This is a genomic window from Psychrobacter sp. TB67 (genome assembly GCF_000511065.1).
In the GTDB taxonomy this organism is placed as follows: domain Bacteria; phylum Pseudomonadota; class Gammaproteobacteria; order Pseudomonadales; family Moraxellaceae; genus Psychrobacter; species Psychrobacter okhotskensis.
Genome location: NZ_AYYA01000026.1, coordinates 1 through 57671, shown reverse-complemented (window position 1 = coordinate 57671; position 57671 = coordinate 1). Strand labels below are relative to the sequence as shown.

50 protein-coding genes (1 of these 50 running past the window's edge) are annotated in these 57671 nt (G+C 43.7%); 31 read left to right on the top strand and 19 right to left on the bottom strand.

From position 1 onward, the window contains the following. From pcnB to yjgA, 6 genes are all read left to right on the top strand, one after another. A protein-coding gene (gene pcnB, locus W293_RS0103555) for a polynucleotide adenylyltransferase PcnB (RefSeq protein WP_025651127.1) crosses the window boundary here: on the top strand, window positions 1–1856 show its 3' portion. The gene continues 490 nt to the left of window position 1, outside the view; the window shows 1856 of its 2346 coding nt (coding positions 491–2346); its start codon lies off the left edge, out of view; its stop codon occupies window positions 1854–1856. 67 nt (window positions 1857–1923) lie between these two features. Next, window positions 1924–2490, top strand: a complete 567-nt coding sequence (folK, locus tag W293_RS0103550) for a 2-amino-4-hydroxy-6-hydroxymethyldihydropteridine diphosphokinase (RefSeq protein WP_025651126.1) — start codon at window positions 1924–1926, stop codon at window positions 2488–2490. A gap of 93 nt (window positions 2491–2583) precedes the next feature. Further along, complete coding sequence (panB, locus tag W293_RS0103545) at window positions 2584–3384, top strand: 3-methyl-2-oxobutanoate hydroxymethyltransferase (protein ID WP_025651125.1); 801 nt, start codon at window positions 2584–2586, stop codon at window positions 3382–3384. 64 nt (window positions 3385–3448) lie between these two features. Next, on the top strand, window positions 3449–4348 hold the full coding sequence (gene panC / locus W293_RS0103540; protein ID WP_025651124.1) for a pantoate--beta-alanine ligase: 900 nt from the start codon (window positions 3449–3451) through the stop codon (window positions 4346–4348). Window positions 4349–4466: 118 nt separating this feature from the next. After that, window positions 4467–5390 carry an RNase adapter RapZ gene (gene rapZ / locus W293_RS0103535; protein ID WP_037024744.1) on the top strand — a complete coding sequence of 308 codons (924 nt, stop codon included), beginning with the start codon at window positions 4467–4469 and terminating at the stop codon, window positions 5388–5390. Between the two features lie 52 nt (window positions 5391–5442). Next, a complete protein-coding gene (yjgA, locus tag W293_RS0103530; RefSeq protein WP_025651122.1) occupies window positions 5443–5955 on the top strand; it encodes a ribosome biogenesis factor YjgA in 513 nt (170 codons plus the stop codon). 229 nt (window positions 5956–6184) lie between these two features. On the opposite strand, the gene W293_RS0103525 is transcribed toward yjgA, so the two are convergent. Continuing rightward, a complete protein-coding gene (locus W293_RS0103525) occupies window positions 6185–6805 on the bottom strand; it encodes a thiol:disulfide interchange protein DsbA/DsbL (RefSeq protein WP_025651121.1) in 621 nt (206 codons plus the stop codon). A gap of 429 nt (window positions 6806–7234) precedes the next feature. On the opposite strand from W293_RS0103525, the gene ubiG reads away from it, so the two are divergent. The 5 genes from ubiG (at window position 7235) to W293_RS0103500 (ending at window position 11368) form a co-directional block, all read left to right on the top strand. Next, window positions 7235–8107, top strand: coding sequence for a bifunctional 2-polyprenyl-6-hydroxyphenol methylase/3-demethylubiquinol 3-O-methyltransferase UbiG (ubiG, locus tag W293_RS0103520; protein ID WP_025651120.1), 873 nt, complete (start codon window positions 7235–7237; stop codon window positions 8105–8107). 71 nt (window positions 8108–8178) lie between these two features. After that, window positions 8179–8889, top strand: a complete 711-nt coding sequence (locus W293_RS0103515) for an HAD family hydrolase (RefSeq protein WP_025651119.1) — start codon at window positions 8179–8181, stop codon at window positions 8887–8889. Between the two features lie 161 nt (window positions 8890–9050). Then, the gene (locus tag W293_RS0103510; RefSeq protein WP_025651118.1) at window positions 9051–9887 is read left to right on the top strand and encodes a YciK family oxidoreductase; all 837 of its coding nucleotides are present in this window, start codon (window positions 9051–9053) and stop codon (window positions 9885–9887) included. A 242-nt stretch (window positions 9888–10129) separates the two neighbouring features. After that, window positions 10130–10924, top strand: coding sequence for a substrate-binding domain-containing protein (locus W293_RS0103505; RefSeq protein ID WP_025651116.1), 795 nt, complete (start codon window positions 10130–10132; stop codon window positions 10922–10924). Between the two features lie 177 nt (window positions 10925–11101). Then, window positions 11102–11368, top strand: coding sequence for a DksA/TraR family C4-type zinc finger protein (locus tag W293_RS0103500; protein WP_025651115.1), 267 nt, complete (start codon window positions 11102–11104; stop codon window positions 11366–11368). A 109-nt stretch (window positions 11369–11477) separates the two neighbouring features. On the opposite strand, the gene W293_RS16045 is transcribed toward W293_RS0103500, so the two are convergent. Both W293_RS16045 and ompR read right to left on the bottom strand, forming a co-directional pair. Further along, window positions 11478–12683, bottom strand: a complete 1206-nt coding sequence (locus W293_RS16045; RefSeq protein WP_051395056.1) for a CobW family GTP-binding protein — start codon at window positions 12681–12683, stop codon at window positions 11478–11480. 55 nt (window positions 12684–12738) lie between these two features. Next, entirely contained in the window at window positions 12739–13497 is a 759-nt protein-coding gene (ompR, locus tag W293_RS0103490; RefSeq protein ID WP_025651114.1) for a two-component system response regulator OmpR, read from the bottom strand. Window positions 13498–13858: 361 nt separating this feature from the next. On the opposite strand from ompR, the gene W293_RS0103485 reads away from it, so the two are divergent. After that, entirely contained in the window at window positions 13859–16408 is a 2550-nt protein-coding gene (locus W293_RS0103485) for a Tex family protein (RefSeq protein WP_025651113.1), read from the top strand. Window positions 16409–16750: 342 nt separating this feature from the next. On the opposite strand, the gene W293_RS0103480 is transcribed toward W293_RS0103485, so the two are convergent. The 3 genes from W293_RS0103480 to W293_RS0103470 form a co-directional block, all read right to left on the bottom strand. Next, the gene (locus tag W293_RS0103480; RefSeq protein ID WP_025651112.1) at window positions 16751–17179 is read right to left on the bottom strand and encodes a hypothetical protein; all 429 of its coding nucleotides are present in this window, start codon (window positions 17177–17179) and stop codon (window positions 16751–16753) included. Window positions 17180–17718: 539 nt separating this feature from the next. After that, on the bottom strand, window positions 17719–18555 hold the full coding sequence (locus W293_RS0103475) for a hypothetical protein (RefSeq protein ID WP_025651111.1): 837 nt from the start codon (window positions 18553–18555) through the stop codon (window positions 17719–17721). 608 nt (window positions 18556–19163) lie between these two features. After that, entirely contained in the window at window positions 19164–20468 is a 1305-nt protein-coding gene (locus W293_RS0103470; protein WP_025651110.1) for a saccharopine dehydrogenase family protein, read from the bottom strand. 596 nt (window positions 20469–21064) lie between these two features. Between W293_RS0103470 and W293_RS16925 the strand changes: the two genes are divergently transcribed. Then, window positions 21065–21220, top strand: coding sequence for a DUF1328 domain-containing protein (locus W293_RS16925; RefSeq protein ID WP_010200882.1), 156 nt, complete (start codon window positions 21065–21067; stop codon window positions 21218–21220). A 164-nt stretch (window positions 21221–21384) separates the two neighbouring features. On the opposite strand, the gene W293_RS0103460 is transcribed toward W293_RS16925, so the two are convergent. From W293_RS0103460 to W293_RS0103445, 4 genes are all read right to left on the bottom strand, one after another. Further along, window positions 21385–21678 (bottom strand): 4a-hydroxytetrahydrobiopterin dehydratase, encoded by a 294-nt coding sequence (locus W293_RS0103460; protein WP_025651109.1) that lies wholly within the window; start codon window positions 21676–21678, stop codon window positions 21385–21387. Between the two features lie 398 nt (window positions 21679–22076). Then, window positions 22077–22370: a GNAT family N-acetyltransferase gene (locus W293_RS0103455; protein ID WP_025651108.1), complete on the bottom strand. Its 294-nt coding sequence runs from the start codon at window positions 22368–22370 to the stop codon at window positions 22077–22079. Window positions 22371–22551: 181 nt separating this feature from the next. Continuing rightward, window positions 22552–23886: a fatty acid desaturase family protein gene (locus W293_RS0103450; protein WP_025651107.1), complete on the bottom strand. Its 1335-nt coding sequence runs from the start codon at window positions 23884–23886 to the stop codon at window positions 22552–22554. A gap of 437 nt (window positions 23887–24323) precedes the next feature. After that, the gene (locus W293_RS0103445) at window positions 24324–25595 is read right to left on the bottom strand and encodes a flavin reductase family protein (protein ID WP_025651106.1); all 1272 of its coding nucleotides are present in this window, start codon (window positions 25593–25595) and stop codon (window positions 24324–24326) included. Between the two features lie 456 nt (window positions 25596–26051). Here W293_RS0103445 and ettA point away from each other — a divergent pair, with 456 nt between their 5' ends. Both ettA and W293_RS0103435 read left to right on the top strand, forming a co-directional pair. Continuing rightward, the gene (gene ettA, locus W293_RS0103440) at window positions 26052–27713 is read left to right on the top strand and encodes an energy-dependent translational throttle protein EttA (protein WP_025651105.1); all 1662 of its coding nucleotides are present in this window, start codon (window positions 26052–26054) and stop codon (window positions 27711–27713) included. 141 nt (window positions 27714–27854) lie between these two features. After that, the gene (locus tag W293_RS0103435) at window positions 27855–29579 is read left to right on the top strand and encodes a hypothetical protein (RefSeq protein ID WP_025651104.1); all 1725 of its coding nucleotides are present in this window, start codon (window positions 27855–27857) and stop codon (window positions 29577–29579) included. 63 nt (window positions 29580–29642) lie between these two features. Here the strand turns inward: W293_RS0103435 and plsB are convergent, their stop codons facing one another. Then, window positions 29643–32429, bottom strand: coding sequence for a glycerol-3-phosphate 1-O-acyltransferase PlsB (gene plsB, locus W293_RS0103430; RefSeq protein WP_025651103.1), 2787 nt, complete (start codon window positions 32427–32429; stop codon window positions 29643–29645). A 277-nt stretch (window positions 32430–32706) separates the two neighbouring features. On the opposite strand from plsB, the gene ybaK reads away from it, so the two are divergent. Both ybaK and W293_RS0103420 read left to right on the top strand, forming a co-directional pair. Continuing rightward, the gene (gene ybaK / locus W293_RS0103425) at window positions 32707–33195 is read left to right on the top strand and encodes a Cys-tRNA(Pro) deacylase (RefSeq protein WP_025651102.1); all 489 of its coding nucleotides are present in this window, start codon (window positions 32707–32709) and stop codon (window positions 33193–33195) included. Between the two features lie 136 nt (window positions 33196–33331). After that, on the top strand, window positions 33332–33706 hold the full coding sequence (locus tag W293_RS0103420) for a 5-carboxymethyl-2-hydroxymuconate Delta-isomerase (RefSeq protein ID WP_025651101.1): 375 nt from the start codon (window positions 33332–33334) through the stop codon (window positions 33704–33706). A 14-nt stretch (window positions 33707–33720) separates the two neighbouring features. Here the strand turns inward: W293_RS0103420 and W293_RS0103415 are convergent, their stop codons facing one another. After that, window positions 33721–34197, bottom strand: a complete 477-nt coding sequence (locus tag W293_RS0103415; protein ID WP_025651100.1) for a hypothetical protein — start codon at window positions 34195–34197, stop codon at window positions 33721–33723. Between the two features lie 199 nt (window positions 34198–34396). Continuing rightward, complete coding sequence (locus W293_RS0103410) at window positions 34397–36217, bottom strand: acyl-CoA dehydrogenase C-terminal domain-containing protein (protein ID WP_025651099.1); 1821 nt, start codon at window positions 36215–36217, stop codon at window positions 34397–34399. Between the two features lie 418 nt (window positions 36218–36635). Here W293_RS0103410 and W293_RS0103400 point away from each other — a divergent pair, with 418 nt between their 5' ends. Then, window positions 36636–37775 (top strand): FUSC family protein, encoded by a 1140-nt coding sequence (locus W293_RS0103400; RefSeq protein ID WP_025651098.1) that lies wholly within the window; start codon window positions 36636–36638, stop codon window positions 37773–37775. Between the two features lie 82 nt (window positions 37776–37857). Here W293_RS0103400 and aroE read toward each other — a convergent pair whose 3' ends face one another. After that, window positions 37858–38718 carry a shikimate dehydrogenase gene (gene aroE / locus W293_RS0103395; RefSeq protein WP_025651097.1) on the bottom strand — a complete coding sequence of 287 codons (861 nt, stop codon included), beginning with the start codon at window positions 38716–38718 and terminating at the stop codon, window positions 37858–37860. A 373-nt stretch (window positions 38719–39091) separates the two neighbouring features. Here aroE and W293_RS0103385 point away from each other — a divergent pair, with 373 nt between their 5' ends. Both W293_RS0103385 and W293_RS0103380 read left to right on the top strand, forming a co-directional pair. Continuing rightward, window positions 39092–39766: a hypothetical protein gene (locus tag W293_RS0103385; protein ID WP_025651096.1), complete on the top strand. Its 675-nt coding sequence runs from the start codon at window positions 39092–39094 to the stop codon at window positions 39764–39766. 15 nt (window positions 39767–39781) lie between these two features. Then, window positions 39782–40801 carry an aminotransferase class IV gene (locus W293_RS0103380; RefSeq protein WP_025651095.1) on the top strand — a complete coding sequence of 340 codons (1020 nt, stop codon included), beginning with the start codon at window positions 39782–39784 and terminating at the stop codon, window positions 40799–40801. Window positions 40802–40819: 18 nt separating this feature from the next. Here W293_RS0103380 and W293_RS0103375 read toward each other — a convergent pair whose 3' ends face one another. Beyond that, window positions 40820–41491 (bottom strand): DNA-methyltransferase, encoded by a 672-nt coding sequence (locus W293_RS0103375; RefSeq protein ID WP_025651094.1) that lies wholly within the window; start codon window positions 41489–41491, stop codon window positions 40820–40822. Between the two features lie 118 nt (window positions 41492–41609). Beyond that, window positions 41610–41783, bottom strand: a complete 174-nt coding sequence (locus W293_RS16920) for a DpnD/PcfM family protein (RefSeq protein WP_227502332.1) — start codon at window positions 41781–41783, stop codon at window positions 41610–41612. A 195-nt stretch (window positions 41784–41978) separates the two neighbouring features. Here W293_RS16920 and W293_RS0103365 point away from each other — a divergent pair, with 195 nt between their 5' ends. Continuing rightward, a complete protein-coding gene (locus tag W293_RS0103365) occupies window positions 41979–42503 on the top strand; it encodes a hypothetical protein (protein WP_025651091.1) in 525 nt (174 codons plus the stop codon). Here W293_RS0103365 and W293_RS0103360 read toward each other — a convergent pair. Then, window positions 42495–43259, bottom strand: coding sequence for a DpnI domain-containing protein (locus W293_RS0103360; protein ID WP_025651090.1), 765 nt, complete (start codon window positions 43257–43259; stop codon window positions 42495–42497). The two genes, W293_RS0103365 and W293_RS0103360, sit on opposite strands and share 9 nt — an antisense overlap. A 169-nt stretch (window positions 43260–43428) precedes the next feature. Here W293_RS0103360 and mltG point away from each other — a divergent pair, with 169 nt between their 5' ends. Both mltG and tmk read left to right on the top strand, forming a co-directional pair. Further along, window positions 43429–44724, top strand: coding sequence for an endolytic transglycosylase MltG (mltG, locus tag W293_RS0103355; protein ID WP_025651089.1), 1296 nt, complete (start codon window positions 43429–43431; stop codon window positions 44722–44724). A 133-nt stretch (window positions 44725–44857) separates the two neighbouring features. Further along, complete coding sequence (gene tmk / locus W293_RS0103350; RefSeq protein WP_025651088.1) at window positions 44858–45490, top strand: dTMP kinase; 633 nt, start codon at window positions 44858–44860, stop codon at window positions 45488–45490. Between the two features lie 148 nt (window positions 45491–45638). Here tmk and W293_RS0103345 read toward each other — a convergent pair whose 3' ends face one another. After that, window positions 45639–47936, bottom strand: a complete 2298-nt coding sequence (locus tag W293_RS0103345; RefSeq protein WP_025651087.1) for a cation:proton antiporter — start codon at window positions 47934–47936, stop codon at window positions 45639–45641. 816 nt (window positions 47937–48752) lie between these two features. Here W293_RS0103345 and W293_RS0103340 point away from each other — a divergent pair. The 5 genes from W293_RS0103340 to purC all read left to right on the top strand — a co-directional run bounded on the left by W293_RS0103340 (window position 48753) and on the right by purC (window position 54292). Then, window positions 48753–50117, top strand: coding sequence for a Do family serine endopeptidase (locus W293_RS0103340; protein ID WP_374189992.1), 1365 nt, complete (start codon window positions 48753–48755; stop codon window positions 50115–50117). A 267-nt stretch (window positions 50118–50384) separates the two neighbouring features. Beyond that, window positions 50385–51593, top strand: coding sequence for a hypothetical protein (locus W293_RS0103335; protein ID WP_025651085.1), 1209 nt, complete (start codon window positions 50385–50387; stop codon window positions 51591–51593). Window positions 51594–52080: 487 nt separating this feature from the next. Then, window positions 52081–52986, top strand: a complete 906-nt coding sequence (dapA, locus tag W293_RS0103330; protein WP_025651084.1) for a 4-hydroxy-tetrahydrodipicolinate synthase — start codon at window positions 52081–52083, stop codon at window positions 52984–52986. 131 nt (window positions 52987–53117) lie between these two features. Next, window positions 53118–53438 carry a hypothetical protein gene (locus W293_RS0103325; protein ID WP_227502331.1) on the top strand — a complete coding sequence of 107 codons (321 nt, stop codon included), beginning with the start codon at window positions 53118–53120 and terminating at the stop codon, window positions 53436–53438. 140 nt (window positions 53439–53578) lie between these two features. Continuing rightward, window positions 53579–54292 (top strand): phosphoribosylaminoimidazolesuccinocarboxamide synthase, encoded by a 714-nt coding sequence (purC, locus tag W293_RS0103320; protein ID WP_025651082.1) that lies wholly within the window; start codon window positions 53579–53581, stop codon window positions 54290–54292. Between the two features lie 234 nt (window positions 54293–54526). Here purC and W293_RS0103315 read toward each other — a convergent pair whose 3' ends face one another. Continuing rightward, on the bottom strand, window positions 54527–54928 hold the full coding sequence (locus tag W293_RS0103315) for a hypothetical protein (RefSeq protein ID WP_025651081.1): 402 nt from the start codon (window positions 54926–54928) through the stop codon (window positions 54527–54529). Window positions 54929–55366: 438 nt separating this feature from the next. Between W293_RS0103315 and W293_RS0103310 the strand changes: the two genes are divergently transcribed. From W293_RS0103310 to W293_RS0103300, 3 genes are all read left to right on the top strand, one after another. After that, window positions 55367–55999: a DNA-3-methyladenine glycosylase gene (locus W293_RS0103310; protein ID WP_037024719.1), complete on the top strand. Its 633-nt coding sequence runs from the start codon at window positions 55367–55369 to the stop codon at window positions 55997–55999. A gap of 69 nt (window positions 56000–56068) precedes the next feature. Further along, complete coding sequence (locus W293_RS0103305; RefSeq protein WP_025651078.1) at window positions 56069–56380, top strand: NGG1p interacting factor 3 protein, NIF3; 312 nt, start codon at window positions 56069–56071, stop codon at window positions 56378–56380. 301 nt (window positions 56381–56681) lie between these two features. Continuing rightward, a partial coding sequence (locus W293_RS0103300; protein ID WP_025651077.1) for an IS256 family transposase occupies window positions 56682–57671 on the top strand: 990 nt, incomplete at its 3' end.

Here is a 57671-nt window from a genome sequence, read left to right as displayed (position 1 = left end):
ATGCGCCCGTTCGTATCGAAGAAGATCCGGTAAGACTATTGCGGGCGTTACGTTTTAAAGCCAAGCTCGGTTTTGAGTTTGATGACGAGTTAGCCGATCAGTTTCATGATGGTAACTGGGCGCTGCTTGAGCAAATATCACCGCATCGCCTCTATGATGAAACGCAAAAGATGTTTACCGGTGGTTATTTGGTGCCATTATTACCGCTATTATTTGAGTCGGGCGCGATTGATAGTTTAATTATTTATCCGCCTTCTGAGCCTAGCGCTTTAGTGAAACAAGTGGCCATTAATACTGACAAACGCATTGCAGCGGGCAAAAGTATCAATCCAGCATTTTTCTATGCAGCCATATTATGGGAAAACTATCTGCATCAGTTAGAAAAAGCTAAAAAGCGCAATATGCCATTTGCTGAAGCGCAGATGCATGCGGCTGGCAAGGTCATTGACCGTCAACGTATTAAAACCGCTATTCCTAAATTTGCTGAGCAATTTATCCGTGATATTTGGATATTGCAGCCAAAACTTGCAGCCCCGCGTAGCAAGCAAATTGTCCAGCTCTCTGAGCATCCTCGCTTCCGTGCAGGCTTTGACTTTTTATTATTGCGTGAGCAGTGCGGTGATGCTGAGCATCCATTATCAGAATCGACCAACGACATGGGCGACTGGTGGCAAACTTATCAAACCTTGTCTGTATCAGAGCAGGAACAAGCGATTGATGAGTTTGATGAAAATATTCGTCGCGGCGCCTATAAAAAAGGGCAGCGTGGTGGACGCGGACGTAATCGTCAAAAGCCAGAATCAAATACAGCCGATGAGTCGGTATCTAATCAACAAAACACTAAGCGTAGCAAAGCCAATGGCAGCAATGAAAAGCATGGCCTTGAAAGAAATGGCACTGAAAAAAATGGCAATGAGCAGAACGTGGTGAACGATGCGTCAAATATCCCATCACGTCGTCGCCGGGCCGCCAGCCAGTCTACAGCTGCTAAGCAATCTGACAGCAGTAAAGACACAGGTTATAACGCGCAGCAGGTCAAACAAGACAGTAATGAGCTTGCTCAGCTACAGCAGTTGTCTCTTGCTAGTAGCGGTAACCGAGCGGCAAATAAGCGCCATCATTCCAAGCCTGCGCCATTGTTTGTGATCGAGCATGAAAAAGTCGTGCCGCCATTACAAAAGCAGCTAGCAAGTGCTGATAAGCCTAAGCCTCGTCAAGAGTCCGTGCAGAAAAAAGCAGTGATGTCGAGTCCAACAGCTGAGAAAGATCTACCTAGTCAGAATGCTAACTTTGATAGTAAAGCTGATGGTAAAGCTGATCGCTCAAATAAGGCTCAGCAACCTAAGGATAAACAACCAGAGGTTACGTCACCTGCAGCCAATAGTTATCCGACCCGTTCGGTGGCAAGGTCACCGGCGCTAGTCAGTATGAATAACGAGCCGATACCGCATAAGCGTCGTCGCCGTGAGCCTACGGTAGACGTTGATAATAGTGCAAGCACGGCAGAAAAGTCGCCAACTAGCGATAACGGACAAACTGCTAAGAAATACGCGAAGAAAGCGCCTAAGCCAGCTGCTCAACCTGCTAGTAATGCTAATACTAAAGCTGAGAAAACGGTAGAGCATGTAGAAGCTTCGCCAGAAAACAAGACAGGAACTAATAAAGCGACTACGCCTGCGAAAGCTAAGAGATCAGCTAAAACGACAGGGTCAAAGTCTGCCAATAGCAAGACAGTTACTAGTAAAGCAAGTGACAAGGTTAATGGCAATAAGGCAACTGACACTAAAGTAACTGATAATAAAGGCCCTGTACCATCGAAACGCCGTCGTCGTCAGCCCAGTACCGATAATGTCTAGTATTGATAAACGACCTTAACCGATATTGATGATGGTGATGGACCGCAGGTTTTAGAGTAAAGTGCTCATGATAAAAAATCACTTTAATAAAAGTGCTAAGTGTCATAATAAAACACCTGACGAGACGGACAAGGCGACTTGGGTTAGCTGTTATGTGGGCTTAGGTAGCAATCTAACCAATGAGTTAGGCTCGCCGGTAGAGCACTTACAGCAGGCATTGCAAGGGTTGCGAGAGCATGAGCAAATACGTGAGGTTCGAGTATCCTCATTTTATGCCTCAGCGCCTATGGGGCCACAAGACCAGCCCGACTTTGTTAATGCTGTCGCTGGTTTTAAGACAATATTGCCGCCTTTTGAGTTGCTTACATTTTGCCAGCAGCTAGAAGAGCACGCTAAGCGGGCACGCTTACGTCATTGGGGTGAGCGTAGTTTGGACGTTGATATCTTATTGTATGGCGACGTACAACTTGCGGAGCCGCAGCTGACCATACCGCACGCTGGACTGCTTGAGCGTAATTTTGTCCTGATACCGCTGCGAGAGCTCGCGCCAAAGCTGACGATTGCAGGAAAACCGATAGACAGCTATCCGCAAAGTCATGATCGGACAGGCTTACAATTATTATCGAGCGACTGATAATGCTTCTAATCACAGGCGCGATGATAATTAGAGATATCTATACATAAAAGCATTGATAAATAAAGGCATTGCAGATTAATTGAGAATCATATGACGACGTTATCTACTTTAAAAAAATTCAAAAGAGAAGACACCAAGTTTACTTGCTTAACGTGCTATGACTCGATGTTTGCACGCATGATGGACAAGGCACAGATCGATACTATTTTGATTGGTGATAGCTTGGGTATGGTGGTACAAGGCCACGACTCAACGTTGCCCGTGACCGTTGATGATATGGCTTATCATACAGCCAATATTGCCCGTAGTAATCAGCATGCTCTGATTTTAGCTGACCTACCATTTATGAGTTATGTGACGTTGCCAGAAGCGATCGCTAATAGTCGCAAGTTGATGCAAGCAGGCGCACATGTCATAAAGATTGAAGGTGGTAGTGAGCTTTGTGATTTGGTCACGACCTTAGCGCAAGCAGGCACGCCTACTTGTGTCCATCTTGGCTTGACTCCGCAATCGGTCAACGTTTTTGGCGGCTATAAAATCCAAGGTCGCGGTGATGAAGCGGCTGATAAGTTGCTGGCGGACGCCAAAGCGGTCGTTGCTGCAGGCGCTGCCTTGCTCGTATTAGAATGTGTGCCTGCTGAGCTCGCCAAAGCCGTAACAGAAGCGGTTACAGCACCGGTGATTGGCATTGGCGCTGGTGCAGATACGGATGGTCAAGTGTTGGTCATGCATGACATGCTGGGTATGGTGCATGGACGCGTGCCGCGCTTTGTTCATGACTTTTTAACTGATGATCGTAACAGTGCGCGCAGTATTGAAGGCGCCTTTGCCCTTTATCAGCAGTCAGTACGCGAAGGCAGTTTCCCAACAGAGCAGCACCAATTTAGCTAGTCTGTAGCGCTAGTATTAATAAGTCTTTTGGTTTTTACGATTATCAGTAGAAGAATATTTAACGATGCCAATCATTTATCAGCAGATTTCAGAGTTGCGCGCCGCGCTACAGCCTTATCGTGGTCAAAGAAATGATAAGCCAGATAGCGCTCAGCGTATTGCCTTAGTACCAACGATGGGCAACCTGCATGAAGGTCATCTTGAGCTGGTCAGCATTGCTAAACAGCATGCCGATATCGTGGTGGTAAGTATTTTCGTCAATCCTACCCAGTTTGGGGAAGGAGAGGACTTTGAGAGTTATCCACGCACATTAGATGAAGATGTCGCCAAGCTAGCAACAGTTGGTACGGACTATGTCTTTGCCCCAAGTATCGCTGAGATGTACCCAGTAATGCCGCCACCGACCTCTGTTCTTGCTGGCGGCATTACCACGCAATTATGTGGTCAATCGCGCCCTGGGCACTTTGATGGTGTGGGCATTGTTGTCTCCAAGTTATTTAATATCGTGCAACCTGGTGTGGCAGTATTTGGACAAAAAGATTACCAGCAATTAGCCATCATTAAGCAACTGGTGCGTGATTTAAGCTATCCCATTGAGATTGTTGGTGCGCCTATTGTGCGTGCTGCTGACGGCTTGGCGCTATCTTCGCGCAATCAATACTTGAGCGCAGCTGAGCGAGAAACAGCCCCCGTGCTTCATGCAGAGCTGCAACGTCTAGCACAGCAGTTAATGAGTAATAAACTGAGTATGCCAGAATTTGAAGCGTTACTTGCAGAGACGTCTCAGCGTATTAGTAACGCTGGCTTCAACATTGACTATCTAGAAGTAAAAACAGATGCGCTGAAATCGGTCATTAATGATGCCGAAGTTTTTAATGTGGAAAACGAGAATTTGATTATCCTCGTCGCAGCTTGGCTAGGGCGGGCACGCTTGTTGGACAACCAAGTAGTAACGGTACATTAACCGTTATGACACAGTAATTTGACGGATGCAATGGACAGGGTAACGGATCATGGATGCCAGTAACGATAAAAGCGACAGTAAAAAAAACAGTAAAAGCAACGAGAAAGCAGAGCAGAAAATGCTTGCTGCCCCGAACGATGAGCGGCTAAGTATTTTAGTCGTATCGGGTCGTTCCGGCTCGGGTAAAACGTCTGTATTAAATATCTTAGAAGATTTGGGTTATTATTCTATTGATAATCTACCCTTGTCGTTAGTGCCTGATGCTGCTAAGAAACTGGTCAGCGATAGTGGTATTAAGCGTATCGCCCTTGGTGTGGATATTCGGACGCCGCGCGCTGATTTGTCTAACTTTGCAGCGACCCATGCTATCCTAAAACAGACTTATGGTAAGCAGGCTGTTGAAGTGCTATATGTGACCGCGCAAGAGAGCACTTTGGTCGCACGCTTTAATGCGACGCGCCGTGTCCATCCGTTAATGTCACAAGATATTGACAGTGATAATGCTCGGCATATTGCTTTTAATCTACCGGCCGCGATCAAAAAAGAGGTTGAGCTGTTAGAACCTATTGCCAGCCATGCCGATATCAAAATTGATACTAGTATGCTGAATATCCATCAGCTCAAAGACACACTGCGTGCTTATGTCGGTATGGACAATCAAATTGTCATTAATTTGCTGTCTTTTGGCTTTAAGTACGGTAACCCAGTGGATGCTGACTTTATATTTGATGTTAGGATTTTGCCAAATCCACACTGGAATCCTGAGCTACGCGCCTTGACTGGTCTTGACTCTGAAGTCGACGCATTCTTTGCAGATTATCCAGAAGTGGCTGAGATGACCGATGATCTCGATAAATTTTTAAGTCGTTGGCTGCCCGACTTTTTACACAATAACCGCCATACGGTGACAGTAGCGATTGGCTGCACGGGCGGTAAGCACCGCTCCGTATTTATTACCGATATCTTACAGCGACGTCTGGCTGCTGCAATGCCGCAAGGCGTGAAAGTTGTAGCGAAACATCGCGAAAAAAGTCGTTGGTAGTGATTATCAATGGCTAAAGAATCTATTCATTTTATTATTTTGGAACGCTTTTATGATTGACTGGTCAGAACATGATATGCGCGTCTCGCGCACAGAACTCAAAAAATCCCATGAGCGCTTGCAACAATTATCGATACCCCTCGCCAGCTTGTCGAAAAAACAGCTCAAAAACTTGCCAGCCAGTGATTATTTTATGGCGGAGTTGATAGCATTAGCAGACATTACCAGTGCCAATGCGCGTATTAGACAGACCAAGCGCGTCGGTAAATTGATCAGCGAAGAAAACCGCCATGAATTGGTAAAAGCCTTATTCGATGCTTACTTTCCAAAAGAACAAGTCTCTAAAATAGAAAGCTGGTCTGAACGTCTAAATATCAATGACGAAGGCACGCTAAAGCAGTTTGTCAAACAATATAAAGTCTCTGAGCGTAATAGCCTGTATCAATTATTGCTTTGGATTGAATACGCCAAGCACACGCAGGATGATGAGCTGATGCTGGAGTCTAAAGCAGATTTGGCCAGCTATATCCGCGAAGTGACCATCTTATCGGATTTAAAAGGCTAGTTATTCTATAGTTGATTCAATTTAAAAGTAGTACAAGACAACCGAGTGTAGATGTTTCTATATTACTTTTCACTCACTATACCAATAGCAGCATAGCGATTATCTGCACAACTACTAATAACTGTACTGAAAAATAAGCTTATCAAAATGCAAATACAAAAAAGCCAATCGTTAATGATTGGCTTTTTTAGTACAGCGTTAATACGGTTTAATTAAATATAATTAACGCTTATTTTTTCTCGGCACGTGCTTTATCAACTAAGTAATCAACCACTTTAGGTACTTTGGCATCTCCACCAGTGACGACATATTTGCCTTGTACCACAACGGCTGGTACACCAGACAGCTGATAGCGCTTAGCGCCTGCTTGTGAGCGACCGATTTTGGTACCTACAGCAAATGAGTTATAAAGGCTGTTGAATTTCTTTTGGTCAACGCCTTGGGCTGCGTACCATTTGCTTAATGAGGCTTGATCAAACAGCTTTTTGCCATCTTTATGAATCGCATCAAAGAGCGCATCATGGGTTTTGTTTTCATAGCCTAACAGCTGAGCGGCATAAAAACCACGGGCACTGGCTTCCCAAACAGGGTTGAGCGCTGCTGGAGTTTTGAAGAAAGCCACATCTTTGTCTTTATTTTTTGCCCATTTTTCCATATGAGGATTAAGCGCGTTACAGTGCGGGCAACCATACCAAAAAAACTCACGGACAATAATAGCATCACCAGTGATTTTTTCTGGATTGTCTAGCACGCGATAGTCTTTTCCGGCGACATAATCGGCTGCTTGGGCGCCCATGCTGGCTATTCCAATAGCAAAAGTCAGACCAGTCAATGCAATGACACGTTTCATACTTTTTCCTTGAGGGGTAGAGGCTGAGAGTTTTTAGGAGTTTCTATAGGTTTGATAATATAAATGACAAAGCGTCTAGTATAATCAACCTATATCAGAGTACCGACTATAATAACGTAAAACAGGTATGGTTGTGAACCCGATTCTTAACTAACGGTTGTAAAGCTGTGAGCTATTATTTAAGGTATCTTACTTAACAGTACCTATGACTCTTATGACTAAAAATTTTATCATATAACGTTTGCAAAGAGGCTTTTTAGATATCGGTTACCATCAAGTTAGCACTGCGCTATAGACATGATATGTAAGTATTTTCTGCTTTTACTCACAATCGGTGACGATGTACTCACGACAAAACTGGCGCTCGCATGCTAATATTAAGGGTATAATTCTGTACTGTATCCGATAATAACTCTAAAGGAAAACGCTATGAGCTCAGCTTTATCTTCTTCGCCTGCTTTGAATGATCAAGCGAACAGCCGTTTCGATACTGCTAATATTGTTGCTAATGATACTATTTCTAACGATACGGCTGCCACGATAAATGTAGATCCTAGCGAAGTCGACAAGTTCAATAAACTGGCGAGCGAATGGTGGAGTAATACGGGCGCGTTTGCGACCTTGCATGAAATCAACCCACTGCGCCTGAACTGGATAGAAGAAAATGTTAAGCGCGGCTATCAAAATAGCGATGATAGTACAAACGCTAATAAGACTGCAGAGATGGGATTGACGGGCAAAAAAGTGCTCGATGTCGGTTGCGGCGGTGGCATATTATCTGAATCGATGGCACGTCGCGGTGCTGATGTGACCGGTATCGACCTAGGGACTGAAAACCTAAAGGCGGCGACGATTCATGCAGAGCAAAGTGGTTTAGACAAGACGCTTCGCTATCAGCATATCCCAGTAGAAGATTTGGCCAAAACCCATGCGGGTCAGTTTGATGTGGTGACCTGTATGGAAATGCTTGAGCATGTGCCTGATCCAAGCTCGATTGTGCAAGCTTGTTTTGCCCTATTAGCGCCTGGTGGTGTTTGTGTGCTATCGACGATTAACCGCAATCCTAAGTCATATCTGTTTGCTATCGTGGGCGCCGAATACGTATTGCGTTTACTGGATCGTGGCACCCATGACTATGCCAAATTTATCACGCCTGCTGAGCTTGATAAGATGGCGGTTACTGCTGGATTTACGCGCCAAGATATTACCGGACTACATTATAATCCACTGACTAAGCGCTATTGGCTGGCACAAAATGTCGATGTCAACTATATGATAGCGGTACAAAAACCAATGGCTTAATAGCTTAACTAATTGCCTACTGTCCCATCATTAATGCGCCAAACACCTCACCAATTAAAAGAGTATGCCTTATGAGCCAATTCGTCAAAGCCGTTTTATTTGACCTTGATGGGACGCTAATCGATACCGCTGCCGACTTCGTACGGATTATTGCTAAAATGAGCCGCGAAAATGATTGGCAAGCCCCACCTGAAGCACTTATTCGAGAGCAAGTCTCTGCTGGTGCGTCAGCCATGGTCAAGCTTATGCTGCATCAAAACGGTCAAGACAGTGTCAGCGAAGAAGCTTTACTTGGCTTTCGCCAGCAGTTTTTAGATGATTATGGAGCAGAGATTTGTGTGGACAGCTGTGTATTTAGCGAACTAGAAGAGGTCCTGACCACGCTTGAGAAAAAAGGTGTGCCTTGGGGTATTGTGACCAATAAGCCGCGTTATCTAGCAGAGCAGCTGTTACAGAAAATGCAGTTGGATGAGCGCTGTGCTGCCTTGGTCTGTCCTGAAGATGTATCGCGCCCTAAGCCTGATCCAGAGCCGATGTATATGGCATTAGAAAAACTTGGTATCCCGCGCGGCGCTGCTGGTTGCGTGCTCTATGTAGGGGATCATATACGCGATATCGATGCTGGCAATGCCGCTGGTATGTCAACAATTTTGGCCGCTTATGGCTATATTCCGCCGCAAGATCAAAAAAACCTTAAGAAGTGGGGCGCTGATTATATTACGGATACCCCTGAGCAGTTGAATAAGCTATTACTGTCTTCTGGTAAGTTTGAATATTTATAACTAAAACACTTATCAATAAATCAGTCATAAAAAAGCATTTACAAGCAAATATCTTATAAATATGTAATCTTAAATATTTGCTCGTAAACGCGCATCTCTGAAAATAAACGCTTTTGAACGCAAATACCTCTAATAATAAATAATACGCAGTGAGTCATACTATGAGTGACAATGTTAAACAGTCAGCGACCGAGCAGAATCATCAAGCAGCCGCGCAAAATCCTAGACAGCCTTTAACGCACGACGATATTCGTCAGTTTGTGCCACCTGTTGACTGTTTAGACGGCAAGACTATCTTGGTCACAGGGGCAGGTGATGGTATTGGGCGCGTCGCCGCTTTAACCTACGCCCGTTATGGTGCTACGGTACTATTATTGGGTCGCACAAGTAGCAAACTTGAATACGTCTATGATGAGATTGAGAGCTTGGGTGGCAAGCAGCCAGCCATGCTACCGATGAATTTAGAAGGCGCAACTTACGCAGATATGCAGCAGTTAGAAGGCCTGATTAATAAAGAAGTGGGTCAGCTCGATGGTATCTTACATAATGCTGGCATGCTTGGGCAATTGACGCCGCTTGAGATGTATGACGTCGATATCTTTGCCCAAGTGATGAAGGTCAATTTTACGGCGACTTTTATGCTCACGCAAGCGTTGTTACCGCTATTAAAAGATGCTGATCATGGCTCTATTGTCTTTACGTCTAGCACGGTTGGTACCCATCCTCGTGCATTTTGGGGCGCTTATGCACTCTCCAAGCAAGCCGTCGAAGGGATGAGTGATATCTTTACTCAAGAGACGCAAAATACCACGAATTTGCGGTTTAACTGTATCAATCCTGGTGGAACGCGTACCAATATGCGCGCTCATGCTTATCCAGGAGAAAATCCCATGAGTTTAAAAACGCCGGAAGACATCATGTCAGCCTACGTCTGCTTGATGAGTAACGAAAGTATTGGTGTACGCGGGCAAGTGGTTGAGCTACAGCCAAAAGATTAAGAGGTGTTACTTAAACTTGCATGAATACAAAGCGTAAAAGTAATTTGGGTAGCTATAGTTGATACTAAATGAAATAGATGCGTCGTACTAGGATGCGAAACTGGTATAAATTTTCTTTAGTTGCTTGATGTGCTAATAGAAGCTACAAAAAATATATACCAACAGCAAGATATCTGTTTTATAGTAAATACGACTCTGTTTTTTGTCAAAACTACCAATGATTTTTACTTAGGATAATACTTATGAATAAGTCCATTGCTGCTGCATGTGTGCTGCTAAGTTGTACTTCAGCTTTTGCGCAAACCACGCTTTTTGATCCTTCCATCGAGCACAATCCTCAGGATGGTGTCATAAAGCTGTATGGAGCAGGTGGCCCACATACCGCTTTAAGAAAAGTGGCAGATGTCTGGGAAAAGCAAGGTGGTACCAAGGTAGAATTAATAGCAGGACCTGAAGACAAATGGTCGGCTGACGCTCAAGCTGATGCCGATGCTCTGTGGGGAACTTCTGAGCAATCAATGACTGCATTTCTTGAGACATACGAAACTTTTGATCATGAAAAAGTTGAACCCATTTATATCCGACCAGCAATCATAGCTGTACAAAAAGGAAATCCTAAAAATATACGTAGCTTTGATGATTTATTAGCTAAGGGGATTAAAATAGTTGTGACCGAAGGTAAAGGAACATATAACACTTCGGGTACTGGAGTTTGGGAGGATCTCGCAGGACGCAAAGGAAGCTTAAACGATATTGCTCGTTTTCGAGATAATATAGTAGCGTATTCTTTAGGATCTGGAGCCAGTTTTAAAGCATTTAAAGATGAAAAAGCAGATGCTTGGATAACTTGGCCGAATTGGCCGCTTAATAATTCCAAAGATATGGACATGGTTAGTATAGATAAGGATCGAGCTATCTGGCGTGATTTAAACATCGTTGTATCACCAAAAGCTGATCCTCAAACAAAAGATTTTCTTAACTTTTTAATCACTAAAAAAGGACAAAAAATCATGAAAACAGAAGGGTGGCAACGCTGAGTAGAAGGTTTTAGGCATACACTCTTAAAAAGTAAATACCCTAAATATAATTCTCACTAATCGTTCAAACACATTTGTTATTTGCATATTGTAATTAGCAATAACCACCCCATCTATTTGTTATTAAAGAATTTATCTATAAAGCAATGATCATTAAAAAATAAATAGGATGGGATTATGGCAGGTGGCTGGTCAAGAGATGGTGCTGAGCACGAACAGATGGATGCAACGGTCAATGATGCTCTAGACAGAGTACGCAGTGCGCTACCGAAAGGGGAGAGTGCAGAGTTCTGTGATGAATGTGGCAATCCTATTCCAGAAGCGCGGCGCCTAGCTTTACCGGGTGTACAGCATTGTGTCAGTTGCCAAAGCGAGCTTGAACAAGAGGCGAGAGCAGCTGAGCTGTTTAATCGTCGCGGCAGTAAAGACAGCCAATTGCGCTAATTTGTAAAAGCGAATCAATAAAAAAAGACCACCGTTGCTATTTTACTTAGCAACGGTGGTCTTTTTTGTGAGTGTGGCATTTTTTGAAAGGTAGTCTTTTTATAGGTAACTAGAGTCTGTCTTCAAGCACCAGCGCCATCAGCTGCTGGTCATAAGCCTGCCAATCATCTTTACTAAGACTGATGGTTGACCTAACGTTGTCTATCGGCAAATCATTATCGGTCTGCAAAATGACTTCTAATCGGCTATCGATGTGGGCGCTCGTCGTGGTGATAGTCAAGCTGTCAGGTGTAAAGTTAATCTTTAACCAGCCGTCAGAGGTATGAACCATGCCTTTAATACGTTGCCAGTTAGGCAATTTTAACAACCATTCTTGTAAACCATCAGCGTTAAATACGTAATGTGCAGGCAAGCGCCAGCCCCCTAACAGCATGTCTTGTTGTTGTTCGTGATAGCGGTAGGGGAGCTCAGTATCTGCCGCTATGCCGTCATGACTTTCATTGTTTTGTATAGCTTGATTAGACATCAAGCCAGTAAGTGGCTGTCTAGTAAGTGGCTGTAAGGAAATGCGAATCTGATTAGGCTGGCTTTTATTGGTAGCGCGTTGCCGAGAGATGGTATGGCTTGGTTTGGTCAGCTGTGCTATCAGCATTGATAAGGCGGTATTCAAAGCAGTTATCTTATTTGAGCGATCATCCACGGTGTGAGGCTCAGATTCTGTCCAGATAGTGGTCACGTCAGGATTGAGCCGTGTTATCCATTCTTGTAACGCTTGCCTCTCATTTTCACTCAGCTGCATATAGCGATTGATCACCAAGACATCAGCGTCACGGACATGCGCTTGAAAACCATCGTGCGAGCGATACTTTTGTTGTTGCCATTGCCCGCCACTTAGCACCGTTATTACAGCCTGCATATTGAGTGCTGTTTGCCAATGTGGCGCGCTCAGTTGTTGTATCAACTCGCGTGGGTGTGCCAATCCGGTGGGTTCTATAATAAGGCGCTGCGGACGATGATCGCTAAGCAGGCGGGTAATCGCAATCTGTAGGGGCAGCTGACTGGTGCAACAAATACAGCCACCACTGACCTCGCGAATGGCAATGCTGCCTGTATCAACGTTGTTCTCTTGTGCGCTTGCTAGCAGCGCGCCATCAATGCCAATACGTCCAAACTCGTTAATCAATAGAGCCCAGCGCTCATCGGCGGGCTTGCTAGAGAGTAGCTGGTTGATGACGGTAGTTTTACCCGCACCCAAAAACCCTGTCACCAAGGTGCAGGGTATGTTTTGAATCATGGTAGATGTGGTCAAAGCCATTGTCGTCTAAACTATCGTCATAAGTGGGTGTAAAGCAGCAACTATAAAGTAAATACTATTCACTTTTTGCTGTTTCAACTTCAGCTTCGTCAGGAACGAACACATAGCCTACACCCCAAACGGTTTGGATGTAACGCGCTTGTGACGGGTTGTCTTCAATGAGGCGGCGTAGGCGTGAGACTTGTACATCGATAGAACGCTCCATCGCACCCCATTCACGACCACGGGCAAGATTCATCAATTTATCGCGAGTTAATGGCTCACGTGGATGCTGAACCAATGCTTTTAATACTGAAAATTCACCGGTCGTTAAGGTAACTACATTGCCATCACGTTTAAGCGTACGAGTCGATAAATCAAGCGTCCATGGACCAAATTCAACCACTTCTAGCTGATGACTTGGTGCACCCGGTAGCTCGCGATTTTGACGACGTAATACGGCTTTGATACGAGCAAGCAGCTCTTTTGGATTAAAGGGTTTAGGCAGATAATCATCCGCACCCGCTTCAAGACCAGCGATACGATCGGCGTCGCCACCTTTGGCCGTCAGCATGATGATTGGAATATCGCCATTGTCTTCACGCAGCCGCTTACAGATACTAATGCCATCTTCGCCCGGTAGCATCAAATCCAGTACGACTAAAGAGAAAAGCTCGCGTTGCATCAACTTATCCATCTGACTGCCATCATGGGCAGTACGAACGACGAAGCCATCATCTTCTAGAAAGCGTTGTAATAAAGAACGCAGACGAGCATCATCATCGACCACTAAGATACGCTGAGTTAAAGTATCGGGGCTGTTATTATCAGGCATACAGGCATCCTCTTATAAAAATTATTATTAGTAGAAAGTTTCAGCAAAAACGTTGTCGTTATTTAATCATTAATCTATTAGGTATTAATGAAACCTCGTAAAATTAAAGACTTTTGTTCAATATTCCAGCGCGTAGTAATATTTGCGCTATTGATACTTTAGTGTATAAGATTGCACCGCCAATTGCATCACCCATCGGCATAAATGCTGTATGCGTTTGTTTAACAAGGCTACAGAACTTAGCATAGCAGCCAATTTAGGGTAGAAAACAGCAGATAAATAAGGAAAAGATAAAAAGGATTTTTATTCATGCAGCTTTTGCTATAATGCCAAACACCATTTATCAACGATTGATACGTCTATGAGTAGCACTGATACCTTAACGCCATCTCAAACCTCGACAAATGCACAGGTTTTGGATGCAACCACACACGCGAATATTCACGACAAGCTTGCTCGCGCGCTTGGCATTAAGACTGCTCAAGTCAATGCGTTTGTCAAACTTTACGATGAAGGCGCGACCGTTCCTTTCATTGCGCGTTACCGCAAAGAAAAAACCCAAAACCTTGACGATGCGCAGCTGCGTGCTTTAGAGAAGTCTCTCAATTATGAGCGCGACATGGCAACGCGTCGCCTCAAAATTACTGAGCTGCTCAGCACGCAGGGCAATTTGACTGACGAGCTACAGACGCGTATCGATAACGCGACGTCCAAGCTTGAGCTTGAAGACATCTACTTGCCTTATCGTCCACGTCGCCGTTCACCAGCTGCCAAAGCACGTGCTGCTGGTCTCGACGTTGCTGCTCAGGCGGTACTGACGCAAGAGATTACCCCAACAGAGGCACTGGCTGACTATCAAGCGCCATCTAGCATCTCTGACGACAGCGGTAACGAGATTGAAGTCGACTTTAGCGATATCGATAAGCAATTGGCGGGCGTGCAAGCCATCATCGTTGATGAGTGGACACAAGCACTAGACTTGCTAGATAATTTACGTAGTGGTTTTGCCAAAACGGCGAGTATCGTATCTGCGGTTGCTAGCGAAGAAAAACGCGAAGTCGGTGAGAAATTCAAAGATTATTTTGAACATAGTGAAAGCCTTGCGCGTCTGCCAAACCATCGTTTATTAGCAATGCTACGTGGTCGCCAAGAGAATGTTTTGGGTCTCAAAATCGAAGGCGAAGATGCCCCCTTTATCGAAAAAACTATCAAGCATTTCGATGTTAATGCCAAAGCACCTGACGCGCGCCGTGAGTTTTTAACAGAAGCCGCTAGTAGCTTATGGAAAGAAAAATGGCGTCCGCATATCGAGCATCGCTTATTGACGGAAAAACGCCTAACTGCTGAAGCTGACGCGATTGATGTGTTTGCCAATAATTTACAGCATTTACTCATGTCAGCACCTGCTGGTCGTAAAGTGATTTTAGGTGTGGATCCCGGCATCCGCCATGGCGTTAAAATGGCGATTGTCGATGCCCAAGGCCATGTCATGCTAGACAGCGAAGACAAGCCTGTCGTCGCAACCGTTTATCCATTCGCCCCTGATAATAAGATGGATGAAGCCAAAAAAGTCATTGATGAATTATTAAGTACTTACAACGTCGATCTAGTCGCTATCGGTAACGGTACGGCGAGCCGTGAAACAGATGCGATGATTAAAGAGATTTTGGCCGCCAATTCTGAATTAAAAGCCAAAGCGGTTATCGTTAATGAATCAGGCGCTTCTGTCTATTCAGCCAGTGAGCTGGCCACTGATGAGCTTGGTAATTTAGACGTATCTGTACGCGGTGCGGTTTCTATCGCTCGTCGCTTGCAAGATCCGTTATCAGAGCTGGTCAAAGTAGATCCAAAAGCCATTGGTGTTGGTCAATATCAACATGATGTCAACCAAAACCAGTTGGCTGATAGCTTGGATAAAGTGACCCAAGATAGCGTGAACGCGGTTGGGGTTGATGTGAATACGGCAAGTCCTGCTATCTTGGCGCATATTGCGGGTTTGAATAAAAATGTCGCCCAGCAAATCGTCACTTATCGTAAAGAGCACGGCGCATTTGATAGCCGTGAGGCGCTCAAAAACGTTCCGCGTTTAGGTGCTAAGACCTTTGAGCAGGCAGCAGGCTTCTTACGCATACATGGTGGTAGTAATCCACTTGACGCGACTGGTGTGCATCCAGAAAGCTATGCGCTGGTCGATAGCTTACTGGCGCAAACCGGTAAAGCATTGCCAGAAGTCATCGGTAACGACGGTGTACTAAACACGCTCGACACCACTGCACTAGCGGCAAATGATGATAATATCAGTGTCAAAGCTATCATCGAAGAGCTTGCCAAGCCTGCACGTGACCCACGTCCTGAGTTTAAAACGGCTAACTTCCGTGAAGACGTTAATAGCATTAAAGATTTAAGCGAAGGCATGCAGCTAGAAGGTGTGGTTACTAACGTGACAGCCTTTGGTTGCTTCGTTGATGTCGGTGTCCATCAAGATGGTCTCGTGCATATCTCACAGATGGCCAATGACTTCGTTGCCGATCCGATGAATCGCGTCAAGCCGGGCGATATTGTCTCAGTGCGTGTCATCTCTATCGACGAAAAGCGTGGTCGCATTGGTTTTAGTATGAAGCCTGAATCTGAAAAGCCCGCGCGTCCAGCAGCGAAGTCGACTGCAGAAGGTACAGGTAATGATGAGAAAGCCAGTCGTCCACGTAGTAATCAGGCAAATAGCAATCGCCCAAATAACAGCCGTCCAGCAGCGGATAAGCGTCCGTCAAAACCGCGCGGTAATCGTCAAGATAAAGACAGCGCCAATAACCGCAGCAAAGCGCCTAAAGCTGAAAAAGTAGAAGCACCTAGCAAAATGGGTACATTGGGTGCATTGTTGCAAGAAGCGGGCGTCACTAAAACTAAGAAGTAATGGGTTTGGTCAGTTTCTTAAGTTAGTTCTAAATAATTAACAGAAATAACCAATAAAAAAGGCAGCCATTAGGCTGCCTTTTTTATTGGAAATATATTTGATAAATACTTTAGCTATAGTCAAAATATTTTAAAAACACGACGGTATTGCTGATATCAATTTTTTGTCGCCTCTGTCTGCGCAGGCACAGCAAGCAAGAAAAATTGATATCAGCAGTCTAATATTTAAAGATTCGTTCAACAGACCCTAAGGTGCTGTAGTAAATAAATATTACTGCTTTTATCAGTTAACAGAAGCGCTTATACCGTATTATAGATTTTCTGTTGCTTCTTGGGGAGTTTGTTATAGCTCTTCTTGTGATTCTGACGAAGCTTCTTCTTCCAGCATTGATTCTTCATCTAGCATATCTTCTTGTGACATATCTTCTTGTAGGTCTTTTTGTGGCATTGCTTCTTCTGAATCTTGCATGGCTTGTTGTTGCGCTTGCTGCATAGCCTGTTGTTGTGCCTGTTGCTCAGGAGCCATCTGTTGTTGAGTGGCGTTGCTATTTACGCTTGCTCTTGAGATGCGCTGGGTTTCGTTAATCTGAACCGAGTTAGATGGATTTGGTACTGATACATTGACTGAATTTTCAGCTTCAGTCTCAAGTGTGGTAGTAGCAGCATTTTGCATATCTGCTTGTGCAGTGTTAGCAGGTGCAGCCATAGCCAAGCTTGGAATAGTGAGCATAGCGCCAATCAGTAATGATAAAGGTAGAGTACGGTTTTTCATCAGTTTATTCCTCAGTTTGCATTCTCATAGCGTCAGCTCAAAGTATTTCAAACTTGACGCTTATTTGCATGATTTCGTATAGCACAAATTAATGGTGTATTTTGAATCTATATATTTAATATATTTAACATTCAATGTGTAGATAAAACAAAATCATGATAACCATTTGTTGATTATCATGATTGGTGTGGATAAAGAGTTTTATAAAATAATCTAATAAAACTCTAAGCAAGAGAATAGCAACTAAGCGATTATTATTTCAGTAGTACATAGATTAAAAATCTAACAGACGTGCGCTCGCAGGTGACTTTGTGCAACTATTGTATTCTTATTGTCAGGCAAATATATAAAGTTTCTTTACCTTAGCTTTAAACACAGTGACTATTAAATATAGTCATTCCACTATAAAAGTATTACTGCGTTAACCTCGTTTGAAGTACTAAATATACATCTACACTCGGTGGCCTTGTACTACTTTTAAATTAAATCAACTATAAGAATATAATTTACTTGCATCCAAGATTTTTTTTGTAAAAAAATTATTCAACGATGACATATCTACCAGTATTGGGATCGATAACGCGCTGCTGTAAATCGCTATCAGGAACGCGGATGACAGGGAAGGTCTGACTGATTTCAGTATTATCAATCACTTCAGCATCTGCTACCTCGCCAACGATTACAGTACGCCCAGCATCTTCTACCGCAATGGCCGTACCATTTGCTGTATTAACGCGTTTAATTTGATCTTGTGGTGCGATGATGACTTCTTTTACTTTATATTTAGCAGGACGAATAACACGAGTCGTTTCGATAATAACGGGTTCTATACTACGATCTTCAGTAATGGCAACTTCCGCTTCTAACGCTTCACTTTCCACAGCTTCAGACATAATTGGTGTAGGGAACTTGGCGCCAAAATGATTGTCGCACTGTTGCATACTTAAACGCACAGGATTGCCGTTTTTATCCATGTAGACGTTGACTGGCATATCAGCGGCGATAGCAACATATTTGCCGACCAAAGCGCCGGATACGCCATAGCGACCATTCGATTGTCCCACGCCTAAATCACAAGCACCTGCTGAATAATTGTTAGCATTTAAGTTATTGCTGTCGACGACACTCTGTGGAATCATGACTTCAGATAAGCGCATCTTTTTGACAGAGGCTTCACCAGCTTGGCGTTTGGGGTTTTGATAGGTATAAGGGCTATAAAACTTGGCTGAGCCATCTTGGACAGCAGTGACGCATTCGTCGTAACTGTCATAGCCTACGTTACCGTGATTATCGGTTGTCATTGCAGCATTTGCATGGCTCGCAAGCATGGTTAGACCTGATGTAATAACAGCAACGGTCAATATATTCAATTTCATGGTTACATCCTTTTAATGATTAATAAATGTGTTTGAATTAGTATTATTTCTTATATGGCTTATTTTTATATCAAGTTATTAGGGCGTGTCCTCAATTCAAGCGCTTGTATCTGAATGGGCTAAAAATGGCTAAATTTTGCCAAACATCGTCAAATAGCTGATTAATATCCCGATATTATTTGCACTATTTTCCTCGTTTGACGGCAGTTTATCTCACTTTTATGACCATTTTTAAAATGAAGACACACCCTAGTAAAACGAATTAGTTTTTAATAAATAACGTCATAATTTTTGATTCGACGTTTCTGCTTTAATTTTTTATTTTAACGTTTTTAATACTACGTCACTTGCTAAGACATGGCTGTGACATCAGGCTAAGGATGTGTAGCGTAATGTATAAAAAAAGAGAAAACTGGCAACATTGTTCACCAAAAACGTACGTTATTATTATTCATTAACATCTGCTTGAAAATTTTAAAGAGTTTGTCCATAAAAAAACCGTACCTTGTTACCAAGATACGGTTATTAAAAATACGATCATTAAAAATACGGCTATTCAGATTTTAGTCTTCGTTTATTGACAGTTTGTTAAGTGTCATCTGTAAAGGCTAACCATCGACTACCTCAAAGCTAAGACCTGCATGCGCTTCTAAACGTGTTAGCAGCTTATCACCCATAGCGGCTGCTGGCGTCCAAAACCCGCCACCGACATCATCTTTGCTAATATCTTGCGCTAAGCATAAGGCTGCTTGTGCCAGCATGCGTGACGTACTGCCATAACCAGGATCTTTATCGCCCGTTACTTTGGTGTTGATGGTGTCTTTATTGGCAGTTTTTCCAAAGAGACGAATATCGTAGTAACCGTTATCTTGGTCAGACTTCGACGGCCCAGAGCCAGCTTTTGGTAAGACATGCTTGGACAGCAATTCGCGGCTTGGCTTAATCATCATCGCGGTGGCAAATCCTAACAGTCCAGCGCTCAGTGCATAACTTGACAGTTTGCCTTTTACCCCATCTTTCATCCACATCGCTTCGTCATACTTAAAGTCGCGACCATATTTGTAGCCAAGCAGTTGGTTGCTGCGATGTACAATACGAGTGTTGATGCTTGCCATTACAAACGGGGCCAACCAGCGTTTGTGCTCATTATCGTATTCTGGCTTACTGACATTGGCTTGGCGCACGCTAGGCGCATCTTTATCATCATTGAGCAGATAAGGGTTTGCCACTTGCTTACGACGTGATTTATCTTTTCCTACTTCTTCAAAAATAGTCGCCATTGAGGCAACCGTACCACCAGATAAGCCACCTTTCGCCGCTTTTACGCGCATATGAATGACATCACAAGTGCTATCGAACTGAGCTTCTGCCTGCTGCTGGGTAAAATAAACGCCTAAATCTGACGGAATAGAGTCGAAGCCACAGGAATTGACGATACGAGCACCGCTTTGTTTGGCAGTCTCTTGGTATTTGTCCATCATATCTTTAATAAAGATGGCTTCACCGGTAAGGTCGACATAATCAGTGCCATTTTCGGCGCAAGATTTGACCAACGCCTCGCCATATCTTAAGTAAGGGCCAACGGTTGAGATGATGACTTGCGCCTGCTTGGTCATCTCATCTAGGCTAGCAGCGTCTTTACTATTAGCGATAATAATATCTACTTTGCTCTCAAGCTTGGACTGTAATTCGTTAAGCTTGTCTTCGTCACGACCCGCTATCGCCCACGTGACGTTAGAGCCATCCTTATTTTTGGCATTAGACAAAAAGCTTGTTAAATAATGAGCAGTAATCTGTCCAACAAAACTGGTCGCTCCGTATAAAATAATGGCGTAAGGGCGCTGGTTACTGTTGGTTTGTTTATTATCATCTGCTGCATTCGTATTCTTTGACGTATCCATATTATTAGCCATATTTATTGTCCTTAATAAGTGTTTTTCTGCATAATTTAATGCTAGAGCTGATCCGTTATAAAAGTGTTATAGCATTAACCTTGCTTGAAGTAGGGTCTATACATCTGCATTCGATGGCTTCGTACCATTTTTAGATTGAAGCGACTATAAATGAGTGATGGGAATAAAAAAAGATCCATATTTACATATCGTTAAATGGATTCTAAGTCGTCAATCTATTCTAAGGCATAGTAATGGTAAGTAGGAACCAGTTAGTGTGAACTGTCATGGTTTATAGTAAATTATAGGGTGAAAATGCTCGGAGTTGAGTGATACCTCACCATCTCTACACATAAGTGCTGCAAAGCCAAGCAAAAATGTCTAAATATTAAGATTTGCTACAAAGATTACATAACCTACCGACATTATTACTAAAATGAACGTTTTTTGGCGAAAAATATTGCTAATCTATCCCCGTACACAGTTGTAAATAGTATTAAAAAAACAACAACTTAAATGGACATTAGATGAAGTAAGACGAATATTAGCAACGATCGCGTTTTAGATCTGCTATTTGTCTTTCTATCTGATTTTTGATAATTATTGAGGAGAAGGTTATGTTTCGCTGGGCTATTATATTTGCAGTAATCGCACTGATTGCAAGTTTCTTAGGGTTTGGTGGTGTCGCTGGACTGTCTGCAAACTTTGCCTACATTCTATTAGCATTGGCGGTAATTTTGTTTATCGTCGCATTTGTTAGCCGTAAAATGTAGCAGTGAATTTGAATAAATAAACGTTATCAAGCAAAAAAGTCCTCAATTGAGGACTTTTTTTATGGAAACTCTTCGCTAATCAATTTACTACCTACTTTACTAATTGTTTTGCTCTAGATATTAAGCCACTGAACATGACTTAATAAAGAATACGTCCAAATGTATTACAAGCGTTTGGGTTGAATAATATGTTCCATTCGTTTAGCCAAACGAATATCAAGACTGGTGATACCGCCCGTATCATGCGTGGTTAGGCGTACGTCTACAACATTATAAACATTGTGCCATTCAGGGTGATGTTCCAGCGCTTCGGCATGAAATGCGGCTTGGTTCATAAAACTGATGGCTTCAATAAAGTCATTAAATTCATAGCTTTTAATAATGCTGTTGCCGTCACGCTGCCAGCCAGCTAAGTCTTCTAGCTGTAAGTCAATTTGTTTGTCAGATAAACTACTCATGGTGGTCTCCCTTATTATTATGTTGGATGATTTGGTCGAGTTTTTATTAACTTTCATTATTTAATGGATTGATAAAAATTCTAATAAGTGCGCTAGCAACTTTATACTCTAAATAGGACAAAAAACCCACCTATATTCGATATCTTGTCATATATTTAAAAATAAATACATGATTGCAGACAGCAAATAAATAGGAGGGTAGTGTGGTAGCAATTGTTAGATCTTAATATAGTTAACCCTATATAGTAGGCTCTAAATAAAATAGGTACAAAGTGTCATAACGCGGAACTGAGACAAATTTTCCTTGCTTGCTGTGTCTACGCTGACAGAGACTGCAAAAAATGTATCTCAGTTCCGCTGTCTTATTTTTGAATTGAACGGACTATAAGAGGAGCCAGTTATACCAAATCTTGATACTCGGGATGCTTGCTTATATAAGAGGCAACAAATGAGCATTGTGGTACGACTTTTTTACCCTGTTCGCGTGCATAGTTCAAGGCATGTTTGACCAGACCAGAACCAACACCGCGCCCGCCCAATTCTTGCGGTACGATAGTATGGTCGTAGATTAGTTTATCATCGTGTTCCTGATAGCTGAGATAGCCAGTATGACCATCAATTGAGGTCTCAAAACGTTTAGCTTGGTCATCATGGACAATATCTAATGGTTTTTTTTCAGTATTATCGTTCATATATCACTCCATTATTATGATTTTTCTAAAAGGCTAATTTGTCGTTTTTATATTATGGGACATTATCCGTTGTTACACCAGTCATGTACGACTGCTTATGGTAAACACAGATAGGTAAAATGTTACCGTTAATATTATATGAGCGCTACAGACAAAGTTTTTACCATAATTTTTATAACATTTACTTGGAATAAAATAAGGCTTGTTGCACGACAGGTGGCAGATATTTGCTTAAGCCGCGCATAAGTGGTTCATCTTTTGGCGTTGTAACATTACTTGTATGCGCTGGCACGTTAGATTGCGCTTGCAAATGTGCCTGCCACTCTTCTGCACTTGGTTTGCTAAAATGCTTGATACGACCCAGTACTTGTTTGAATTGGCGACCAAACCGACCCGTGTTATAAGACAAGCCATACTTTTGGCATATTGCCTGTACTTGGGGCGCGATACGCGCGTAATGGCGAGCAGGCATATCAGGGAAGATATGATGCTCGATCTGATGTGACAAGTTACCCGTTAAAAGGTGAAACCATTTGCTGCCTTGAATGTTACTAGAGCCAAGGATTTGGCGCACATACCAGTCGCCTTTGCTTTCATTATCAGCCAGATGGGTATAGATATGCGCCTGTTCGGTAAAGTGACCACAAAATATTACTGCCCACGTCCAAATATTGCGAGCGACATTGGCTGTAAGGTTACCACTCAGCGTCGTCATCGCACTACGGCGACCGAAAGCTAAGCCAGCCAGCGTCGGAAAAACAAGATGATCTTTGCCCACTTGCCGGGCGATTTTACTCAGTAACGCATGAGACTTTGGCTGCATGATCTCTGTTAGCTGTGGCGACTCTGCATATTCGTCAACGCTGATTTGGATGTCATGAAAAGCCACCGCCCACTCAAATCCCAATGCCAATATCATGGTCTTCAGTAAATTATAACGGTCGCTTGGCGTCCAAGGCTGTTCATCAGTTACCCGAATCAAATGATAACCAACGTCGTGATCGCGCCCAACAATATTCGTATAAGTATGATGCAGGTAGTTATGCGAATGCTGCCAGAGCGGCGCTGGACAAACGATGTCCCAATCAAACTGCTTACTATTCAGATGCGGATGCTGCATCCAGTCATATTGACCATGCATGACATTATGACCAAGCTCCATATTATTTAAAATTTTGCTAAAACTTAATAGGGAAGTGCCCAGTAACCAAGTGACTACTCTACTTTGTCGTGATGACAGTCGACCTGACACAGCGAGTAGACCACGGGCCAGTATTTCACTATAGACGACGGTGCTATAAACGCGCTGAATATAGCGAGCGTCATCAGCGCCCAGTGAGTCCATCACGCTCTGATACAGCGTGTTTAGCTCAGCAGCCAAGGCTTCTGTACGCGCTGTTGGTAATTGTGCGCCGCTCAGGGTTGGATATAAACCTTGTTTTGGCGATAGATTCGTTAAACCAGCAAATGTAGGCACGGCAGACTGGGCGGTGAACATAGGCGGTAATAAGCGCATAAATAGTCCTTAACCGAGACTGCTTAGGGTGTCAGACGACAGCGCCGGTTTTATGATTCAAGTGGGCTTTAGCATATAATATGCTAAAGCGTTAAGCTATCTAAATCTGGTACAAGTTGCTGTATTTTATTTAGTTTACTTAGGGCATGTCCTCAATCTGAACGAACCTGCCTAAATGGTCTAAAAATGGCTAAATCTTGCCAAACTGCGTCAAATAGCTAGTCAATATCTCGATATTATCTGCGTTATTTTCCTTATTTGCCTGCAATTTATCTCATTTTTATCGCCATTTTCAAAATGAGAACACGCCCTAATTAATCAGTAATAATCACAAGAAAATCGTATTTAATTTTGAGTTTGCAAGGTTTTTTCTACACTATAAACCGTGAGTGGAGGCGTACCAACACCTAATAGCTATCTAATAAAAGAAGCCTGCTTTATACATCCAAAATGACCTCTGTCATCGGGATATTGATACAGGTCTGAATAGATTCAACACCATGACTGCTTAGCTTGCCCGTTTGGATATTTTTGACGACACCGCTGATTTTTTGGCAGCGACACAGTTGACAGATTCCTTGTCTACAACCATAGCTCAGTCTGATACCTGCTTGCTCCGCGCCCAAGAGTAAAGTGGTGCCACTACTAAACTGCTGCTGTCGCCCACGTAAATAGACCGTTTGCACTGCTATATCAGCCGTTTCCTCATTTGTACCAAGGCTCATATCAGAATCAGGCAATTCAGTGCCAAACCGTTCGACAATCACGTTATCTCGCAGCGAGCGCTTAGGTGCTAGAGTGTGGTTATCTGAAGGCAGGCTTAACGTCTCTAGAGCACGGTAGAGTCCTGCCAATAACGAGGATGAGCCGCAGGCGAATATCGTTGACTCTGCTAGTGACAACGGCAGCAGTGATAAGGTGTCTACGTCTAAGTGTCGCGAACCTGCTAGCTGGCTACTGTAGTTATTTGGGTCAGCGGTATTCACCATATAGTAAGCAAAATAAGGATAGGCAGTTGCTAAGTGTTGCCAGTAAGCTTGGAAAGGTGATTTTGCCAATGACGTACGGTGATAATATAACAAAGTGACAGTGCGGCTTTGTGCTAATGCTTGGGTAATCAATCCTAACATCGGGGTAATACCGCTACCACCAGCGATAAATAATAACGGCGATTGCTTAGAGCGTGACACCTCACTGTTCTGCTTGGTTAATTTTGCTGATGTATCCGCCAAGGTAAAATCACCGCTTGGCAAGCTACTATCGAATACCGTACCAAGTGACGCTTGTTGAGTCAGATAGTCTGAAACCAACCCTTGCGGTTTGATGGCAATAGTAACGGTGGCACATAAATTATTGCTGGCACTGTCATTAACGGCATTTTTAGCGTTGTTATCAAAGATAGCGTCGTGCAAATCTGCTGGCTGCGGAAACACCCCAACCAGTGAGTAGCTGCGCTGATGGTTGATACCTTCGATAGGCACAGTCAGATGAATATGTTGCCCGCCGTGCCAGCTATCATCGATAGTAAATGCTTGACGTTTAAAGGCCTGATTGGCTTCAAATTTTAGCGCGACCAATTCCTCGTTGATCGTCTGTCGCACAATAAGGCGTAGTTTGGGCGTGGTCAACGACCAAAACGGATGCAAGCGCGACCCAATAAAATCAACGAACGCGCGTTGGATAATCTCAGGGCGGTAGCCAGTCGTCATAAAACACCTTTTATCATCTAATTTTTAATCAATATAAAATCATGCTCTAGTCATAAAAATAGAAAAATTTACGCTGCAATTACACAACTATTCTATTAAGAATTTCTAATATCTTAACGGCTATTCATTAATTTTGCGAAAAATTTGCTGCAATTTTTTGTGGGGTTTATAAAACAGAAGCGTATCAGGATAATAGAATTGTTTTTCAATCTAGAGCTTATACTGACTATTACAGGATGCATTTAAGCAAATAATCTTGTGCTTATAGGCGTAAAAATATGAAATCGATGCCAAAGCGTGCTAAAAGCTGCTAAAGCCATCTACCAGCTTGCAGGGTATGCGCCACAATGCGATAATGGCCTATAATTTGTAACCCTGATTTTGAGGCGCAGCATGCTTGGCATCATTGCTAAGTCTGATTTGTTGGCCTCTTCTATGCAGTCTATCGGAGTGTTAATGGCTCAATATATTTACACGATGAACAACGTGTCAAAACTTGTTCCACCTAAGCGTGAAATCCTAAAGAACATCAACCTATCGTTTTTCCCTGGCGCCAAAATCGGTGTACTCGGTATCAACGGGTCTGGTAAATCAACCTTGCTACGCATCATGGCGGGCGTAGATACAGAGTTTAGCGGCGAAGCACGCGCGCAAACGGGCACCAAGATTGGCTATCTGCCGCAGGAACCACAGCTTGATGACAGTAAAGATGTCCGTGGTAATGTCGAAGATGGTATGCGTGAAGCCTTAGATGCGCTGGCACGCCTTGATGCGATTTATGCAGAATACGCTGAACCAGATGCAGACTTTGATAAGCTTGCTGAAGAGCAAGGCAAGATGGAAGACATCATCCAAGCATGGGATGCGCATAACTTAAATACCCAGCTTGAAAAAGCGGCTGATGCATTGCGTCTACCGCCTTGGGATGCCGATGTCAGCAAACTGTCTGGTGGTGAAAAACGCCGTGTGGCACTATGCCGTTTACTATTGTCACGCCCAGATATGCTGTTACTTGACGAACCGACTAACCATTTGGACGCCGAATCTGTCGCGTGGCTAGAGCAGTTCCTACAGAACTACAGCGGTACTATCGTGGCTATTACCCATGACCGTTATTTCTTGGACAACGTTGCTCAGTGGATCTTGGAGTTGGATCGTGGCCATGGCTATCCGTACGAAGGCAACTATACCGAGTGGCTCGAGCAAAAGAACACCCGTCTAGAGCAGCAGAACAAGCAAGAAGAGTCCTTTGCTAAAGCGCTGAAAAAAGAGCTTGAGTGGATTCGTAAAAACCAAAAAGGCCAACAAGCCAAGTCTAAATCTCGCGTCCAGCGCTTTGAAGAATTGAACTCACAAGAGTTCCAAAAGCGTAATGAGACCTCTGAGATTTATATTCCACCAGGTCCACGTTTGGGTAACAAGGTCATTGAGATTAATGACATCTCTAAATCATTTGGCGATCGCTTGCTCTATGAAAACCTAAGTTTTAACGTCCCAGCAGGTGCTATCGTTGGTATCATTGGTCCAAATGGGGCGGGTAAAACCACACTATTTAACATGATTACTGAACGTGATACGCCAGATACTGGAACCGTTGATTTGGGTGAAAGTGTCAAAGTCGCTTATGTTGGTCAGGTACGTGACAACTTAGACGACAGTAAAACCGTTTGGGAAGAAGTGTCTGACGGTCTTGATATTATTACGGTTGGCGATTACACCACACCAAGTCGTGCTTATATCGGTCGCTTTAACTTTAAAGGCTCAGACCAGCAAAAACACGTTGGTCAATTATCAGGTGGTGAGCGTAACCGCTTGCAGCTTGCTAAGACACTAAAACAGGGTGCAAACGTCTTGCTCCTTGATGAACCATCAAACGATTTGGATATCGAAACCTTACGTGCGCTAGAAGATGCCATTCAAGTCTTCCCGGGTACGGTAATGGTTGTATCGCATGATCGCTGGTTCCTTGACCGTATTGCCACTCATATCTTGGCGTTTGAAGATGAAGGTCCAGTATGGTTCGATGGCAACTATTCTGAGTTTGAAACTTATCGCAAAAAGACGATGGGTGACGATGCTAATCCTAAGCGTATGAAGTATAAAAAGATTAGTACCTAGAATCTTTGTTTGTAATAAGAATTTTTAAACAATAATTTTAGACATAGAAAAAGACCTCTAATCAATTAGAGGTCTTTTTTTATTGTAATGAAGAATTTTATAAAGCTATACTATGATCATTTGCCTTATAAGGTTTCACAAATGAATTCTACTCAACAAATTGTCTTAAGTGAATTAATTAGACGAGAGAATTTTGATCCTTTTTATACTCCTATGACTACTGCTACCGCTACCATGCTAGAAGTTCTTGAAGAGCTATTTAAAGTAGACTCAGACTTATCTAGCATTGCTTATCGGTCACAATTGATTAAGTGTCGACTAGACTATAGCTTACTAAGTCTCAAACGACTTGATAAGTTCGTTATAGCGTTACGTCAGCATCGTAATATTGAGTATTTAGAACTTGCAGACGTACCTCCTATTAGAAGGTTGTTCTTGTGTTTAACTGCTTATGTAGGCGAAGTGTTTTCTAGGGCTAGAGGACAAGCAGCATTATGGTTTGCTCTAGATGAAATTAATAATTTTTCTAGTTTAAATAAATTAGCAGAAAACAATTTCCCAGATATTTGGAAAGCAATAGGACTTTATTCAGAAAATGTGGAAATACCAGAAATCGAAAGATCTTTCTTAGTTTTGTTCAGTTCCGATAAGAAGTTTATCAACAAGGAAAATATTGGATACTTTTTGCCCGCAAAAACTATTTACGAAAACCTATTTGGTAACCCGATAACACAGATATATGATTATGTTCTTAATTACCTTGACGCAGTTAATGCAATTATTCCAGAAGAAAGTATTATTCCAGAAATATCAAAAGTGTTCGTGGAAGCAGGCTTGCAAGAGAATATAAATAACCTATTACCACAACAGCGCTATTATTTACAAATTAAAAAGCCTAATTGGCTAAATGAGGATGATGCACTCTATCCTCAAATATCAAACCTTCAAAACTTATATAAAAGTGGAAAGGTAATATGGGCGGTATTAATACAAGCAAATAAACAGTTGTTTAACACTATAAAAAATAATGAACCTAATGGATATCCAGCCGAAATAATATATGATCCAACTGGGAGAACACATTTAACAGAGCTATTAAACTATAAGGCTAAAGTTAATGAGTCAGATAACACGTTTTTAGATAATTATTTATTACCCATAAAAAAAACATCCATTCTGGTTTGGCGACTTCATTTACCAAATGGTCTTTTATCAATGGATATATTTCCAATTATAATTAGTGAAAAGAATGAAGATATTATTACGCTACTTCCTGCTAGATTTTGGAATGATGAGTTTGTTCAAGCTTGGTTATCTACAGCAGCTAAAACCCATAGTAAGAAAGACTTTAACTTATCAGCTAGACTGCATAAAAAGGAAAGTGACAGATTACCTGCTTGGACTTTATCGAACACAATTTCGATAGAAGAATTAACCTCAAATAAACTTTACCCCGATTTGCTCACTTTATTTCCTGAGCATCAATTTACTCCAAAACAATCTGACAAAAATGATGATTCTAATATATTAATTACCTTACCTAGAAAAGAAGATTTTTTCACTTTTAATAGTGGGGTGAGCGCCAAGATACAAACAGATGAAAACTCTAGGAGTCATGATAAACCACTGGAACTATCATTAGAACAAGATTTAATCCATCCTACAACGTTGAACTTAGAAAATAGAGAAAGCCTCAGAACACAGGAAAGCCAATTAGACTACGAGGTAAAAAGTTTAATTCAGGAAATCGAAAGATATGAGCGAAATAATACAAGTATTATGGATATCATTAGTAAATATCCGTTACTGCTAGTATTCATCTCAATGTTAGTTATTTTTGTAGTTAGAAAAATATTCAATATATAAAATATTCTCTCCAAAAAAAAGAGCCTCCTAGCGAAGCTCTTCTCCTATTAAACCAATAAACCTCTAACGCTTGCGCCCAAATTTACGCTGCTTTTTATTGCTAATCTCAGTAATCGCATGAGTGATTTCCTCTTCATCTAAGCTGGCCACTTGCTGTAATATTTGCATCATATCAGGGCTGAGCACGTATTTGGCATGATGGGCAATGTCGTTGATACGCTGATCAAAAGTCAACACACCCGTCTCATCATCTTTTTGCAAATAATCTAGACGGGTCAAGGCACTAATAAAGCTGGTGAATAAGGCGCGGTCAAAGAAATCAGGAATATCATCAGCATATAAGACGGACAAGCGCTGCCCAAGTAGATGACACAAATCAACCACTTCGTTTTCGGTCAAATTGCCCGAGCCTTGCTGAGCCAAAAGCGCAAGCGTCATAAAGTAACGCTCAAGGCTTTGTTCGACAGGCGTCGCGAGTACCTGTAGCTGCTGATAGCATTTACTATTAGACTCAGGAACGCTAAGCACACCATCGCCCAACTCGACGATCAGTCCATGACTGAGCAGGTTGTCCACTTTTTTATTGAGCGTTTCGGCTAGGCCATGCGCTGGGTAGTATAAAAACAGCTCACTTTGTAAAAACGGATATAACTGCTCGGCAATGCTATTGAGACGACTGCGTTCGATACGACCGTTACGGGCAACCAAAGCGGCTAGGAATGACAGCAGAATAAAGACATGCAAAATGTTATTACGGAAGTAGCTGAGCAGGGCGGCTTGTTTGCCAGCGACTTGAATGATATCCCCTAAAATATGCGGGATACGCTCGATAAGCTTGAGCTTAACCCCATAATCGATGATTTGCTGTGGTGACATATCAGTGACCACCGTATCATCAGAGTAGGGCAGCTGCTGAGCCAGACCTTGATATAGGGCGATTTGCTCACGGCAGATCTCTTCATCGAGCGCCGCTTTTGGTGCTGATAGCAGGACTAATGACAATAGTGACACCGGAGTGACGACGGCGGCTTTATTGATATGCTGCATCACTTTGACGCCGATGTTATCGACCATCGCGCCGGTTTTTTCATCGAGTGGGGTATCCGTGCGATCACTAGGTAAGCTGTTGGCGGGTACATCAAATTTTTGCATAAAGTCGCTAAGGTGTAGCGGTGTGCCAAAGCTCAAATGCACATTACCAAAAATACGCTCAATCTTACGCCCAACTTTGAGTAAGCCTATTAACGACTCAGATTCTTTTGGCTTGCCTTTTAGCTCACCAACATAGGTGCCGCCTTCCATGATGCGCTCATAACCGATATAAGTCGGGATGAAGACTACTGGCTTATTGGTTTGGCGTAACTGACTGTGTACCGTCATGGCCAGCATACCCATCTTCGGTGGTAATAGACGCCCTGAGCGTGAGCGCCCGCCTTCGATGAAGTATTCAATTGGGGTATTACGGGTAATAAGCGTATGCATATACTCACGGAGTACGGCGGTATAAAGCGCATTACCACGGAAGCTTCGACGAATATAAAACGCCACCGCGCCGCGCAATAGTGGGCCTAAGATGGGCACATCTAAGTTATCACCTGCTGCAACATAAGGAATGCTCAGGCCACGTTTATAAATGACATAAGACAGTAGAAGGTAATCGACATGACTACGATGACAAGGGACATATACCAGCTCGTAGTCGGTGGCAAGCTCGCGTACACGCTCGAAGTGATGGACTTCTACACCGTCATAGAGCTGCGTCCATAGCCATGTCAAAAATTTATAAAAACCGCGTATGATAGAGTGCGAGTAGTCATTGACCATCTCGTTTGCATAGCCCTTGGCAAGGATACGGGCATCACGAACATTGGTGCCTGACGCTGTGGCCTCAGCTTCTATCGCATGCTTAATCGCTGGTGAATATATCAGCTTATCCACCAAGTTGCGCCTGTCTGATAAATCAGGACCAAGCATGCTGGCCCGCTGTTTATCTAGGTAAATATTAAGCTGTTGTTGCAGCATGCGCACCAATTCACGATTGCCATCGGCAGCCGCGACTAACGCATAATTCGCTACGGTAGTGGTCTCATTTGTGCTATCAGCAGTTGAATGGCTCGAATCAGTTGAATCAGTGGCAGTAGAATCAAAGACAGCGGGGCCTTCTCCATGACCTTGGAGATTGTCATTGATAAGGGTGCGCAAGTCTTGCGGTGGGTGGAACTGGACAAAGGTATCGCGTCCCATCACTCCGATATTAAATAACTGCTTGGTGATGCTAGGGTCTTCCCAGTTATCAGCGGTCAATAGCTTAAAGAGGGAGTCTTCTTTTTCGGGTGCGCGTCCCCACAGGATAGAGACGGGCACTAAACGAACCTTTAACTCTGGATGCTGTAAAACGGCAGACACCAAGCGTGATAGTCGTGGCGACAGCTGGCTGTCTTTAGAATGTGGATGGTGCAAAAATATAATGGCCGCGTTTTCTTTAATGTTATGGGCGACATCATTCACCCCGACCAATGCTGGTGGTAGGTTGTGCTCTTGCGTCTGCAAGTCGATCAAAATACTGTTGGAGCGCGAATAATCTTGCAGCACATAAAATCTGAGCGTCTGATCATCCGTATCAAACTCCGGCAATTCGCCCAACAGCTTCGGCTTAACGGCGACATCGAGTAGCTGACCCGATACCTTACGATAGAGCTGATTGATGGGCGCATTCGAGTAAGGCTTGGTAACGACTGGCTCGCCGTCAGTTATTGCATCGTTGTCTGTCGCTGACTGGCTATCGGCCGTGACTGGCGCTTTAAAAATCCGTTTTTTTAGGAACTTATTCTTTAAGAAACTGGGTATCATAATGGGTATCAAAATTAGTGAAATGTATTACTCTTATGATGCCATAAAAGCCATCAAAGCGATATATTATGTCTGTATATACTGCTAATATTAATACGAATCGGTAATTATTTTGTGAGTGAAATGCCGCTTAAAAGGCTCAATTATTTGAAGTCTAAAGGCTTTAGCGTAATAATATAATAGCGTCAGCGAGCATGAATGAATATTCAGACCAGTCTGTACACGCACTCACTGCTGTTAAACAAATCTCCTTCAAACAACCAAAAGTTCAACGCCTATGACTCCTGCTATCCAACTTGCCAAACAGCGCGGCCTTGATTATCAGCTGCACGAATATACTCACGACAGTAGTGCCGCATCTTATGGCTTAGAAGCTGCCGAAAAGCTGGGCGTGGAGGTAAAACAAGTATTCAAAACCTTGGTGGTGTCGACTGACCATGGCTCGCTAGCTGTGGCTATTTTGCCCGTTGATAGAACTTTAAATTTCAAAAAAATGGCCAAAGCGCTGTCTGCTAATAAAATGCTGATATGCAAAAAAGTACAGATGGCAGACCCTAAGCAAGTCGAACGTAGCACAGGTTACGTACTGGGCGGGGTCAGTCCATTGGGACAAAAGAAGCGCTTAGCGACTATTATAGACAGTTCAGCTGAGCAGCAGCCAACCATTTATGTGAGTGCGGGGCGTCGCGGCTTAGAGATTGAACTGCCACCGATACAATTGGCCGCCACCCTTGACGCACGTTTTGCCGCCATCACTGATGAATAATGGTTAGGTTCGTGCTGACCAAGCACACTCATTTTTTATCCGTTTTCCATGCTTTTTAATGTACTTATTTTTTTAAGATATTTATATTTTTAAGGTGCTTATATTTTTAAGGTAATTATATTCTAAGGATAGTCTCATGCCACATTTAACCATTCAAGTCACGCCCAATGTCAGTATCCCTCATGCAGAATCCTTGCTTAAATCTTTGAACAAAGCGCTTTGGGATAGTGGACATTTTGGCAAGCCGACGGATATCAAAGCACGCATCATACCTATTGAGACATTTTTGGTGGGTGTTGAAGACGACGAACAGGCATATGGCTTTGTTTATGCGCATCTAAAAATCATGACCGGTCGTGATGAGGTCATACGCCATCAGCTTGCTGAGCTATTAACGGCTACCATAGAAGAGGTGTTAGATACCGAGCAATCAGAGCGCGTAGGCATACAAATCTGTGTTGAGGTGGAAGAAATCAGCGCGATTTATCATAAGAAAATGCTTGGTGACTAGGGCGTATTGAATACTTACAAATACTCGCACAGTGACTCGCTAGCATACTTAGGTAAGACAATCACTTCAACGCTATAACCTGCGGTGCGACCTTGAGTGGCCATCAGATTACGAGCAATGCGCAATCGATACGTGCCAGTGGCAGGCAAGCAGCCTTGATAAATGATACCGCCTTTGGTGCCATCTTGTGTGCCATTCGGCATATGCAGTACGCCGACATTGGCAGTCTCTGGGGTGCCCGTAAGGGGCGCAATATTAATGATGGCATATTGCCAACTGCTGGCATTAAAGCGATACCAGCGCTCGTTTTCATTAGGCTTAAGCTGTCCCGTCACTGTACTACTAAGCGCGCCTTTGGCAAAACGAATCGGGATGTCGCTATTTTTAGCCAACGCACTGTGTGCGCTAACGCCTATTAATGTGGCACTAAGCAACAGCGTTTTTAGCACTTGTGCGGTTGTTAAAGTAGTTTTATTTTTAACCAAAAACATCGTACCTCCTAACTGACTTTGTTATTTATCTACTATAGTCAGTGAAAAGTAATATCAGCAATACCATAGCCATTTTTAGCCCATTTAGATACAAGCGTTTGAAGTGAGGACACCCCCTAGTTAAACATAAAAAAGCGCCTAATAAATAGGCGCTTTTTTTATTAATAATCAAGTAACTCGTACAGTCTTAGTCATGATTTTAGTCTAAGAAAGCAAAGTTTTCGATTTTCATGGCAGTCATGCTTTCGCTTGGTGCCACCATACCTTCGGCGTGGCCTGAGGTACGTGGTAGAATCTTATCAAAATAGAACTCAGCCGTTTGGATTTTAGCTTTGTAGAATTCTGGTGACTCAGTGCCGCCATTTTTTAGCTTGTCATAAGCGACAGCCGCCATACGCGCCCAGTGGTAACCCATCATGACATAGCCTGAGTACATCAAGAAATCTTCTGATGCGGCTGAGATGATTTCACGGTCTTTACGTGCCATTAGCATCAAGCGTACGGTTAGGGTGTTCCACTCAGCACAAAGCTTGGTCAATGCCCAAACGAATTTACGCATGTCTTTATCAAGTGCGTACTCGCCACACCATTTCATGATGCTTGAGGTGTAATCACGGATGATTTTACCTTTAGACTGCAAGATAACCTTACGACCTAACAAATCAAGTGCCTGTACGCCAGTGGTACCTTCGTACATAGTGGCAATACGTGCATCACGAGCGATCAGCTCCATGCCCCATTCTTTGATATAGCCGTGACCGCCATATATCTGCTGACCATGCTTGGCCGCTTCGATACCTAGCTCGGTTAAAAAGCCTTTTAGGATAGGCGTATAGAAGCCTAATTTGTCATCCCACTTTTCAAACTCAGCATCATCACCGTTGGCAACGCCTTGCGACATTTTGTCGGCATAACGCGCTGAGTGATAAATCATTGAGCGACCGCCTTCAGCAAAGGCTTTTTGCGTCAATAGCATACGACGAACGTCAGCGTGATGAATGATAGCATCGGCTACTTTTTCAGGATCTTTGGTCCCTGACAACGTACGCATTGAACGACGATCTTTCGCATACGGTAGGGCGTTTTGGAAAGACAGCTCAGTGTGTGCCAAACCTTGGATACCAGTACCGATACGGGCGGTGTTCATAAAGGTGAACATGGCTTTTAGGCCTTTGTTCGGCTCACCGATGAGATAACCTAACGCGCCGTCGAAGTTCAGTACACAAGTCGCTGATGAGCTGATACCCATTTTGTGCTCGATAGAGCCACAAGTAACGCCATTGCGCTCGCCTGCTTCGCCATCGGCATTTGGCAAGAATTTTGGTACGATAAATAATGAGATACCACGGGTGCCTTCTGGCGCATCCGGTAGGCGTGCTAAGACGATATGGACGATGTTGTCAGTTAAGTCATGCTCACCACTTGAGATGAAAATCTTAGTGCCGCTAAGCTTGTAGCTACCGTCTTCTTGCGGAATCGCTTTTGACTTTACTTGTCCTAAATCGGTACCACACTGTGGCTCAGTCAAGCACATCGTACCTGCCCACGTGCCTTCAACCAATTTATGCAAGTAAGTTTCTTTTTGCTCATCAGTACCGTACTGCATGATGGTGTTAATACAACCTGTCGATAGGCCAGGATACATTGCCCACGGCCAGTTCGCCGTACCCATCATTTCAGACTTAATGAGGTTGATTGACATAGGCAAGTTCATACCGCCGTACTCTTCAGGGTACGAAATACCTTGCCAGCCGCCGTCTACAAACTGATCGTAAGCTTCTTTAAAGCCTTTAGGGGTAGTGACAACACCCTCTTCAAAATGACAGCCTTCTGCATCTGCTGGCTGGTACAAAGGGGCTAAGACATTTTCAGAGAAGTCAGCAAAGCTTTGCAAAATCATATCGACCGTTTCAGGATCAGCATTTGCGCCGTTGTCTAAATCTTTGTAATGCGTCTGAAAGTCGAAAACATCATTTATTAAAAACTTGATATCACGTAAAGGTGCTTTGTAAGTTAACATAGTTGGTCTCTTTGGTTGGTTCACTGTCATAGCACTAGGATTCAAACATAAGTGTATTCAAGTGAATGTTTGCTTATTTTTTGTGGCAAATGAATGATCTTATGGAGGATCGATGGGACTTATGAATAAATTCTTGTCCGCTATAGGTATGGTCAAGCGTTACTTAATAAAAGTCAACTACTATGACGGTGATACGAGTATAAGACTTCTACAGCCACAAATATATAACGTATAACTAATATTCATAATTCGTAAAATTATACATTAAATTAAGTTATAAGTTAATAAAGTAATTTGTGAAGTAGTAGCACCCCGAATGATTTCTGTATAAACAGCCTGCAAAGTCATATAAAACAAGTAATGTCCCATGAATCGAAAAAATCTCGATGCAATGTCAGTAGAATAAGGAAAGCGATTTATGAGCGCATCAAAGCACAAGGCAGGTCTAGCATCTTGGTTAACAGCACTGTTTGCCTCTATTAAGGCTTTAATTGCAGGTGAGCTGGCGCATTTGTTAACGATTAACCGCAGTAAAAGACCTTGGCATATGCCGATTATTGCGGCCATTGCGATTAGCTTTCCAGTCTTTGTCGGTGCTTATTTTGATGCTTTATCCTCAGGTATCAAGGCCTCGTTGGGGGCGATGATTATCCTTAATTTGCCATTGTCAGGCACGCTACCGTATCGTCTGGTGACGATTATGGCGTGGGGCTTTGCCATAGTGATGAGCTTTGCGCTTGGACTGATCGCTCAGCAGATACCTGTGCTCAGACTGCCTATATTTGCGCTGCTTGCTTTTGCTATTATCATATTAGGTCGTTACTATCGGCAGCCGCCACCGGCAGGATTGTTTGTGATGATGGCGGGAGCAATCGCCTTATTCATACCTGTGCCATTAGCGCAAGTACTGTCAGCGACAGGGCTGGTGATGTTGGGTAGTGGCATTTCGATGTTGTTGGCGCTGCTTTATAGTCTGTTTTTATTGGCCACGCGTCCTATAGTACCTGCGCCGATTTATATCTATGAGCCGGACATGATTAGCGACAGTCTCATTGTGGCTGGCTTTGTGAGCTTGGCGTTGGCAATCGCAATATTGCTAGAGATGCCCTATCCGTATTGGGCGGCTATAAGCTGCTTTATCATTATTCAGGGTATGCAGCTACGCACGATGTGGATCAAACAAGTGCATCGCTTACTCGGTACTTTGGTCGGAATGGCAGTCGCAGGTTGGATGCTGTCGTGGGGGCTATCGATATGGGGCGTTGCGATAGCCGTTCTGATGATGATGCTCTGTATCGAGTCGTTGGTCGATCGTCATTATGGCTTAGCAGTGATATTTATTACGCCATTAACGATATTTATCGCTGAATATGGCAGTGTGTCGCTGGTACAGCCCGTGGCCGAGGAAGTCATTCGTGTGCGCATGCTTGATACCACGATTGGCTGCGTCGTCGGTCTTAGCGGTGGTCTGGCGATTCATTCAAACCGTTTGCGCGTACCGTTACGCCAGATAGAAAACTGGATGCTGGCGCGTTTTGGTCAAACAACGAAACACTAAATCAACACCATAAATTCAAAGCATATGAGAGCGCTTTGTAATTCTGCTTTTCTTACAACAAGTCACTAAATGGTCGTGTAAGTCATTTGACGTTGAGGGCTTTAGTGGCTTGCACTACATCGATACTGTGACCCGTCCAACGCTCAAAACTTAAGGCGGCTTGACCGATAAGCATGCCGTAGCCGTCTGATATTTGCGCACCACGTGCCGCGAAATGCTCCAAGAACGGTAGCGTGCGACCGTACATCATGTCGTAAGCATAGTGACCGTGTAGGGTGTCGCTCAGTGGCAAAGTCTCACCTGATAGACCAATCGATGTGGCATTAATAATAATATCGAACTGTCCGCGCAGCTCGCTAGTGGTACAAGCGGTAATCTGCTGCTGACTAATAGAGGTACTGGCGGCACTAAGGTCGTTGACTAAGTCACAGGCTTTGCTCACTGTGCGATTGGCAATTGTCAGGGTTCCGATACCTGCTTGAATCAGGGGTAGTATCACCCCGCGTGCCGCACCGCCCGCGCCAATGAGGGCAACGCGTGCACCCTCTAGCGGCCAACCCAAGCTACTGATATGATTGACCAATCCTTGCCCATCAGTATTGTCGCCGTATAGTGCCTCTGCTATTGGCGCGCCGCTTTTTAATAGCGCTTTATTGAGCAGAATCGTATTGACCGCACCAGCGACTTTGGCGTGCTCTGATAAGCCACCACGTGCCTGACAGCACGCATAAGCGACTTGTTTAAAAGGAACCGTCACGTTAGCACCCACACCGCCACCATGAAAAAACGCCTCAATAACCGCCATAAAACTGGCTGCCTCATCGGGACAATACTGGCGCTGATAGCTAATTTCAATCCCTGCCTGCGCGGCGAACTGGGTATGGATTGCAGGGGATTTGCTGTGGGCAATCGGATTGCCAATAACAATAAAGTGCTGGGTCATAAATAGTCCGCTGGCAGTAAGGGCATGGAGTGGTCAGATTGGTAAGCATTCAAACCCACTCATCATAAGGGATAACGTTATGTTTGACAAATGGAGCGGTTAAGGAATAAATACACGATTAAACACAGCGTTTTAAGACGTGAGGTCTTTAACAAATCTGTACTGTCTGGGAGCGGTATCCGTAACCTAAAGGGTAGTCAAGCGTTCAGCAGTTGGGTAAACTAGTGAGCATAAAAATCGATATCAATAGACGCCAGGAACTGCTAGGTTACAACCAAGCTTTTTAATAACAACATTCTTCATTATCAGTGGCACATCTGCCAGCTCGTTAATACTATTTTGAGACCAATCTAAAAGTGTGAGTAAATTGTCCATGTTGAATAATAACCTACAGACCTTGATGGTCAGTATGATAATGGCAGTTGGCGTGACGTTGAGTGGCTGTGATAGCACCAAAGAAGACGCCCAAAATCCAGAGGCCAGTGCGGCAAGCACTAGCGAGCAGAGCGCTGCGGACACCTCTACGCAAACCACTCCAACCAAAACCGCCGACTTAGATGGCGCCACTGCTCAGCAAGGCACGCCAGTAAAATATGAGGTTGCGTCGTGGAGCGCTGCCCCAGTAGACCCGCTTACGGTTGATGCGTTGGATGATATCAAGTCGACATTTGGTAAAGTGGTCAGCACGGACGAAAACAGCCTAGACTACGCCAGTAATTCGGCCTCTAAGTATCGCTTTATGGATACCGATGCGCCTTATTTAGACCTTATCGACTCCGAAAAATATCTGGAGCTTGGCTGGTATTATGCCAATCCAACCGACTCAAAAAAAGAAAAAGAGCTGAGTCAAAACCATGCCAAAAAATCCTATATGCTAGCGCGTCAGCTGATGGGTGATGAGGGCGGAAAATTAATCGCTGATATGCTGGGCGGTCAAATTATTAAGAATAAAACCGTCGGTGGACAAAAAATAGAGCTGGCGAAATGTGAGTTTTACAGCTGTATGCTGGTGCTGAATAAAGCCGATGCGCAAACAGACAATAGCTAAACGGTGGCCGCCATTATGCCGCCGTCCAACAGCTGGCTACGTCTGCAACCTTTAAGCGCGGCTAGCGATGACGAAGCAGAGACAGCATTAACAGTCGTAACCACACTGCCTTTAGACAATCGCGGACTGGCATACGGTGATGGCTTTTTTACCACTATGGGCGTCATCGATGGACGGATACTGTGGTCGAGCTATCATCAGCAGCGTCTGGACTCTCATGCCAGTGCCTTGCATCTCGATATCGATAGCCGAGCACTGTTAGCTACCTTGCATAGACAGGCCAAGCACTTGCAGCAAGGCATGCTTAAGCTTATCGTCACCCGCGCGGTGCAAGATGTCCGTGGTTATGGTTATACGCCAAGCACGTCCGGCAGTGCGTGTGAGATCTGGCTCAAGTCTTCCGCCATGCCTATCGCCACTGCTGAGCAGATGCCTTTACCGAATGGGTTCCTAGTTCCTCTGCAACCAGTGGCTTCTGCCACTTGCTTGTCTTCACAACTCGCCTGTCTACCGCCACCGCTTGCCGGACTCAAAAGTCTCAATCGTCTGGATAATGTACTGGCAAGCGCTGAGCTACAACGCGTTAAAGCCCAAACATTAACATCCAATCCCTTTTTACTAGCCAATCATTTATCGACCAATAATTTATCAGTGAATGCCGAACCCAGTATCGGTGAGGGGCTGCTGCGTGATATGAGCGGGCAGTGGGTTGAAGGAACGATGAGTAATGTGTTCTATCAATTATCAGAATCGCCATTCGCAAAATCGTCCAATCCTTCACATCCTCAAAACAACGGCAACTATCTGAGCACTGGTCAATGGTACACGCCGTCGATGGCACAATCGGGCGTCGCTGGCGTGATGCGGCAAGCGCTCATCGATGGGCTATCCAGTACAGAGCAGCCAGCCATCATAAGACCATTACAAGATGAGGATTTGCCGCAGTTAAGCCAACTGTTCTTTTGCAATGCGTTACGCGGTATTATGCCGATGAGCAGTTTGAGGTTATTGTCGGGTGAAGTGGTGGGGTTATAAAGTGAGTGAGTTACTATCTTATTTATTCAATAAACGATAAAAATGCTGTCTAAAAAAATCTTTCCTGCCTTCGTTTTGAAGATCTTCATATCGAGCTTGGCTCAATTTCAGATATTCAGTTTCTTGCTCGATACCAATAAAGCGCCTTCCTAGTACACTGCTTGCAATACCTGTTGTGGAAGAACCTGCAAAAGGATCGAGAACTAACGCATCTTTTTGGGTGGAAGCTAAAATAATTTGCGCTAGTAATGCCATAGGCTTTTGTGTTGGATGTTTACCACAAGATTTCTCCCATTTGGCAATAGCTGGCAAACGCCAAACATCTTTCATTTGCTTGTCATTATTTAATCGTTTCATCAAATCATAGTCGAAGTAATGCGGTATTTTAGGGTATTTTCTTGCCCAAATGATAAACTCTGTCGAATGAGTAAAAAAGCGGCAAGAAAAATTGGGTGGTGGATTGGTTTTCTCCCACGTAATGACATTGAGTATTTTGAAGCCTAACTCAGGTAGTATACGACCTAGAGTGAAAATATTATGATGTGTGCCACTGACCCATAAAGTTGCATTATCTGCCATTTTGTCACGGACAGTAGATAACCATTGATAGGTAAAATTATAAGCATCATTGTCACTGATGAGCTTGTCCCACTGACCTTTATTGACTGACTGGACTTTACCGTTTTTCACTGTTAGACCATTATTGAATGTACTGGTTAAGAGCCAGCGCTCTACTATTATCTATACGCTTATCCATTAAGGTTCACAAGTACTGAGAGCTACTTTAGGTTTGAGCTAGCTACTCATTCTATTCTACGCCAAAGATAATAAATTCAGTATCAAGCATATCATCAGGTTCTAAAGTAATATTCTCGCTTCTATATTCTTCTCGCGCTTTTAGCAGAGCAGTTTCACCATCTTCTGCAACCACTTCTATAAGTGCACTCATCGTTTCGATTACTTCTATTTGATAAATATTCAAACCGTCTGTCCTTATCATAACTATTCTCAACAATTACAAGTTGTCATATTCAAAATCTATTTTTGTTATCTATACCAACTAGATTAGCAAAAGCGCTCAAAAGAAGTGATCGTCTTTTGTTACGCAGACTTGTGTCATAAAGCAAATCGATCAATGATCCTTTTTCAATAGAAATGATTAAAAGGACAATACTGCATGCATTCCATATATGAAAAAGTAAGGGTTCCAATACAAATCAGACGTTTAATGGTTTTTGATGAAATTTGTAGATTGGCCAAAGCTAAGCCTAATGAAATTGTGCATTTGTCGCCTTACACCCAACTGGCTTTTGGAGGTATGTTTGAGTATGCGCATACGCGAGAAGAAGTCATTGAGCAGGGTATCGACGTTATTGCTAATGATGAATTGGTGATGTGTGCATTGACGGTTAATCTAATTCCTTTTACCAAACCTGCACGCAACTCGGTACAGCTGTTATGGCAGTGGAATCGCTATGTGCGTAATCGATTGCATGCTTATATCGACTATCGTGGAGTGCATTTTTTCAAAATCAATGATGAAATTGATTGGGAGTATCCAGCGCATAAGTTTCATCAGCGTCTTGTGGCTACTGCGCGATTACCATTATGGGATGATAGAGATGAGCTGATTGCCGATGTATACCGTGACAAAAAAGGACAGCCAAAACCTAAGCACTACAACGAGAAGCGACTAGTATAACTTTCGATAGTGACCACGGCTCACAAATTCAATGATGCCTTTATCTCGTAATACTTGTAACTGTTGGCGGATTTTATCTTTTACGTGGTTGTTTTCAGGATGTTTGAGTTTTAATAAATCAGCAAACGCATAAACTTGATTGAGAGAAAAATTAGCATCCAGTCTATCGATACATTGCCAAACATCTAACGCCCAACCACGTGTCTGCTGTGATTGCTGACGCAGAAACAAGGTTTTTTGAAATTGCTCGATGACATTATCGCGTGGTATGACTTGCTGGTCTTTGACCAAAAATACTTTTCCCGATTCAGGCACTTTACGCAAATCAATATTGCAGCCGACCCAACCAGCGCGTTTGGCAGTAACGGATAATGGTTTGCGCTTTATAATCATGTCCGGCTGAAAGAATTGTTTGGGAATGATTAAAAAGTTATTCACCCTATATTCTTGCGAGTAGGTCAGAAAGAAAAAGCTGGGATTATTATCGCTATTGATACGTTCAATCATGGTGTCATAAGCACCATCATTAATAATGTTGCTCAATTTTGCCTTTTTACTTTTTAGTTCATACTCCTCATGACAGTTTGCACAATAAAAATCAGCGACAGGTTGGTTATTAGTAAATTCAGCCAATGGTTGTGCATTACAATTAGGGCAATAGCTTTGGTTAGAAACCCAGTCTTCGCTGAGCACTCTAATGATTTGGCTTGGTGATTTATAGTTTGCAGCGAGATTTTTATTGAAATTAAGGTTCATAGCCCGTTTTCTTATTAAAGGAAATATTTGAAGGGATAAATAAGCACTATGAGTATTAAGCCATATAATTCACTCTAAACAGCACGTTAATCGATAAGCTAAGCAAATACCATTGAAAAGCGCACGGTTCAGTGCTAAATTCTAGCAAACTTCTGCCTCGCGAGTTGCCATGAGCACGCCCACACCTGAAACGCCTCCTGAACGTCCTAATGATACCCCATCCAATAAGCAAGCGGGAACTGTTGACGAGCGTGTTGCTAGCACGCCATCAGATGCTAGACCAGTCGTCGACGAGGCGGCAGTAGAGGACGTACCGGCAACAGATGTCTCGCTCATCAGCGGCAAGAGTAAACCGCGTAAATATAAAGCGGACAATCAGTCGTTCTTTATGCAGCGCGGTTATCAAGTCTTGCTCGTGCTTGGGCTGATTGCCGCGTTTTTCTTAGTGATGGTCTATCAGACGTTGTTTGGACGGATTGAGCAGCCGCAGCAAATGGTGACGATTGAGTCAGGTCAGACCTATTACGGCTTATTGCCGCAGTGGCAACAGCAGATTCCACTTTTTTCTGCCAGCATTGCCAAGCTCTATATCAAGTCGCAAGTGGACGCGCCATTACATGCCGGTATTTATCAATTACCAGAGAACCCAACCATCGCTGAGGCGCTGCAAGTGCTCGCGCAAGGGGCTAAAGCAGCGATGGTAAAAGTGCAAATTATCGAAGGCAAAACGTCTAAAGATCTATATCAAACGCTACGTGATAATAACACTATCAAAAAAGAAGTGCTGACAGTGAATGGCGCTAATGCTAGCAATGCTAGTATCGCGCAGGCTTTAGATTTGGCAGGTATATTGCCAGACAGCGTGACCAATAGTAACGACCCTATCGTCAATCATAATCTTGAGGGTTGGTTTGCGCCTGATACTTATTATTACGGCGAGGGCACCAGCGACAAGCAGGTATTGACAGATTTGTACAAGCGTCAGCAGCAGGCATTGACCAAAGCATGGGAAAATCGTGCGCCTGACCTGCCTTATAAGAGTCCTTATGAAGCGCTGGTTATGGCCTCTATTATCGAAAAAGAAACCAGCGTGGCAGAAGAGCGTCCTTTAGTCTCTGCGGTGTTTAAAAACCGCTTGGATAAAGGCATGCGCATGCAGACCGATCCGACCATTATCTATGGCATGGGCAGCCGCTATGATGGCAATATTCGCCGTAAAGACATCGACGAAAAGACCTCGTATAACACCTATCAAATTGATGGTTTGCCGCCCACACCGATAGCCTTGCCTTCTGCGGCTTCTATCGAAGCAACCTTACATCCGGCGGATAGCGATGCGTTGTATTTTGTGGCGACAGGCAACGGTGGGCACAAATTCACCAATAGCTTGGCTGAGCACAATCAGGCGGTAAAAGAATACCTGAGCGTGATGCGTGAAAAGCGCTCGCAAACGCCGCCGTCATAAGCCAGTATGTACCGAAGAGCCACGCCCATTCTCATCAATGACATAAGGTCATAGTATGTCAGCATCTATAGCAGCCAACTTAGCATACAGCAGCCCAGCTCAAGCCACGCCTGAGATTACAGATACCGCGCCCATGCAAGGGCGCTTTATTAGCTTTGAAGGTACCGAAGGCGTTGGCAAGACCACCGCTATCGAGCAGTTATGTGCGCGACTAGAGGCGCATGGTATCGACTATCTGCGTACCCGTGAGCCGGGTGGTAGCCCGTTTGCAGAGCAGTTGCGCGCTATTTTGCTAGACCCTGATACCAAAATTAATGATGATACTGAGCTGCTACTGATGTTTGCGGCGCGCTGTGACCATCTGCAACAAGTAATTTTGCCCGCATTACAGCGTGGTAAATGGGTGATATGCGATCGATTTACCGACTCTACCATTGCCTATCAGGGCTTTGGACGTGCGCATGGTGATGAGGCGGTACGAGCCAAAATTGACAGCCTTATCGGTCAGTTTGTTACCCAGTTGCCCGAGCTGACTCTATGGTTGGATTTGCCAGTATTAGAAGGCATGGCGCGGGCGGGTAAACGTAGCGCTGCCGATCGTTTTGAGCAGCAGGCGACGGCGTTTTTTACTCGGGTGCATAAAGGTTTCAGTGTCCTTGCTGGCGAGCAGCCTGAGCGTATCCAGCGTATCGACGCCTCAGGCAGTGCTGACGAAGTAAGTGTGCGAGTATGGCAAACGGTTGCGACACGATTTCATCTTAGCTAGAGCGTGTCTTCAATTTACTCGATAGTCATCTAAATGGGCTAAAAATGGCTAAATCTTGCCAAACATCGTCAAATAGCACCCTATAAAAAAGCCCTCATAATCATTATGAGGGCTTTTTATTTGCTCGTTAGCTTTTCAGACAATAGCGTTATGGTTTATCCGCAGCCTTTTTTGCCGCATCCTTTATCTTCGCATCACTATTGGTATTGTCATGATCTGAGTCAGGTAGGCGATTAGGGTCGAGCGCACCACTTTTCATCTTCGGCGCATTACCATTACCGTTTGTACCACTATTGCTAGTAGTCGGCTTAGCAGTCTTGGATGTTGCCGTTGAATTATCAGACATCACGCCTTTATTAGAGGGGCTGTTAAAAGACTCTTTAGCTTCTATGTCCTGATTTTCATTGGTTTCAGCCTTTGTGGTTTCCTTTACAGCATCACTCTTTGCTGCCGCCGCTTTGATACTGGCATTATTAGTGCTGTTAGAGGCACTCTTGTCACTGTCTTTATCAGTCGCGACGGCTAGCTCTTGTTCTGGCGTATCAGCAATCTCTTCCACCATCTCTTTTTCTTTACGCTTTTCAGGCGCTTTAGAGTTGGCTTCAAAGCTGGCATCTGCAGCAGCGCGTGCTTGCTCTTGCTTTGGCGTGACGTCTACTGGCTTTGGCTGTACCTCATCATCAACGACCAAAGAAATCAGCTTACGATCGCGCGGTACTGATCCTTCGAATTTGTCCGTGATGACGTGCAGCTTGCCTTCTTTATCTAGCGTATAGAGCGGCACGAATTGCTTATTGTCAGCTTTATACTGCTCAAAGCTATAGCTGTCCGTAATATTGGTGATTTTAATACGGGCTTTTCTGGACAGCATACTGGCAAGCTTGGTGTAGGTGACATCTTTGCCAAACAGCCACTGTGAATGGAAGTTACCTTGCTTATCGTCGCGCTCACTTTTAACTTTTTCGTCGCTGAACTTGAGGCGATAAAGCTTACGTTCACCGAACTCATGACGGTAATGAATCTCAGACAAGGTATTCATCTCTTTATCCATACTCATGGCAAATAAATGACCAATACCAATGAGGTCAAGATGATGGTCGGCGTGATCAGAGATGGGGTTGCCAAAATAGGTGCGCAGACCACTCATACGCGCGCGCGCGATATTGGTATAGTTATTATGAGCGACGATGACATCGAAGCCTTGCTCTTTTAATGAGGTGGCGACGAGCAGGGCAATTGGGTTGGAGCCGACGATCAGGATACCGTTGGTCTCAGGCTCACGGACACCAAGCAGGTTACCTACCATTTTTGCGCCCAAGCCCTGAATCATGACCGTACCAATAATAACCAAAAATACCAATGGCACTAGCAGTTCAACGCCTTGGATATCATATTCTTGCAAGCGAATCGCAAACAGAGATGAGATAGCGGCAGCGACGATACCGCGTGGTCCAATCCAGCTAATCATTAACTTTTCATTGGTCTTTAAGTTAGAGCCAATGGACGAGGCCCATACTGATAATGGACGCGCGATGAACATCACGATAGCCAGTAATACTAGACCCGCAAAACCAACCTGCAGTAGACTTTCAAGCTCAACACGAGCCGCAAGAATGATAAATAATACTGAAACTAATAAAATGGTTAACGATTCATTAAACTCTAAAATCGTATCGCGCGGGAATTTTGGCCAGTTGGCGAGGGCAACGCCTAATACGGTGACGGTCAGTAGACCCGACTCATGCTCTAAATGGTTTGAGACTGAAAATAATACCAAAACAAAGGCAAGGGTAAAGACATTGCGCAAAAACTCAGGAATCATATGCCGACGCATGAGGAACGCCAGTACCCAAGCACCCGCCATACCTAGCGCGGTTGCAAGTACCACGATTTTGGCAAACAGTAAGATACTACTGGCTTCGCCGCCTGAGATAATATACTCGTAGACCAATACCACGGCGATAGCGCCGATGGGGTCTATGATAATGCCTTCCCATTTCAGGATATTGGAGATGGTCTTGTTGGGTCGCACACTACGCAGTAGCGGCATAATTACCGTTGGCCCCGTCACACAGACCAGTGCACCGAACAGCAACGCAATCAGTGGATCGACATCGAACAATAGATAAGTCGACAGCGCCACGATAGCAATGGTGATCAGTACCCCGACTGATACCAGCATCTGCACGACCGAGCCGTGTTGTTTGATTTCATCGAACTCTAGCGTTAGCGAGCCTTCGAATAAAATAATCGCCACCCCCAAAGAGATAAACGGGAACATCAGCTCGCCCAACACCAAGTCAGGGTCGAATACGCCGAGCACTGGGCCAACGATAATACCAATAAGTAATAAAAATAAAATGGATGGTTGCTTTAAATACCAAGCCAACCATTGGGCGGCAATGCCAATCCCAACCACGCCGGATAATAATAGGGCGGTATCCATAAATTAATCCTTTTATAATCTTGTGATGCTGTATAGCTATTAAAATAGGTCATCGTTAGCCGTCAAAAACCTTTTGTAACGGCAAATTAATAATAACCATAGCCATCATGAATCATGGATGATATATATACTATATAGTAACAAAGACAAAAGTGTCTCAAGCTAAATACACCAATGCTAGAAACACAAAAGATGGAAAATAAAGGCGATAAAAGCCAAATTGCTTGGCGTTCTGTAAATAACACCTTATTATAGCTGACTATTGTTTTCTAAATAATTTATTAGGTTTGTTATCATATCATGATTTTATTTTATATATGTCAAGGGTCTGTCTGCCGTGATAGCCACGCGCCATCGTTCTGCGCTGACACACGAGTAGGTAACGGCACTATTAATATCAATATCAAAGATTACAAAAAATGAGAAGACAGTATGACGTCATATTAAACCGGCTTATATTTGCCATCATGGTCAGGCGCTACTACATAAACTCGCAGACAAGTAGTAAACTGACCAGCAGTCAGGACTATTCCTATAAATTTAGACAAGCTTGCTATCGTTGAATTCAAATAACCTTGATATAAGGGAGCTGAATGCAGGCTATACCTTAGTATGGTTAACGAGGATGACGATGTAGCGGGTTTATATGGATTTGGCTATATCTATTATGGCGATAATAGCGATAATATTGTTGCTAACAATAATAATCACTCATATGGAGACAATATGCCTATCAATATGTTTCAAGCACAATCTACTATTCGTATGCAGCGTTGGTTACAACGCAGTACTTTGGCACTGGCTATCGGCACGGTAATGGCGACAGGTATTAATGTAGCCACTATGTCTCAGGTACAAGCAGCGGTCACCACTGCTGACTTCTCTGACTTAGTACAGCAAGTGACGCCAGCGGTGGCACGAGTCAATGTCACCAAAACGGTCAGTGAAGATGAGCTTGCCAAAGCACAAACCGCCGAGCTGTTACGTCAGTTCTTCGGAGATCGCTTACGTATTCCGGATCAAGCAGCGACGCCTGCGATTGAACACGCTTATGGCACCGCTTTTTTTGTCACCACCGATGGTTATATGTTGACCAATCACCATGTGGTTGCTGGTGCAGACAAAATCACCGTGACCCTTAATGACAGAACAGAGCTGGATGTGACCTTGGTGGGTAGCGATGAGCGCTCAGATGTGGCGGTACTCAAAGTCACAGGCAACCAGTTCCCAGCCTTACCGATTGGTGATTCAGACAGTCTAAAGGTAGGTGAGCCGGTATTGGCGATAGGGTCGCCCTTTGGTTTTGATTATTCGGCATCCGCAGGTATCGTCAGTGCCAAGTCTCGCAGCTTTTCACGTGAGACCAGCGTGCCTTTTATCCAAACTGATGTGGCATTAAATCCGGGTAACTCAGGCGGGCCATTATTTAATCAGCGCGGCGAAGTCATCGGTATCAACTCACGTATCTTTAGTGGTACGGGCGGTTATATGGGCTTGTCGTTCTCAATTCCTATTGATGCGGCGATGGATATCTACGAGCAGCTCAAAACCAATGGCGAAGTCGCACGTGCCTATATGGGTATTTATCCTCAAGACATCGATCGTAATTTAGCGGAAGCGTATAATTTAGCGCGTCCACAGGGCGCACTACTTACCCGCGTCTCACCAGACTCGCCTGCCCAAAAATCAGGTCTACAAGCAGGCGACATCATTTTGCAATACAATAATGTGCAGATTATGCGTGCTGCAGATTTATTGAACCTGATCAATCGAGCGCGACCCAATGATCCGTTCAGCGCCCAGATTCAGCGTGATGGCAAGCAAATGCTCGTAAAAGGCAAGCTCACTTATGCGCCAAATGATGTCAGGGCACAAAGCGGCTCTCAGCAAGATGATGAGGTGCAATTAGGCTTACGTCTGCGCAATTTGACCCCAGATGAGCAAGCAGAGCTGGCAGTGGACAATAAAACAGGGATATTGGTCACGACCGTTGACCCGACAGGCTTAGCCGCGCGCTCGGGCATTTTGGCGGGAGATATTATTACTAATTTTCACCAAAAGCCTATTGCCAAGGTCACTGATTTTTCTAGTGCTATCTCCTCACTTCCCAAAAAGGGTGTGGTAACGATTGAAGTCATGCGCCAAGGCATCCCTGGTATTATTGGCCTGCGTATTGAATAGTTATCATATAGTCAATCGACTATGCTTAAATGACGTATCTCGATAAGCATTGATAATTATACTTGTCTATCATAGAGCTCGACCTCTATAATGGCTGATTTTTTTATCGATTGGTTTTGATGAGTTGCTGTTGCTCAATTTAACGGTGAGCAAGTCACATTGATTTGGACGTTAATTTGGACATTGGTTTGATTGACCAACATTGATTTGATTGCGCGCCCAACGGCACAAACGACTATTCATACCTTTATATATAGCTAGGTAATTATGACTGACCACGCTTTTTATACGCTTAGCATCACTATAGCAGCAGCCTTGCTAGCGTATATCATATTGTGGTCAGGATTACAGACATTCAATGCCAATCCCACAAAACGCTTTTGGCGTATTTGGTCAAAGTTGTTGCTATATTACGCTGCCTATACCATGCCTTTTTGGGCACTGTTATTGATTATTGGGCGAGTACAACAAGTGACACCCATGCTGGCACAATTGTCACCGAATGCCGTGTTGATGGCTGTCATTGCCATGGGTCTGTATTTTTATACGGTGGTTGTGCAGCCCAATCGTTTGCGTTTGCAGCATCATGCTGTTGATTTGGGCTTAACAACTCCGCTTACGGTGGCGGTATTAGCCGATTTGCGCATTGGTTTATATAGTGGCAAGCCGCGTCATATCAGCAAGCTGGTCGCTACCATCAATGCCTTGTCAGCAGATGCGGTATTGATCACAGGTGATTGGCTCTATTATCCAAGCGCCGATTTGGTCGGGCAGTTGATGCTATTTAAAGGGGTAAATAAGCCCGTTTATACGGTCATGAGTACCTCGGATTTGCGTTATCAGTCGATCAATACTACCAAGCAAGGTCAGCCATTGTTAGAAGACACCTTGGCCAATGCTTTTGACGTACTGGATATCAACTATATCGGGCAGCAATGTACGTCGTTGCCGCTTAAATGTGCTCGAACTGGCAACGGTCGATTGATAGCAAATCAAGCAAGTTATATAAAAGGCCACCCAGATACCAGCACGCAAAAATATCTACAGGACAATCCAGTCGTGGCCATACTTTGCGGCTGGCAAGATATCCCGAAACAATTGAACGATGACGACACTTTGAATGTGCCTAATAAAGCTGTGCTGAGTGCTGAAATTGAGCAGGCAACTAAGCCTGTCATTATTCTTGCGTCACGATTTGATAGTATTAGCGACTTACCAAAATCGTTGCAACCCCGACCTTTATTGATTACCGGTGCGGCCAAAGCAATACAGAAAAACATATTAACGGCGCAAAAAAAGCAAGACATTCGTCGTATAGGTAAGCAGTCGTCATTGTTGGATAACAGTCGCATGGGTAAGCAGCGCGGCCTATACCAGCATGGTAGCGCGCAGATATTTGTCAGTAGTGGAGTGGGCACCCGAGGGTTACCTTTTCGCTGGTATCGTCCGACCATCGATGTGTTGACGATTCGTTAAAATAATTCAAAAGCATTTATCCCGCTTGCATAATTACGCTAAACTAACTATTTATCAATGTTCAATAAGCCCTAAACAGTAAGCCTTAAATAATAAGGTCTATAAGTAGCCGCCCTTGTGTCTATGTTGCATAACATTAGCGCTAAACAGCGCTTGGAATAGCGCGCAAATAGATAGGGTATATCTGGACTGAGCATTAATTGACTGATAGCGGTTAAATCAAAATATGCTACACTAGTAGGCGTTTTTATTATGATTGATAGATAGCATCGGCAATGGACAAAAATAATGTCCATGCGGATAGATATACACATGATTCTATAATGAGAATGTCACTATCATCTGTATATAAATGCCCAGTATGAACATCATGCAATAGCTACCATTGATCTGGTTATTAATGTAAAAATAGACATTGGCGATTGCAAACGATGGATCATGTGACAGCTTGAATAAAGCTAGGACAATACAACAGTAAGGCACAGTTATGAGCACAGCATATGACGAGATTAAAACCCGACTACAAGGCTCTATGGTGGCCTTGGTAACGCCCATGCATCCTGACGGCACGGTCGATTATAAACGTCTGGCCGACCTCATAGACTGGCAGATCGAGCAGGGCACCCATTGCCTCGTTGCCGTGGGCACCACTGGCGAATCAGCGACTTTGTCGATGCAAGAGCATAGCGATGTGATTCGCTACTTTGTGCAGCACGTCAAAGGCCGTGTACCAGTGATAGCGGGTACAGGCGCGAATAATACGACTGAAGCCATCAAGCTCACCCAAGATGCGGCAGATGCTGGTGCAGACTGTGCATTATTGGTCGCTCCTTACTACAATAAGCCGCCACAAGAAGGCTTGTATCAGCATTATAAAGCGATTGCCCAAGCCGTAAAGATCCCGCAGATGCTCTATAACGTACCAGGGCGTACTGTAGTTGATATCGCGCAGAATACGGTTGAGCGTTTGGCTGATATCGATAATATCGTGGCGATTAAAGACGCGACCGGCTCAGTTGCTCGTGGTGAGCAGTTGATTAAAGCGGTTGGCGACCGTATCGTTGTTCTATCTGGCGATGATGGTACGGCGCTTGATTTGATGCAGATGGGTGCCAAAGGTAATATTTCGGTAACGGCTAACGTCGCGCCAAAAGCGATGAGCGAAACGTTTTCGGCAGCGCTACGCGGCGACCTTGATACCGCCAATAAAGCGCATGATGTGATTAAACACTTACACCGTGATTTGTTTATTGAATCTAGTCCCATTCCAGCAAAATATGCGTTACATAAGATGGGTATGATAGATACTGGTATTCGTCTGCCGTTGGTATGGTTGGCAGAACAACATCATGCCACCATTGATGAAGCGTTGGTTCGTGCGAATTTACGATAAGTATTGACGATTGAATGGTTAAACACTAAGCCCTACATTATTATTAATGATTTAGGGCTTAGTGAGGCACTTAACGGTAACGATAAGTCAGTCGCCCAAATAAGCAAAAATTGCTAACTCAGAGAGATAATATGATGAAAGTATCATCAAGCCCTACCAAAACATTTCCTGCTATGATGGTTTTGATATTGGGTAGCACCTTAGTATTAAGTGGCTGTCAAATGACCAAAGGTTTTCTTGGTAAGCGCGATAATGGCAGCTTAGAATATCAAGAAAGCAAAAAGCTTGCGCCTCTAGAGCTACCGGTTGCTCAGGAGCCAGCACCTTTTGTACCGTTATACGCCACCCCAAATGCAGGTGCCAATACACTCACCTTACAGAACGAAGCGGGTAAGCAGTATCAATTACCTAAGCCGCAACGCGCTGTTGCCGTGAGCGAGTCATCAAACTAAACACTGTGTTTCCCTATTTATACCGCTGACTTTTTACTATGGTTATTCATGATCTAATAGATTAATGAATGACGTCGTACAGAGTCCAGCGGTCGCTGCGCGTTTTTACCACATAAGCTTGAACGAACAGGAACTCCATAATGCAAAAGCAACAACTGCTATATAAAGGAAAAGCCAAATCTGTCTATGAAACAGAAGACAACGATCTTTTGATTTTACACTTCCGTGATGACACCTCGGCGCTCGATGGTAAGCGTATCGAACAGTTAGCACGTAAGGGCGTGGTTAATAACCGCTTTAATGCTTTTATTATGCAAAAATTGGCTGACGCTGGTATTGAAACACATTTTGAAAAGCAGCTATCTGAAGACGAAGTATTGGTCAAGCGCCTAGATATGATTCCCGTTGAGTGCGTCGTACGTAACTTTGCAGCGGGCAGTTTGGTGCGCCGTTTAGGCCTAGAAGAAGGGCAAGCATTGACGCCGCCTACTTATGAGCTGTTTTATAAAGATGATGCGCTTGGCGATCCGATGGTTAATGAGTCACTATCGATTTCTCTTGGGTGGGCAACTCAAGCACAGCTTGCGAGCATGGAAGCGCTGACGCATCAAGTCAATGAGGTGCTAACAGCACTGTTTGCAGTTGGCGATTTAATACTGGTCGATTTCAAATTAGAGTTTGGTGTATTCCACGACCGTATCGTTTTGGGTGATGAGTTCTCACCAGATGGCTGCCGTATTTGGGACAAAAACACCAAGAAGAAATTGGATAAAGACCGTTTCCGTCAATCATTAGGCGATGTTATCGAAGCTTACGAAGAAGTGGCCAACCGTATTGGTGTGCCACTTAGCTAAGTCGTAAATGTCTAGCGCAAAACAAAAAAAACTGAGCCATGTGCTCAGTTTTTTTATGGCATTATATGAATGATGGTTCCCTAGTGAGGACTTAAACCTTCGGCTGTAGGCTAATGGTATCAACGTTTCAAATCGCTGAAATAGTCACAGTGTACCTCATGGTGTGTACTTACCATACATATTCTATCGTGATTGATGCGCTATATAGGTATCGAACTGTTTGGCTTTGCTTACTCAAAATTTTTCACTAATCTTATTTATAGCGTTTTTTCTGATGAACGATTCATCATCATTGGTTAACTTCAATAGCAAGTCTTTTGGTATGTTTTTATTATAGACGAGTCTATTTCTGACAGAGGCGTCTTTATCATCTGCCAATACCTCAAATATTTCTCTAGTTATTTTGTTTTTCATAGCAATATTCCCTCTAACGGTAGGACTGTCATCGTACGTCAACGTTTCAAGAACTTCTATTGGAACTGTTTTATTTAGAGCTACCCACTCGCGCATAGTTGGGTAGTGACGTATTATTTCAAACCACGTTTCCAATGCTGCACACTCGTTAATCGCTCTTCCATAATCTTGGGTGTGGTCACTTGTTCTGAGTAAGAGAAACTCTTCAGCTGATGTAATCATTAAAACTTACCTTCTGTAGCTCTTTCCAAATTATAAATTTATCACAAATCCTTCGTTACTGTGTTTAGTTAAGAACTCATAAAAACTGTTAAAGGTATACCCCAACGGAACCAGTTATTTTGCCCCTCAAACCTATTAACAAACCACTTAAAATAGACTAGATTTGTGGAACTACTCAAAACAGACTGCGATTTTTATCTGTTTATCAATAATACTTAATGACGAAACCCTCTTTATCCATAAGTATTGATGCTTACCACGCACTATTAATATTAGCCTTCCGACCACAGATTTATAGTCTAACTCGTATAAAAAATCAAACATAGCGCCAACATTGTCTTCAATATCTTATCTTACTTTTATGCTAATTTATTAATACTTGTTTATTAATATTTGGTCATGTCAATTAGATGATAAAAATAAGAAAAGGTTTTGCTAATGTCTACTGCTTCATCAACTGTTTTAGACCCTAGTTGGTTTACTCGACCAACCTGTGTGGTCGCCGCTGATTTGATTGGCAAAGTACTGTGTAGAAAGTTAACGGATACCGATGGCACAGTGAGAATCTTGCGCATGCGTATCTCAGAAACCGAAGCCTATATCGGTAAGGACGACCCTGCTTGTCATTCGCATGCGGGTAGCCGAACTGTGCGTACTGAAATTATGTATGCGCAAGGCGGCATGTTTTATGTCTATCTGACTTACGGTGTGCATCATATGCTCAATCTGGTCAGCGGTGGAGAAGAGTCTCCTGAGTCGGTATTAATACGGGCTGGATTTTTGACCGATGACAGTGACCACCTGATCGATGAGCAATGGCTAAGCGCAGATAAGCAACTTACTTATCCAACGCAGCTGGCAGGTCCTGGTAAGCTGACGAAGCGCTTACAAATTGACCGTGAATTGAATGGTAAACCTATTAGTGCAGAGTCAGCCGTTTGGATCGAAGATGATGGCTGTCAGCCACCGATATCTCTGCGTCCTCGTATCGGCATTGACTATGCTGGCGATGCCAAAGATTGGCTATTGCGCTATATCTGGAGCGACCATCCTTCACTGTCAAAAAAATAAAACGATGGCTGCCTTCTGGTTTTAATATAGCGGCTCTCTTGGTATAAGTTATAAGGTAAAAGATGAACGATGTATAAGTTGACGGTTTTTATTCCCGAAGCGGCATTAGAACCAGTTAAGTCTGCTTTATTTGCAGCAGGTGCTGGTACGATTGGTGATTACGAGCAGTGCTGCTGGCAAGTGCAAGGAGTGGGGCAGTTTATGCCGCTAGCAGGCAGTGCACCGCATATTGGTACGCACGATAAACTAGAAGAAGTTGATGAATGGCGAGTAGAAATGGTGGTTGCTACTGCTAATATTGCTCAAGTCATTGAAGCACTAAAGCAAGCGCATCCTTATGAGACACCCGCATATGATGTGATAAAGGTAATGGACATTTAAGTACTAGCAAAGTAATAAAGCCTGCCCAAAAAAATGGTCAGATAAACCAAGGGTTGGCTTATCTGACCGCGGCATCAATAGGTAAACGATGCCATAACTTTATTCTGAGACGTTATAAAGCAGGTTTGGCATTATTTTTCATCAGCTGCGATATATCATCTAAAACTTATCGATTAAAAGGGTGAAGATCCAATTAGTCTACGACTCTTATTGACAGGGGACTTATCAGTATTACCAGTTATTTTGGGAGTTTCCCAAACTTTGTGTAACTGCTTATAATCCACTAACTGGAGAATAAGCAATGACTACTCAATCTGACATTAAAAAACTAGCCGAGCAAATGGCTGGTAGCATGAACAGCTTTGATGACATCAAAGACTTCCAAAAGCAGCTCATGCAATCCTTTATCGATACTGCCTTAGAGGCTGAAATGGAAGACCATCTCGGCTATCCCAAGCATGAAAAGGCGGATAAACCTAATAAGCGTAACGGGCACACTAAAAAGACCGTCCGCAGTGATACAGGCGATCTTGAAATCTCTACCCCAAGAGACCGTGATAGCAGCTTTGAGCCTGTACTCGTTAGTAAGCATCAAACCCGTATCTCAGGTCTCGATGACAAGATCATATTCCTTTACGCCAAGGGTCAAACCACCACTGAGATCGTAGAGAGCATTAAAGAGCTCTACGATGTCGACATCTCAAGCTCTCTTGTCTCAAGAGTCACCGATAACATATTAGAGGACATCACCGCTTGGCAGAACCGGCCGCTGAGCAGTGTTTATCCTATCGTCTACTTAGACTGCATTGTCGTTAAAGTACGTCAAGACAAGCAGATCATCAACAAGGCTATATACCTGGCACTAGGCGTGGGACTTGATGGTAGAAAAGAGCTGCTTGGCATGTGGTTATCAGAGAATGAAGGCGCTAAGTTCTGGCTTGGTGTTCTCACTGAGCTACAAAACCGCGGGGTACAAGACATCTTAATCGCTTGTGTCGATGGTTTAAAGGGCTTCCCTGATGCCATTAACACGGTTTATCCCAATGCTCAGGTTCAGCTGTGTATCGTGCATATGGTGCGTTACTCCATGAAGTTTGTACCATGGACGGATAAGAAGGCCGTAGCGGCTGATTTAAAGGCCATCTATGGCGCTGATACGCTTGAGATGGCAGAGGCCAATCTTGAGCACTTTGATGAGGTGTGGGGCGAGAAATACCCGCACGTGGTTAAGTCTTGGCGCAATAACTGGGAGGGCTTAACGGTGTTCTTTAATTACCCTAAAGACATCAGA

Excerpts from the sequence above, each read along its gene's own strand:
- W293_RS16045 (WP_051395056.1), bottom strand. The coding sequence starts at position 12,683 with ATGGCTTTGACCACATCTACCATGATTCAAAACATACCCTGCACCTTG.
- ubiG (WP_025651120.1), top strand. The coding sequence starts at position 7,235 with ATGAGCTCAGCTTTATCTTCTTCGCCTGCTTTGAATGATCAAGCGAAC.
- plsB (WP_025651103.1), bottom strand. The coding sequence starts at position 32,429 with ATGATACCCAGTTTCTTAAAGAATAAGTTCCTAAAAAAACGGATTTTT.
- W293_RS0103455 (WP_025651108.1), bottom strand. The coding sequence starts at position 22,370 with ATGAACGATAATACTGAAAAAAAACCATTAGATATTGTCCATGATGAC.
- W293_RS0103380 (WP_025651095.1), top strand. The coding sequence starts at position 39,782 with ATGCCGCCGTCCAACAGCTGGCTACGTCTGCAACCTTTAAGCGCGGCT.
- W293_RS0103410 (WP_025651099.1), bottom strand. The coding sequence starts at position 36,217 with ATGTTAACTTACAAAGCACCTTTACGTGATATCAAGTTTTTAATAAAT.
- aroE (WP_025651097.1), bottom strand. The coding sequence starts at position 38,718 with ATGACCCAGCACTTTATTGTTATTGGCAATCCGATTGCCCACAGCAAA.
- W293_RS0103500 (WP_025651115.1), top strand. The coding sequence starts at position 11,102 with ATGGCAGGTGGCTGGTCAAGAGATGGTGCTGAGCACGAACAGATGGAT.
- ettA (WP_025651105.1), top strand. The coding sequence starts at position 26,052 with ATGGCTCAATATATTTACACGATGAACAACGTGTCAAAACTTGTTCCA.
- W293_RS0103305 (WP_025651078.1), top strand. The coding sequence starts at position 56,069 with ATGTATAAGTTGACGGTTTTTATTCCCGAAGCGGCATTAGAACCAGTT.
- W293_RS0103525 (WP_025651121.1), bottom strand. The coding sequence starts at position 6,805 with ATGAAACGTGTCATTGCATTGACTGGTCTGACTTTTGCTATTGGAATA.
- W293_RS0103315 (WP_025651081.1), bottom strand. The coding sequence starts at position 54,928 with ATGATTACATCAGCTGAAGAGTTTCTCTTACTCAGAACAAGTGACCAC.
- panB (WP_025651125.1), top strand. The coding sequence starts at position 2,584 with ATGACGACGTTATCTACTTTAAAAAAATTCAAAAGAGAAGACACCAAG.
- W293_RS0103400 (WP_025651098.1), top strand. The coding sequence starts at position 36,636 with ATGAGCGCATCAAAGCACAAGGCAGGTCTAGCATCTTGGTTAACAGCA.
- W293_RS0103505 (WP_025651116.1), top strand. The coding sequence starts at position 10,130 with ATGAATAAGTCCATTGCTGCTGCATGTGTGCTGCTAAGTTGTACTTCA.
- W293_RS0103445 (WP_025651106.1), bottom strand. The coding sequence starts at position 25,595 with ATGACGACTGGCTACCGCCCTGAGATTATCCAACGCGCGTTCGTTGAT.
- W293_RS0103385 (WP_025651096.1), top strand. The coding sequence starts at position 39,092 with ATGTTGAATAATAACCTACAGACCTTGATGGTCAGTATGATAATGGCA.
- W293_RS0103420 (WP_025651101.1), top strand. The coding sequence starts at position 33,332 with ATGCCACATTTAACCATTCAAGTCACGCCCAATGTCAGTATCCCTCAT.
- W293_RS0103485 (WP_025651113.1), top strand. The coding sequence starts at position 13,859 with ATGAGTAGCACTGATACCTTAACGCCATCTCAAACCTCGACAAATGCA.
- ompR (WP_025651114.1), bottom strand. The coding sequence starts at position 13,497 with ATGCCTGATAATAACAGCCCCGATACTTTAACTCAGCGTATCTTAGTG.
- W293_RS0103360 (WP_025651090.1), bottom strand. The coding sequence starts at position 43,259 with ATGAACCTTAATTTCAATAAAAATCTCGCTGCAAACTATAAATCACCA.
- mltG (WP_025651089.1), top strand. The coding sequence starts at position 43,429 with ATGAGCACGCCCACACCTGAAACGCCTCCTGAACGTCCTAATGATACC.
- W293_RS0103335 (WP_025651085.1), top strand. The coding sequence starts at position 50,385 with ATGACTGACCACGCTTTTTATACGCTTAGCATCACTATAGCAGCAGCC.
- W293_RS0103470 (WP_025651110.1), bottom strand. The coding sequence starts at position 20,468 with ATGGCTAATAATATGGATACGTCAAAGAATACGAATGCAGCAGATGAT.
- W293_RS0103515 (WP_025651119.1), top strand. The coding sequence starts at position 8,179 with ATGAGCCAATTCGTCAAAGCCGTTTTATTTGACCTTGATGGGACGCTA.
- W293_RS0103480 (WP_025651112.1), bottom strand. The coding sequence starts at position 17,179 with ATGAAAAACCGTACTCTACCTTTATCATTACTGATTGGCGCTATGCTC.
- W293_RS0103310 (WP_037024719.1), top strand. The coding sequence starts at position 55,367 with ATGTCTACTGCTTCATCAACTGTTTTAGACCCTAGTTGGTTTACTCGA.
- dapA (WP_025651084.1), top strand. The coding sequence starts at position 52,081 with ATGAGCACAGCATATGACGAGATTAAAACCCGACTACAAGGCTCTATG.
- ybaK (WP_025651102.1), top strand. The coding sequence starts at position 32,707 with ATGACTCCTGCTATCCAACTTGCCAAACAGCGCGGCCTTGATTATCAG.
- W293_RS0103435 (WP_025651104.1), top strand. The coding sequence starts at position 27,855 with ATGAATTCTACTCAACAAATTGTCTTAAGTGAATTAATTAGACGAGAG.
- W293_RS16925 (WP_010200882.1), top strand. The coding sequence starts at position 21,065 with ATGTTTCGCTGGGCTATTATATTTGCAGTAATCGCACTGATTGCAAGT.
- W293_RS0103450 (WP_025651107.1), bottom strand. The coding sequence starts at position 23,886 with ATGCGCTTATTACCGCCTATGTTCACCGCCCAGTCTGCCGTGCCTACA.
- W293_RS0103345 (WP_025651087.1), bottom strand. The coding sequence starts at position 47,936 with ATGGATACCGCCCTATTATTATCCGGCGTGGTTGGGATTGGCATTGCC.
- W293_RS0103325 (WP_227502331.1), top strand. The coding sequence starts at position 53,118 with ATGATGAAAGTATCATCAAGCCCTACCAAAACATTTCCTGCTATGATG.
- yjgA (WP_025651122.1), top strand. The coding sequence starts at position 5,443 with ATGATTGACTGGTCAGAACATGATATGCGCGTCTCGCGCACAGAACTC.
- panC (WP_025651124.1), top strand. The coding sequence starts at position 3,449 with ATGCCAATCATTTATCAGCAGATTTCAGAGTTGCGCGCCGCGCTACAG.
- W293_RS0103510 (WP_025651118.1), top strand. The coding sequence starts at position 9,051 with ATGAGTGACAATGTTAAACAGTCAGCGACCGAGCAGAATCATCAAGCA.
- rapZ (WP_037024744.1), top strand. The coding sequence starts at position 4,467 with ATGCTTGCTGCCCCGAACGATGAGCGGCTAAGTATTTTAGTCGTATCG.
- W293_RS0103475 (WP_025651111.1), bottom strand. The coding sequence starts at position 18,555 with ATGAAATTGAATATATTGACCGTTGCTGTTATTACATCAGGTCTAACC.
- folK (WP_025651126.1), top strand. The coding sequence starts at position 1,924 with ATGATAAAAAATCACTTTAATAAAAGTGCTAAGTGTCATAATAAAACA.
- tmk (WP_025651088.1), top strand. The coding sequence starts at position 44,858 with ATGCAAGGGCGCTTTATTAGCTTTGAAGGTACCGAAGGCGTTGGCAAG.
- purC (WP_025651082.1), top strand. The coding sequence starts at position 53,579 with ATGCAAAAGCAACAACTGCTATATAAAGGAAAAGCCAAATCTGTCTAT.
- W293_RS0103365 (WP_025651091.1), top strand. The coding sequence starts at position 41,979 with ATGCATTCCATATATGAAAAAGTAAGGGTTCCAATACAAATCAGACGT.
- W293_RS0103340 (WP_374189992.1), top strand. The coding sequence starts at position 48,753 with ATGGCGACAGGTATTAATGTAGCCACTATGTCTCAGGTACAAGCAGCG.
- W293_RS0103460 (WP_025651109.1), bottom strand. The coding sequence starts at position 21,678 with ATGAGTAGTTTATCTGACAAACAAATTGACTTACAGCTAGAAGACTTA.
- W293_RS0103415 (WP_025651100.1), bottom strand. The coding sequence starts at position 34,197 with ATGTTTTTGGTTAAAAATAAAACTACTTTAACAACCGCACAAGTGCTA.